The 41748-nt window shown below is 70.6% G+C and carries 48 protein-coding genes; 11 read left to right on the top strand and 37 right to left on the bottom strand.

Annotation, left to right across the window (positions count from 1 at the left end; genetic code table 11):
• On the top strand, nt 1-645 hold a 645-nt coding region (locus RMN98_RS14670), incomplete at its 5' end, for an AI-2E family transporter (RefSeq protein ID WP_309649561.1).
• Nucleotides 646-661: 16 nt separating this feature from the next.
• On the opposite strand, the gene RMN98_RS14665 is transcribed toward RMN98_RS14670, so the two are convergent.
• From RMN98_RS14665 to RMN98_RS14650, 4 genes are all read right to left on the bottom strand, one after another.
• A complete protein-coding gene (locus tag RMN98_RS14665) occupies nt 662-1759 on the bottom strand; it encodes a hypothetical protein (protein WP_309649560.1) in 1098 nt (365 codons plus the stop codon).
• Complete coding sequence (locus tag RMN98_RS14660; RefSeq protein ID WP_309649559.1) at nt 1746-2261, bottom strand: SigE family RNA polymerase sigma factor; 516 nt, start codon at nt 2259-2261, stop codon at nt 1746-1748. Before RMN98_RS14660 ends, RMN98_RS14665 begins: the two co-directional genes overlap by 14 nt.
• A gap of 165 nt (nt 2262-2426) precedes the next feature.
• Nucleotides 2427-3209, bottom strand: coding sequence for a class I SAM-dependent methyltransferase (locus RMN98_RS14655; protein WP_309649558.1), 783 nt, complete (start codon nt 3207-3209; stop codon nt 2427-2429).
• A 10-nt stretch (nt 3210-3219) separates the two neighbouring features.
• Nucleotides 3220-4188, bottom strand: coding sequence for a DMT family transporter (locus RMN98_RS14650; RefSeq protein ID WP_309649557.1), 969 nt, complete (start codon nt 4186-4188; stop codon nt 3220-3222).
• A gap of 38 nt (nt 4189-4226) precedes the next feature.
• On the opposite strand from RMN98_RS14650, the gene RMN98_RS14645 reads away from it, so the two are divergent.
• Nucleotides 4227-4769: a CGNR zinc finger domain-containing protein gene (locus tag RMN98_RS14645; protein ID WP_309649556.1), complete on the top strand. Its 543-nt coding sequence runs from the start codon at nt 4227-4229 to the stop codon at nt 4767-4769.
• A 7-nt stretch (nt 4770-4776) separates the two neighbouring features.
• On the opposite strand, the gene RMN98_RS14640 is transcribed toward RMN98_RS14645, so the two are convergent.
• Nucleotides 4777-5577, bottom strand: coding sequence for an alpha/beta hydrolase (locus tag RMN98_RS14640; protein WP_309649555.1), 801 nt, complete (start codon nt 5575-5577; stop codon nt 4777-4779).
• A 51-nt stretch (nt 5578-5628) separates the two neighbouring features.
• The gene (locus RMN98_RS14635) at nt 5629-6390 is read right to left on the bottom strand and encodes an endo alpha-1,4 polygalactosaminidase (protein ID WP_309649554.1); all 762 of its coding nucleotides are present in this window, start codon (nt 6388-6390) and stop codon (nt 5629-5631) included.
• A gap of 69 nt (nt 6391-6459) precedes the next feature.
• On the opposite strand from RMN98_RS14635, the gene RMN98_RS14630 reads away from it, so the two are divergent.
• Together RMN98_RS14630 and RMN98_RS14625 are read left to right on the top strand one after the other, a co-directional pair.
• Entirely contained in the window at nt 6460-8355 is a 1896-nt protein-coding gene (locus tag RMN98_RS14630; RefSeq protein ID WP_309649553.1) for a S8 family serine peptidase, read from the top strand.
• A gap of 140 nt (nt 8356-8495) precedes the next feature.
• Nucleotides 8496-8996: an SRPBCC family protein gene (locus RMN98_RS14625; protein ID WP_309649552.1), complete on the top strand. Its 501-nt coding sequence runs from the start codon at nt 8496-8498 to the stop codon at nt 8994-8996.
• A 4-nt stretch (nt 8997-9000) separates the two neighbouring features.
• On the opposite strand, the gene RMN98_RS14620 is transcribed toward RMN98_RS14625, so the two are convergent.
• Genes RMN98_RS14620 through RMN98_RS14605 form a run of 4 tightly spaced genes read right to left on the bottom strand, consistent with a single transcriptional unit; the run spans nt 9001 to nt 13016 of the window.
• Entirely contained in the window at nt 9001-9996 is a 996-nt protein-coding gene (locus tag RMN98_RS14620; protein ID WP_309649551.1) for a hypothetical protein, read from the bottom strand.
• Complete coding sequence (locus RMN98_RS14615) at nt 9993-10556, bottom strand: RNA polymerase sigma factor (RefSeq protein ID WP_309649550.1); 564 nt, start codon at nt 10554-10556, stop codon at nt 9993-9995. The genes RMN98_RS14620 and RMN98_RS14615 overlap by 4 nt, the downstream gene beginning before the upstream one ends.
• Nucleotides 10557-10612: 56 nt before the next feature.
• Nucleotides 10613-12415 (bottom strand): 3-hydroxybutyryl-CoA dehydrogenase, encoded by a 1803-nt coding sequence (locus RMN98_RS14610; RefSeq protein ID WP_309649549.1) that lies wholly within the window; start codon nt 12413-12415, stop codon nt 10613-10615.
• A 43-nt stretch (nt 12416-12458) separates the two neighbouring features.
• Nucleotides 12459-13016: a GNAT family N-acetyltransferase gene (locus tag RMN98_RS14605; protein WP_309649548.1), complete on the bottom strand. Its 558-nt coding sequence runs from the start codon at nt 13014-13016 to the stop codon at nt 12459-12461.
• A gap of 24 nt (nt 13017-13040) precedes the next feature.
• On the opposite strand from RMN98_RS14605, the gene nucS reads away from it, so the two are divergent.
• The 3 genes from nucS (at nt 13041) to RMN98_RS14590 (ending at nt 14705) form a co-directional block, all read left to right on the top strand.
• Nucleotides 13041-13718: an endonuclease NucS gene (gene nucS, locus RMN98_RS14600; RefSeq protein ID WP_309649547.1), complete on the top strand. Its 678-nt coding sequence runs from the start codon at nt 13041-13043 to the stop codon at nt 13716-13718.
• A 74-nt stretch (nt 13719-13792) separates the two neighbouring features.
• Nucleotides 13793-14134, top strand: a complete 342-nt coding sequence (locus tag RMN98_RS14595) for a hypothetical protein (RefSeq protein ID WP_309649546.1) — start codon at nt 13793-13795, stop codon at nt 14132-14134.
• Nucleotides 14100-14705 carry a DUF952 domain-containing protein gene (locus RMN98_RS14590; RefSeq protein ID WP_309649545.1) on the top strand — a complete coding sequence of 202 codons (606 nt, stop codon included), beginning with the start codon at nt 14100-14102 and terminating at the stop codon, nt 14703-14705. The genes RMN98_RS14595 and RMN98_RS14590 overlap by 35 nt, the downstream gene beginning before the upstream one ends.
• A 7-nt stretch (nt 14706-14712) precedes the next feature.
• Here the strand turns inward: RMN98_RS14590 and RMN98_RS14585 are convergent, their stop codons facing one another.
• Both RMN98_RS14585 and RMN98_RS14580 read right to left on the bottom strand, forming a co-directional pair.
• Nucleotides 14713-15792 (bottom strand): ATP-binding protein, encoded by a 1080-nt coding sequence (locus RMN98_RS14585; RefSeq protein WP_309649544.1) that lies wholly within the window; start codon nt 15790-15792, stop codon nt 14713-14715.
• A 46-nt stretch (nt 15793-15838) separates the two neighbouring features.
• Nucleotides 15839-16723 carry an FAD-dependent oxidoreductase gene (locus RMN98_RS14580; RefSeq protein WP_309649543.1) on the bottom strand — a complete coding sequence of 295 codons (885 nt, stop codon included), beginning with the start codon at nt 16721-16723 and terminating at the stop codon, nt 15839-15841.
• A gap of 82 nt (nt 16724-16805) precedes the next feature.
• Between RMN98_RS14580 and RMN98_RS14575 the strand changes: the two genes are divergently transcribed.
• On the top strand, nt 16806-18686 hold the full coding sequence (locus RMN98_RS14575) for a right-handed parallel beta-helix repeat-containing protein (RefSeq protein ID WP_309649542.1): 1881 nt from the start codon (nt 16806-16808) through the stop codon (nt 18684-18686).
• On the top strand, nt 18670-19212 hold the full coding sequence (locus RMN98_RS14570) for a hypothetical protein (RefSeq protein ID WP_309649541.1): 543 nt from the start codon (nt 18670-18672) through the stop codon (nt 19210-19212). Before RMN98_RS14575 ends, RMN98_RS14570 begins: the two co-directional genes overlap by 17 nt.
• A 25-nt stretch (nt 19213-19237) precedes the next feature.
• On the opposite strand, the gene RMN98_RS14565 is transcribed toward RMN98_RS14570, so the two are convergent.
• The 5 genes from RMN98_RS14565 to RMN98_RS14545 form a co-directional block, all read right to left on the bottom strand.
• On the bottom strand, nt 19238-19762 hold the full coding sequence (locus RMN98_RS14565) for a ferritin (protein WP_309649540.1): 525 nt from the start codon (nt 19760-19762) through the stop codon (nt 19238-19240).
• Nucleotides 19763-19796: 34 nt separating this feature from the next.
• Entirely contained in the window at nt 19797-19991 is a 195-nt protein-coding gene (locus RMN98_RS14560) for a hypothetical protein (protein ID WP_309649539.1), read from the bottom strand.
• A gap of 105 nt (nt 19992-20096) precedes the next feature.
• Nucleotides 20097-22094, bottom strand: coding sequence for a protein meaA (locus RMN98_RS14555; RefSeq protein ID WP_309649538.1), 1998 nt, complete (start codon nt 22092-22094; stop codon nt 20097-20099).
• An 87-nt stretch (nt 22095-22181) separates the two neighbouring features.
• Entirely contained in the window at nt 22182-22490 is a 309-nt protein-coding gene (locus RMN98_RS14550) for an STAS domain-containing protein (RefSeq protein ID WP_309649537.1), read from the bottom strand.
• A gap of 38 nt (nt 22491-22528) precedes the next feature.
• Nucleotides 22529-23137 carry a hypothetical protein gene (locus tag RMN98_RS14545; protein ID WP_309649536.1) on the bottom strand — a complete coding sequence of 203 codons (609 nt, stop codon included), beginning with the start codon at nt 23135-23137 and terminating at the stop codon, nt 22529-22531.
• Nucleotides 23138-23169: 32 nt separating this feature from the next.
• On the opposite strand from RMN98_RS14545, the gene RMN98_RS14540 reads away from it, so the two are divergent.
• A complete protein-coding gene (locus tag RMN98_RS14540) occupies nt 23170-23742 on the top strand; it encodes a cob(I)yrinic acid a,c-diamide adenosyltransferase (RefSeq protein ID WP_309649535.1) in 573 nt (190 codons plus the stop codon).
• A 2-nt stretch (nt 23743-23744) separates the two neighbouring features.
• Nucleotides 23745-24488, top strand: a complete 744-nt coding sequence (locus tag RMN98_RS14535) for a hypothetical protein (RefSeq protein WP_309649534.1) — start codon at nt 23745-23747, stop codon at nt 24486-24488.
• A 14-nt stretch (nt 24489-24502) separates the two neighbouring features.
• Here the strand turns inward: RMN98_RS14535 and RMN98_RS14530 are convergent, their stop codons facing one another.
• The 20 genes from RMN98_RS14530 to rho form a co-directional block, all read right to left on the bottom strand.
• Nucleotides 24503-25681, bottom strand: a complete 1179-nt coding sequence (locus RMN98_RS14530; protein WP_309649533.1) for an MFS transporter — start codon at nt 25679-25681, stop codon at nt 24503-24505.
• On the bottom strand, nt 25678-26118 hold the full coding sequence (locus RMN98_RS14525; protein WP_309649532.1) for a DUF2550 domain-containing protein: 441 nt from the start codon (nt 26116-26118) through the stop codon (nt 25678-25680). The genes RMN98_RS14530 and RMN98_RS14525 overlap by 4 nt, the downstream gene beginning before the upstream one ends.
• A 114-nt stretch (nt 26119-26232) precedes the next feature.
• Nucleotides 26233-26619 carry a F0F1 ATP synthase subunit epsilon gene (locus tag RMN98_RS14520; RefSeq protein ID WP_309649531.1) on the bottom strand — a complete coding sequence of 129 codons (387 nt, stop codon included), beginning with the start codon at nt 26617-26619 and terminating at the stop codon, nt 26233-26235.
• Entirely contained in the window at nt 26619-28076 is a 1458-nt protein-coding gene (gene atpD / locus RMN98_RS14515; protein WP_091111509.1) for a F0F1 ATP synthase subunit beta, read from the bottom strand. Before atpD ends, RMN98_RS14520 begins: the two co-directional genes overlap by 1 nt.
• Before the next feature lie 17 nt (nt 28077-28093).
• Nucleotides 28094-29008, bottom strand: a complete 915-nt coding sequence (locus RMN98_RS14510; RefSeq protein WP_309649530.1) for a F0F1 ATP synthase subunit gamma — start codon at nt 29006-29008, stop codon at nt 28094-28096.
• 3 nt (nt 29009-29011) lie between these two features.
• On the bottom strand, nt 29012-30649 hold the full coding sequence (atpA, locus tag RMN98_RS14505; RefSeq protein ID WP_309649529.1) for a F0F1 ATP synthase subunit alpha: 1638 nt from the start codon (nt 30647-30649) through the stop codon (nt 29012-29014).
• Nucleotides 30650-30707: 58 nt separating this feature from the next.
• On the bottom strand, nt 30708-31517 hold the full coding sequence (locus RMN98_RS14500; RefSeq protein WP_309649528.1) for a F0F1 ATP synthase subunit delta: 810 nt from the start codon (nt 31515-31517) through the stop codon (nt 30708-30710).
• Entirely contained in the window at nt 31517-32101 is a 585-nt protein-coding gene (locus RMN98_RS14495; protein ID WP_309649527.1) for a F0F1 ATP synthase subunit B, read from the bottom strand. The genes RMN98_RS14500 and RMN98_RS14495 overlap by 1 nt, the downstream gene beginning before the upstream one ends.
• A gap of 48 nt (nt 32102-32149) precedes the next feature.
• Nucleotides 32150-32338, bottom strand: coding sequence for an ATP synthase F0 subunit C (gene atpE, locus RMN98_RS14490; protein ID WP_174813006.1), 189 nt, complete (start codon nt 32336-32338; stop codon nt 32150-32152).
• 65 nt (nt 32339-32403) lie between these two features.
• Entirely contained in the window at nt 32404-33228 is an 825-nt protein-coding gene (gene atpB, locus RMN98_RS14485) for a F0F1 ATP synthase subunit A (RefSeq protein ID WP_397209701.1), read from the bottom strand.
• A gap of 61 nt (nt 33229-33289) precedes the next feature.
• Nucleotides 33290-33541, bottom strand: coding sequence for an AtpZ/AtpI family protein (locus tag RMN98_RS14480; RefSeq protein WP_309649525.1), 252 nt, complete (start codon nt 33539-33541; stop codon nt 33290-33292).
• Nucleotides 33542-33571: 30 nt separating this feature from the next.
• Nucleotides 33572-34033, bottom strand: coding sequence for a hypothetical protein (locus RMN98_RS14475; protein WP_309649524.1), 462 nt, complete (start codon nt 34031-34033; stop codon nt 33572-33574).
• Nucleotides 34034-34078: 45 nt separating this feature from the next.
• Nucleotides 34079-35254, bottom strand: coding sequence for an MraY family glycosyltransferase (locus RMN98_RS14470; RefSeq protein WP_309649523.1), 1176 nt, complete (start codon nt 35252-35254; stop codon nt 34079-34081).
• A 10-nt stretch (nt 35255-35264) separates the two neighbouring features.
• Entirely contained in the window at nt 35265-35924 is a 660-nt protein-coding gene (locus RMN98_RS14465; RefSeq protein WP_309649522.1) for an L-threonylcarbamoyladenylate synthase, read from the bottom strand.
• Between the two features lie 4 nt (nt 35925-35928).
• Complete coding sequence (gene prmC / locus RMN98_RS14460) at nt 35929-36771, bottom strand: peptide chain release factor N(5)-glutamine methyltransferase (RefSeq protein WP_309649521.1); 843 nt, start codon at nt 36769-36771, stop codon at nt 35929-35931.
• Nucleotides 36771-37844, bottom strand: a complete 1074-nt coding sequence (gene prfA / locus RMN98_RS14455; protein WP_309649520.1) for a peptide chain release factor 1 — start codon at nt 37842-37844, stop codon at nt 36771-36773. The genes prmC and prfA overlap by 1 nt, the downstream gene beginning before the upstream one ends.
• 115 nt (nt 37845-37959) lie before the next feature.
• A complete protein-coding gene (gene rpmE, locus RMN98_RS14450; RefSeq protein ID WP_309649519.1) occupies nt 37960-38196 on the bottom strand; it encodes a 50S ribosomal protein L31 in 237 nt (78 codons plus the stop codon).
• Nucleotides 38197-38307: 111 nt separating this feature from the next.
• Nucleotides 38308-39840 carry an ATP-binding protein gene (locus RMN98_RS14445; RefSeq protein WP_309649518.1) on the bottom strand — a complete coding sequence of 511 codons (1533 nt, stop codon included), beginning with the start codon at nt 39838-39840 and terminating at the stop codon, nt 38308-38310.
• A 238-nt stretch (nt 39841-40078) separates the two neighbouring features.
• A complete protein-coding gene (locus RMN98_RS14440; protein ID WP_309649517.1) occupies nt 40079-40462 on the bottom strand; it encodes a response regulator in 384 nt (127 codons plus the stop codon).
• 50 nt (nt 40463-40512) lie between these two features.
• The coding region (rho, locus tag RMN98_RS14435; RefSeq protein ID WP_309649516.1) for a transcription termination factor Rho at nt 40513-41748 on the bottom strand (1236 nt) is incomplete at its 5' end.

Here is a 41748-nt window from a genome sequence, read left to right as displayed (position 1 = left end):
GCCAACGGCGACTTCCTGAGCGGCATCTTCGGCGGCGTGCTGGGGGTCGGACTCAAGATCCTGGGCGCCCTGTTCAACGCGTTCATCATCCTGGTCCTGACGCTCTACTTCCTGAGCTCGCTCGACAAGACCAAGAACGCCTTCTACCGCCTGGCACCGGCCTCGCGTCGTCACCGGGTCTCGCTGCTGGGCGACCAGATCGTGCGCAACGTCGGCGGCTACGTCTCTGGCGCCTTCATCGTCGCGCTCTGCGCCGGCATCTCCTCGCTGGTGTTCCTCTTCGCCGTCGGCCTGGGCGAGTACGCCGTCGCCCTGGCCTTCGTGGTGGCGCTGCTCGACGTCATCCCGATGATCGGCGCCACCCTCGGCGCCGTCATCGTGACCGCGATCGCCTTCGCCACCGACGTCAAGACCGGCATCATCTGCGCGATCTTCTTCCTGATCTACCAGCAGGTGGAGAACTACGTGATCTACCCGCGGGTGATGTCGAAGTCGGTCGACCTGCCCGGCGCGGTCATCGTGATCGCGGCCCTCGTCGGCGCCGGCCTGCTGGGCGTCGTCGGCGCGCTCTTGGCCATCCCCACCGCGGCCGCCATCCTGCTGATCCTGCGCGAGGTCGTCGTACGACGGCAGGACGCGCGGTAGGAGGGTCCCCGACGAGTCACCCGAGACCGCCGATGACATAGTCGGCGAAGCCCGGGCTGCTGACCGACGGGCCGTAGACCACTGCGGGCACGCCGCCGACGGCCCACGGCGCCACCATCTCCGGCATGAGCCGGACGGTCTCGAAGCCGCCGAGGTCGGCGCCCTCGAGGTCGATGCCCGGACACACCAGATGGACGACGTCGCGGTCGGTGACGGTGCCGTCGTCGGTCACCTGCTCGAGCACGACCCACTCGCTCTCGACGACATCAGCACTCGGGCACTGGTCACGCGGCTGCTCCCCGGCGCCCCGCGCAGCGCGGTAGCTCGCGAGGCGCGCGGCTCCGAGGACGGCAGCGTAGGCCAGACGAGCCACGGCTTCGCCCGCCTCCGTGGTCCGGTAGACGCACACGCGAAGGCCGCTGGGCTGCCGGGTGGCGTCGACTCCCCCATCGTGGTCGAGCGTGCCGCTCACCTCGACCTCCGAGAGGCAGGCCGCTCCCCCTCGGGCCGAGCCCAGGATCCGCGCGCGCAGGGCGGGGTCGTCGGTGGCGACGGTCAGCCGGCTGCCGTTGACCTCGACGGTCTCCTGCACCCAGTCGTCGCCCAGATCGACCGTGCCGGTCTCGACGTCGGCGCCCAGCCAGACGTAGGGGGCAGGTGGCGGGCCGTCCAGGCTCGCGCACATGTCCGTCTGGGCGAGTGGGCGGCCGACGTAGGGCACCGCCTCATCGAAGGCGACGACACGTCGACCGTCCACCGTGCGGCTCGCACGCGGGCCGCACACGGGAGGAGCCGACCCCCATCCCCAGTCAGCAGGCACGTCGACGGCGAGGTCGGCCCAGTACTCCGTGCGCCAGCCGGCCGCGCCAGGATCCGCGGCCGAGCCGCCGTCGCTCGCGGATGTGCTCGGCCTCGACGGGTCGTCGTCGAGCACGACGCCGACCAGCGAGACGGCAGCGACCGAGGCCGCGACAAGCCCGATCGCGATGCGCCCACCGCGCCGACGTCGGGCTGCGGTCCTCGCCCGGTCGGTGACAGGGACCGAGTCGTCGGCGAGCGCCGCACGGCGTTCGAGCCCGTCCCGCATAGCCCGCTCCAGCTCAGCGTCGTCCATCGTCGTGCTCCTCGCTCGGGTCGTTCGGGTCGTTCGGGTCGGTCAGCAGGGCGCGCAGCGCGGCGAGCGCTCGGTGGACGTAGCCCCGGACCGTGACCTGCGAGACCCCCAGCACGGCCGCGATCTCGTCGTAGTCCAGGTCCTCGTAGAACCGCAGCACCACCGCCGCGCGCTGCTGTCGCGGCAACGCTGAGCACACCCGCCAGACCGCGTCGGACGTGCTCACGCCCTCGGCTACGTCGGTGAGTGCCGTGTCGTGCACCTCAGCGACCGACAGCTCACGGCGACCGGCCCGACGCCAGCGCGAGACGTGGGCGTTGACGACCATCCGGCGTACGTAAGCATCAGGGTCGTCGGCACGGCTCACCTTCGACCACTTCTCGCAGGCCTGTGTCAGTGCCGCCTGCACCGCGTCCTCGGCGTCGTGCTGCGAGCCGGTGACGAGGAAGGCGAAGCGCAGCAGTGCCGGCACGCGTGCGTCGACCCACTCGTCGAACGACACGTCGCTCGCGTCTGGTCGCTCGCGTCTGGTCGCTCGCGTGCTCACGGCTCCATCCACGCACGACGGACGCGCGAGCGGACGCAGGTGCCGTGCCGTGCCGCGGACCTTCTGGCATGAGGGGTGGTCAATCGTTTGACCACCCGCCGAGAGACCTCCCTCAGATGCTCAGCGCCGCACGGCCTCGATCTCGAGACGCACGTAGTCGACGACCGGCGCGCTGAGCGCCACCCGCACCTCGCGCACGAACGCCTCGTGCTCGTCGACCGGCAGCTCGTCGAGGTGCGAGCCGAGCACGACGGTGGCGAGGTAGGTCTCCAGGACCGCTGGGTCGTCGCAGCGGAACGGGTCGACCCGCAGCCGCACGTCTTCGACGTCGAAGCCGGCCGCCTCGAGCCGGGACCGGGTGGCGACGTCGTCGGCGAACTCCCAGTCGGACGGCGCCTCCCCCGTCACCGACGCGATCGCCCGCGTCACGTCGGCCACGTTGCCGCGACCGCCGCAGTCCGACACCAACCGGGCTCCCGAACGCATGACCGCAGCGAGGTGCGCAAGGAGCCGCTCGTGGTCGGGCACCCAGTGGAAGGCCGCCACGCTCATCACCGCGTCGACCGGCTCGTCGACCGGCAGCGGCTCCATCAGGTCGGCGTGCACGTAGGACACTCGCTTGTCCCCCAGCCGGGTGCGCGCGACGTCCAGCATCTGCTGCGAGCCGTCCAGCGCCACGAGCCGTACGTCGGGCCAGCGGCCGCGCAGCGCGGCGGCGTCGCGGCCGGTGCCGCACCCCGCGTCGAGCACCACCTCGTCACCGGTCAACCGGAGCCGGTCGAGGACGCCGCGACCCCACTGCTCGTGGGGCAGCGTGAGTGAGTCGTAGGTGGTGGCATCCCAATCGCGGGGCCCTTCGCGGGGCCCTTCGCGGGGCCGCGCGCGGGGCCGGTCACGAGTCATGGGGCCGAACCTACGCGGGCAGCTCCGGCGTGGTCGGGACCGACCGCTCCCCGAGCTTGACCGCGACGACGCCGGCCATGATCAGCAGTCCACCGACGAGCTGGACGGGGCGCGGCAGCTCGTCGAGGAGCAGCCACGCCCACAGCACGCCCATCACGACCTCCGTCAGCGCCACGAACGACGCGACGCGCGACCCCAGTCGTCGACTGGCCGCGATGCCCGAGACGTAGGCGATGGCGGCCGTCACGAGGCCGAGCAGCACCAGCGGGACCCACCAGGCGACCGAGGAGCCGGCCATGGTCACGTCCTGCGTGGTGGCCGTCATGGGCAGCAGCCCGACCAGGCCGAGGAGCCCCAGGGAGAGCCCGCCGATCACCAGGCCCGCGGCGGCGAGCGCCAGCGGCGGCAGCCCGTTGTCCTCGTCGGCGGAGATCACGAAGTAGACCGCGCAGCCGACCATGGCGCCGAGCGCCCACAGGACCCCGGCGACGTTGAGCTCCGCGCCGCTGACCAGGTCGAGGACCAGCACCAGGCCCAGCGCCGCCAGGCCCGCACCGACGAGGGTCAGCGCACCCGGACGCTCACCATGGCGCAGCCAGAGCCACACCACGACGGCCGCCGGTGCGGTGTACTCGATCAGCAGCGCCGGACCGACCTGCACGTAGCCGACGGCGGAGAAGTAGCAGAACTGCGCGCCGGCGACGGCCAGCAGGCCGTAGACGAGGACCAGCCCACGGTTGGCGCGCAGCAGGTCCCAGCGTCCCCGCAGCGCGACGTAGCCGAAGGGAGCGACGACGAGGGCGGCGAGCCCGATGCGCACGAGGACGACCGAGCCCGGGGTCCAGCCGGTGTCGAGGAGGCCACGCGCGAGCGCGCCGGAGAGCCCGAAGGTCACCGCGGAGAGCAACGCGAGGAGCAGCCCGGTGACGGTGCGCGACGCACCGGCCGTCGCGGCGTCGTCACGAGTCAAGGTCGTCATGGGTCATGACGGTAGGGCTCGTGCAGTAACCTGTCAATGTGACTTTCGCTCATGACACCGAGATGTCCCTCCAGGCTGCTGTCACGCTGGTCAACACCGAGGACCCGGCCGACGACACCCTGGCGACCGTCGCGGACCTGCAACGCTTCTACGACGAGTTCTCCTACACCGGTCGCCACGACGCCGACCGGGCCGAGCTCGACACCATCCGGACCCTGCGGACGCGTCTGCGCGAGCTCCTGACCGCCGAGCGCGACGATGCCGTCGACCTGGTCAACACCATGCTCCGAGAGGGCCGGGCCCTCCCCCAGCTCGTGCGTCACGAGCCCTTCGACTGGCACCTGCACGCCGTCGACAACGAGGCTCCGCTCGCCACCCGCATCCTGGTGGAGACCGCGATGGCGATGATCGACGTCATCCGCGCCGACGAGATGTCACGCCTGGGTCACTGCGCCGACGAGGACTGCAACGGCGTCGTCCTCGATCTCTCCCGCAACCGCTCGCGCCGTTTCTGCTCGACGCCCTGCGGCAACCGCAACGCCGTCGCGGCCTACCGCGCCCGCCAGGCCACCGCCGGCTGAGGCTCGCTCAGGTCTGGGCAGGGCCAGGCACAGGAACGTCGCGATAGGCCGCCAGGTTGTGCGCGTTGTACGCCGAGGTGTCGGCCAGCTCCATCGGCCCGTCCCACTCGCGCGGCAGCGGCACGTCGACCCCGGGCGCGACCCGGCGCACGATCTCGTCGAGCACCTTCTCGGCGTCGCCGACCCACAGGTGCTTGCTGCCGTCGAAGCCGACGACCTCGGCCTGCGGGATCGCGCGGAACCGCTCGCGGGCCTCGGCGGGCTGGAGGTAGTCGTCGTGCTCGGGCACGAACGCGTGCACGGGCTTCCCGGACTCCGCCCACGGCTCGAGGTGCTCGGGCTCGCTGAAGCGCAGCGGCGGGCTGAGCAGGATCGCGCCCTGGATGGCGGGGTCGAGGCCGTACATCAAGGTGAGGTCGGTGCCGAAGGACCAGCCCACCAGCCAGATGTTCGGCAGGTCGTGGAACTCGGCGTACTCGATCGCGGCAGCGACGTCGTAGCGCTCCCCCACCGCGTTGTCGAAGGCACCCTCGCTGGTGCCCTGCTCGCTCCAGGTGCCGCGGGTGTTGAAGCGCAGGACCGCGACGCCTGCGAGGGCAGGCAGCCGGAAGGCCGCCTTGCGGTAGACGTGGCTGTCCATCATCCCGCCGTGCGTGGGCAGCGGGTGCAGGCAGATGATCGTCGCGACCGGCTCGCCCTCGACCGGGAGTGCCAGCTCCGCGACCAGCCCGAGGCCGTCGGCGGTCTCGAGCGTCAGCCGCTCGCGTCGCGCGGGCAGGACCGAGTTGGCGCGGATCTTCTGGCTCACCACGTCAGGCTATCCACCGTCCTGGCCCCGACCCTCAGGCCCCGACCCCGCTCAGCACCAGCGGTGCACCCCGTCGGGGCTGAGGTCCAGGTCGCGCAGCACGATCGCCACCTCGTCGCCGTGCTGACGGCAGGCCTCGTGGAAGTCCCGCAGGCGGTACTCCACCATCAGCACCTGGTCGCCGAAGTCGTCGACGTAGGCGTCGCACTCGTCGTACTGCGCGCACGACTCGGAGACCGCGAAGTCGAAGCCGACCCCGGTGCCGTCGTAGCCCGCGAGGTTCTTCTGCCCGGCCGCCAGGCCTTCGCGGTGCGCCCGCGCCACCAGGAGCCGGGCGAAGGCGAGACCCTGCGCTCGGGTGACCATCCGACCGCTGCGGGTGAAGGAGTCGAGGTTGTCGTACTCCACGGCGGCGAAGCCGTCGGCCGCGCACCCGGCGGTCCAGCGCCCGACGATCCGGGCGAGCGCCCGGCGCTTGCCCGCGGTGCGGACGTCGAGCAGCCACTCGCCCCACGCCTCGTCGACGACCGGCCGGCCGTCGCTCTTCAGCACCAGCCACCAGTGCCGGCGCCAGAAGCCACGGGCGTCGGGCTGGGTCTGGAGGCCGTTGACGTAGCAGACGTTGTAGCGCCCCTCCTGGATCTGCGAGGTCCGGTCGCGCACCACGATCCCGACGTGCGCAGGCGCGTCGCGGTCACCGCCGAGCTGGTAGTCCACGTCGGTCCCGACCGGCAGTCCCTCGACGGCGTACGACGGACCCGACGCGCCGACCGCGAGCACCAGCAGGACACCGATCACCGCAAGACGCCTCATGCAGGCACGGTACGTCGTAACCCCGACGGGCGGAGGCGCGTTAGCAGGCCAGTCCACGAAAGGGATCCGATGTCGCACCTGCGCTCACGGATGGCCGCGCTCACCTGCGCCGCCGCCGTCGCGCTCCCCCTGGCCGGCAGTGCCACCGCGACCGCCGCCGCCACGGGAGCCACCACTTCCACCCCCGCCACGACCAGCCTCACCTCCCTCCGCGCGACCCACGTCGGTCTCGACCGCCTCCTTGCCGCGGGGACCTACGGCAACCGGGCCATCGTCACCTTCGACTCGGTGCCGAGCGGCGCCGAGGTCGCCGCCCTGCGGGCCCTGGGTCTCGTCGTCCAGCCGATGGAGCGGCTGCCGCTCGCCCTGGTCGCCGGCACCGTGCCCCAGCTGGTGAGCGCCGTGTCCAGCGGGATCGGCCTCGACGTCTACCCCGACGAGGAGCTGGACTACCTCGACACCGCGTCCGCCGACGTCGTCTCGTCCTCCCCCGAGGCTGCCCGAGCGCTGCGCGCGAAGGGCCTGACCGGCAAGGGCGTCACGGTCGGCGTCGTCGACTCCGGCTGTGACGGGACCCACCCCGACCTCGCGGACCACATCACGACCAACGTGGTCCTGGTCAGCCCGGAGTACGTTAACGCCGGCACCAGCCCCACGATCGTCGCCCCGCTCGACAAGGGCCCTTACAGCAACACCGACCTCGGCAGCGGCCACGGCACGCACGTCGCCGGCATCATCGCCGCCGACGGCACGTCCGGTCCCGAGCACCTCGGCGTCGCGCCCGACGCCGAGCTCGCCTGCTTCGCCATCGGTGCGGTCATCACGACGACCGCCGTGGTCACCGCCTTCGACTACATGCTCGACCAGCCCGGGATGCTGGGCATCGACGTGGTCAACAACTCCTGGGGCAACTCGTTCCGCCAGTTCGACCCGCGGGACCCGGTCAACGTCGCCACCAAGGCGGTCGCGAAGCGCGGTGCCGTCGTGGTCTTCGCCGCCGGCAACTCCGGCTCGGAGGACGGTGAGGCCAGCGTCAGCCCCTTCAACCAGGCTCCCTGGGTGCTCTCGGTCGCGGCGAGCGACCTGGAGCGCGAGCGCGGCAGCTTCTCCTCCAACGGCCTGGCCCTCGACAACGGCCGCGCGGCCCCGATCGGCCGCGGCGGCCACACCGTCTTCGTCGGCGACCGCGTGGGCAACACGCAGCCCGACGTGTCGGCACCCGGCGTCGACATCTCCTCCACCTGCGACAGCACCGGCTCGGTCATCGGTCCCTGCCCGCAGGGCGGCAACGCGACTGCGTCCGGCACGTCGATGGCCTCGCCGCACGTCGCCGGGGCCGCCGCGGTGCTGACCCAGGCCAAGCCACGCCTGAGCGTCGCCCAGGTCCAGCAGGCTCTCACCGCGACCGCCACCCCCATGCTCGCCGATGGCAAGCGCCTGTCCTCCTCGCAGGTCGGCTACGGCCACGTCAACCTCGACCGGGCGGTCGCGCTCGTGCGCTCCCCTGACTGGAAGTCCCGGCTGGCCGCAGCGCAGCGTCGGGCCACCGCCCGGCTCCTGGCCCAGGACTCCTGGGCGGTGACGCGCTCCGACCTGTGGCAGGAGGCGGCGCCGGCTCTCTCCCTCGGCGGCTCCTACACCCGGACCCGCACGGTGACCCTGGCCAAGGGCTCCACGGCCCTCAAGGTCGCGCTCGTCTACCCGACGCCCGGCACAGCCGCCAACCTGGCCAGCTTCACCGGCACGGTACGCGACGCCGCGGGCAAGGTCGTGGGCACGACCAGCACCGACGTCCTCTACGCCACCGGCATCGCGACTGCCCTCGTCAGGGGCCTGACGCCGGGCCGCTACACCGTCGAGGTCACCGGCGACTACGCCGCCTCCGACCCCGACACGGTGGACAGTGACTCGGTCAACGGCCGGGTCGTGTTCCTGCAGGTGGCCCAGCTGCGCGGGCGGGCGTAACCCCGGCCCGGCTGACGCGTTAGGCCAGGCAGCGAGGATGCCGAGCGGATGATCGCCTCATGGGGTGGTGATCGTCCGCTCGGCGCCCGCGAGGGTGGTCCTCCGCGCGACCATCAGCCCAGGCTGGGATGATCACGCTCGTGACCGACACCCGCCTCGAGAGCACCCGCCGCATCGCCGCCCCTGCCGCGGACGTCTTCGCGCTGCTGTGCGACCCGCACGGCCACGTGGCGATCGACTCCTCCGGGATGCTCCAGGACTGCACCGGCGAGCCCGTGGGCAAGGCCGGCGACTCCTTCACCGTCCACATGGACCGGGAGGCGCTGGGCGACTTCCCGGAGATGGGCCGCTACGACGTCACGGTCACGATCCGCGACTTCGAGCCTGACCGGCTCATCTCCTGGACCATCCTCGGGCGGGTGCGTCCCCAGATCGGCCACGTCTACGGCTACCGCCTCGAGCCAGCCGACGCCACTGACGACGAGCCCGCGGGCACGCTGGTGACGTCGTTCTACGACTGGTCCGACATCGCCCCCGAGTGGCGCGATGCCGGGATCTGCCCGGTCATCTCCGAGGGTGCCCTGCGGGGCACCCTCGGCATCCTCGACCGCACCGTGCGTCGCGGCTACCCGCACGCCTGAGGACTCAGCAGCCGATCGCGCCGTGCAACTCGGCCCCGCGGGCGCCGGCGCGCAGGTCGCCGGCCAGGGTCCAGAACACCTCGGGATAGTCCCCGACGGCCTCCTGCTCCACCAGCAACGGCCAGTCGCGGCTGCCGTCGAGCGCCCTGAGCGCCTCCTGCCTGGCCGGGGCGTCGCCCGCGTCGTAGGCCTCCAGCCAGGCACAGCCGACCGCGCCCGCGACCGTCGTCATCGCGTTGTAGGCGTCGAGGAAGCCGTCTGCCTCCACGTCGGCGGCGGTGAAGCCCTCCGGCACCCTCACCCCCTCGAGGAGACGTGCGACGTCGCTGTCACGCGTCGCGGGCGTCAGGGTGCCGGGCGGGACGATCTCGGCGAAGCCAGCGACGTCGGTCGCCTCGAGCCGCCCCAGGAGCTCCTCGTAGTCGGCCAGACCCATCCCGTCCGCCCGGACCTCGACGAAGCTGTCGCCCTCGGCCGGCCGGATGGTGGCGTGGTCGCGCGCGGAGTAGGTGAACGTCGAGGACGCCAGTCCCAGCAGCGTGCTCTGCCGCGCCGAGCTCACGTCGAGACGGTCGTCGTAGTAGGACTGGTAGCTCTCGGCGGGATACTCGTTCACCTCGAGCGTGAGGTCGCCCTTCTCGAAGGAGACGGAGAGCAGCCCTCCCGACTCGCCGACGTCGTCGACCTTCCAGCCGCGGGCGTCGAGCCGGAGGTATTCGCCGTCCGTTGCGGCGGGGGCCTCGGAGACCGACGAGCCGGGGCCCGGCCTGGGCCCGTCGTCCCCGCGCAGGGCCGGGACGACAGCGATCGCGGCGATCGCGGCCGCTGCAGCGGGGATCGCCAGCCACGTCGGCGTGAGCCGGCGCGCGCGAGGCCGGACGAGTTCGGTGCGGTCGATGACGGGGGTGGCCATGAGGTCCTCCAGGAGGTCGGCCCGTCCGGCGTGGACCGGGAGTGCGGCCACCTCGTCGTCGGTGATCCTCGGCGCGGGGTCGGTCATCGGTCCTCCTGCCGGACGAGCTGCGAGTGTCTGTTGGGGACATGTCCGGGTGATGCGACATCGTTGCCGGCCTCGCTCATCACGGCACGGAGCCGGGCCCGCGAGCGCGAGAGCCGACTGCGCACGGCGATCGGCGAGATGCCGAGCACCTCCGCGATCTCGCGCGGCTCCAGGCCCTCCCATGCCGCCAGCTCCAGGACCTCACGGTCCCGGTCGGCCAGCCGTAGCAGGGCCGCGCGCACGGTCTCCTGCTCGGTGACCGCAGGGGCGTGGTCGGGCACGGCGGACGCCAGGTCCTGGCGCAGTCGCTCCCCCAGCGCCGAGCGTCGACCATCGCCGCGCCGGTGGTTGGCCAGGGTGCGGCGCGCGACGCCGTAGAGCCACAGCCGCGCCTCGTCCCCGTCGGGCACGTCGTCCAGGCGTCGCCAGGCCACCAGGAACGTGTCGGCCACGACGTCGGCCGCGTCCTCGGGTCGGTCGGCCCGCCGCAGGGCATAGCCCAGCAGCGGGTCGAACTGCCCGGCATACAACCGTCGGAACCGTTCCTGGCGCTCGCTCACGACCTGCTCATGTCCGGCACGGGGCCGAGCGTTGCAGGCCGTCCCCGCAGGGCCGGTCAGCGCGCGCTGTAGTCCCGGAAGCCGCGCTTGGTCTTGCGGCCGAGGTAGCCCGCGGTGACGAGGTGCTCGAGCAGCGGTGCCGGCGCAAAGCCGGGCTCGCGGAACTCGAGGTAGAGCTCGCGCTGGATGGCGAGCGACACGTCGTTGCCGACCACGTCGAGGAGCTCGAAGGGGCCCATCGGCAGCGCGCAGCCCTGCTTCATCGCGAGGTCGATGTCGTCGGCCGTGGCGTAGTGGGCCTCGAGCATCTTGACCGCGTCGTTGAGGTAGGGGAACAGCAGCGCGTTGACGATGAACCCGGCCCGGTCGCCGCAGGAGACCGCGACCTTGCCGACCTTGGCGCACAGCGCCTGGGTGCTCTCGGTGACGTCCTCGGAGGTCGAGACCGTCGAGACGACCTCGACCAGCTTCATGATCGTCGCCGGGTTGAAGAAGTGCATGCCGATGACGTCCTGGGGACGCTTGGTCACCTTGGCCATCGCGATGATCGGCAGGCTCGAGGTGGTGGTCGCCAGGATCGCGCCGGGCTTGCAGATCTCGTCGAGGTTCTCGAAGAGGGTGGTCTTGATCGCGAGGTCCTCGGCGATCGCCTCGACGACGATGTCCACGGACGCCAGGTCGTCGAGCGAGGTGGTGCCGCTGACGCGCGCCAGGACCTCTGTCTTGGTCTCCTCGGTCGCGCGGCCGCGCTGGATCTGCTTGTCGAAGTTCTTGGTGATCGCGGCAGTGACGCCCGCGACCTTGTCGGCGCTGCGGCCGACGAAGAGCACGTCGTAGCCGGCCTTGGCGAAGACCTCGACGATGCCGCTGGCCATCGTGCCGGTGCCGACGACGCCGACCTGCGTGATCTCGTGCTTGAGCTCGGGCTTCTCGTCGGCCGACGGGGTCTTGTCGTCCGCGACGACGGCCGAGGTGTCCGGACCCTCGTAGGTGTAGAAGCCGCGGCCGGTCTTGCGACCGAGCAGGCCGGCGGTGACCATCTGCTTGAGGATCGGGGTGGGCGCGTGGAGGCGGTCGCGGCCCTGGCGGTACATCGTCTCCAGGATCTCGTAGGCCGTGTCGAGACCGATCAGGTCGAGCAGCGCCAGCGGGCCCATCGGGTAGCCGCAGCCGAAGCGCATGGCGGCGTCGATGTCCTCGCGCGAGGCGTACTTGCCCTCGAACATCGAGGCGGCGTGGTTGAGGTAGCCGAAGAGCAGCGTGTTGGCGATGAAGCCGGCCTTGTCGCCGCAGACGACCGGGCTCTTGCCGACCTGCGCGACCAGGCCCTTCACGTCGTCGAGCACGGCCGGCTCGGTCACGACGGTCTTGATGATCTCGACGAGGTTCTGCACGGGCGCGGGGTTGAAGAAGTGCACGCCGATGACGCGACCCGGCGAGGAGTTGGCCGTCGAGATCTCGGTGACCGACAGCGAGGAGGTGTTGGTCGCGAGGATCGCGTCGGGGGCGACGATCGCGTCGAGCTCCTTGAAGATCGACTTCTTGGTCTCGACGGACTCCACGACGGCCTCGACCACGAGGTCGGCCTCGGCGAGGTCCTTCAGCTCCGTGGTGAACGTGATGCGCCCGAGGAGCTCGGCCTGCTCGGCCTCGGTGAGCTTCTCGCGCTTCACCGCCCGTCCCGTGGAGTTCTCCAGGTGCTGGCGGCCGCGGGCGACGCCCTCGTCGTTGAGCTCGACGCCCACGACGGCGAAGCCGTTGCGCGCAAAGACCTCGGCGATGCCGGCACCCATGGTGCCGAGACCGACGACGCCGATCGTGCGGAAGGTGCGGGCAGATGTCTCAGGCGTGCTCGTCATGGCGGGCATCATTCCACGGCCCGCAGAGGTCGGGAGCGTTAGTTCACCCACCGGTAACGTGGCGCCGGGTCGGTCGTCCCAGACGCGCCCGCATGACCACCCGGGGACCGTGCCGGTCGAGGCCCATGGCCCGTTCCTCGTCGCGCTGACGCCGCAGGAACGGCTCGTCCTCGCCCACCTCCTCGAAGCCCAGGCGGGCGTAGAAAGGACCGTTGAACGCCACGTCGCGGTAGGTCGTGAGCGACACGGCGTCGAAGCCGTCCTGCCACGCCTCGACCAGCGCCCGGCGCACCAGCGCGCTGCCCAGGCCCTCCCGCGCCCTGCTCGGTAGCACCGAGAGCTGGGCCAGGTGCGCCAGCCCCTCGGCGTACACGACGTGGGCGAAGCCGACCGGCTCCCCCACCTCCCCCACGACCAGGAGGAAGCCCGGCACCTCGATGCGGTCGCGGCCCTCCTCGGCGGGCGAGGCGAGGGCGTCGCCGCTCAGGTCCCCGAAGCCCTCCTCGAAGAGAGGGAGCCCGCTGTCCTCGATCGCAGCGATCCGCCGCAGGTCGGCGGCGCGGGCATGGCGGACCACATGGCGGGGCTCCAGGGACGGCACGGCCCCACTGTAGATTCGTCGCCCGTGAGACTCGTCGTTGCGCGCTGCCAGATCGACTACGCCGGTCGGCTGACCGCCCACCTGCCCCTGGCGACCCGGGTGCTGATGATCAAGGCGGACGGGTCGGTGCTCGTGCACTCCGACGGCGGCTCCTACAAGCCGCTCAACTGGATGTCGCCGCCGTGCACGCTGCGCGAGGGCACCACGGAGGACGGCCAGGTCGAGTGGATCGTCACCAACCCCAAGACCGACGACACGCTGCGCATCCTGCTCGAGGAGATCATCAGCGACTCCTCCCACGACCTCGGCGTAGACCCGGGCCTGCAGAAGGACGGCGTCGAGAAGCACCTCCAGGAGCTGCTCGCCGAGCACCCCGCCACGTTGTCCGAGGGGCTGAGCCTCGTGCGCCGCGAGTTCCCCACCGCCATCGGTCCCGTCGACCTGATGTGCCGCGACGCCGCCGGCTCGAGCGTGGCCGTCGAGATCAAGCGCCGCGGCGACATCGACGGCGTCGAGCAGCTCACCCGCTACCTCGAGCTGCTCAACCGCGACCCGCTGCTCGCCCCCGTCCGCGGCATCTTCGCCGCCCAGGAGATCAAGCCCCAGGCGCGCGTGCTCGCGATGGACCGCGGCATCGCCTGCGCGATCGTCGACTACGACGCGCTGCGGGGGCTCGACGACCCCTCGCACCGCCTCTTCTGAGCGTCGGGCGCTGCTGTCCACAGGCACGCGGGGCGCGGTGGCGGCGTGCGAGCAACCGGCATACGGTGACAGCCATGACGACCGATCCCGGCATGGGCCGACGGGTGACCCGGCTCGAGAACGACACGGAGTCGCTAATCGAGCTCGTCACCGAGGTCCGCTCCACCCAGGACGAGCACACCAGCCGCTTCGACCGGATCGAGAGCACCCTCACCGGGCACACCAGCCTGCTCGTCGGCGCCGAGAGCACCCTCACCGAGCACACCAGCCTGCTCGCCGGCGCCGAGAGCACCCTCACCGAGCACACCAGCCTGCTCGCCGGCGCCGAGAGCACCCTCACCGAGCACACCAGCCGCTTCGACCGGATCGACACGATGCTCGATGAGCTCGTCCGGCGCCTTCCCGAGCTTTCGTGACCTGCGCAGCCGACGCCCCTTCGCGCCGCCCGCTCTGATGCGGATCTTCCACATCGCGACCCGGGTCGACTGGGAGGCCGCCCGCGTCTCGGGGTCCTACACGACCTCCACGATCGGGCGCACGCTCGCCGAGGAGGGCTTCCTGCACGCCAGTCGCGGCGACCAGTGGCAGGGCGTGCGCGACCGGTTCTACGCCGACGTCACCGAGCCCCTCGTGCTCCTGGTGATCGAGACCGACCGCCTCTCCGTGCCCGTGGTCGAGGAGCCCGTCGCCGACAGCGCTGAGACGTTCCCCCACGTCTACGGCCCGCTCTCCCCCGACGCGGTCGTCACCGTCATCCCGCTCGACGGCCGCCCGGTCGCACCGGACGGCGAGGAGGCCACGTTCTCCCAGGTCTTCCTCGCCGAGGTCGTACGACGGGTGGTGCTGGCCCTGCTCGTCATGGGCGTCGCGGTGCTCGGCGCCCTCGTCGGCTCGGCCGTCGAGCCCGACCTCGGCGCCTCCGTCGGGCTGCTCGTCGGGCTCGTGGCCGGTGTCGGCGCGGCCGTGGTGGTCCACCGCCGCCGCTGACCCGTCGTCAGGCGTAGGGCAGGTACACCAGGAACGACGTGCCGACGCCCACCTCGCTGGTGACGTCGATCCGGCCGCCGTGGGCCTGCACGATCGTCTGCGCGATGGGCAGTCCCAGCCCGGCACCGGGCGTCTGCGCGACGACCGCGTCCGGCCCGCGGTAGAGCCTCTTGAAGAGGTGTGGCATCTCCTCGGGCGAGATCCCGCGCCCGGTGTCGGTGACCTCGAGCAGCGCCATCGCGCCCGCGTCACCGACGCGCAGGGTGACGGTGCCACCGGGCTCGGTGAACTTCAACGCGTTGCCGAGGAGGTTCTCGGTGACCTGCACCAGCCGGAGGAAGTCGCCCAGCACCGGCAGGACCTGCTCGACCTCGAAGCGCACCTCCAGCTGGGCCCCGGCCGCCAGCGGCCCGCGGTCGACCAGCACGCGGCGCGCCACCTCGACCAGGTCGACCGGGGTCAGGGTGAGCTGGTGTCGCTCGTCGTCGAGGAAGGCGAGCGTGAGCAGGTCGTCGACCAGGCGCAGCTCGCGCGCGGCGTTGCGCTGGATCACCGACACGATCTGGCGGGCCCGGGCGCCGAGCTGGTCCTCCTCGAGGTCCTCGAGCAGCTCGGCGTAGCCGATGATCGACGTCAGCGGGGTGCGCAGCTCGTGGGAGACGGTCGCGATGATGTCCTCGCGCAGGCGGGTGGTGTCCTGCTGGAGCCGCTTGCGCTCGGTGATGTCGCGGGCCGCGACCGACACCAGCAGCGCGCCGTCGGCGCGCAGGCTCGACAGCGTCAGCTCGACCGGGACCACGTGGCCGTCGCGGTGCAGGACCGTGACCTCGCGGGCCGGCAGGGCAGGTCCCAGGTCCCCCGTGGCCCGGACGTCGTCGCGCCAGCCCCGGTAGACCTCGAGCAGGCCGTCGGGGACCAGCACCTCGAGGGGACGCCCGACCAGGGACCCGGTGTCGTGGCCGAGCACGTGGGCCACCTGCTGGTTGACCAGGACGATCGTCGCGCTCTCGTCGACCACGACCGTGGGGTCGGGGGCCGCGTCCAGGAGCCTCCCGAGCAGCGCAGCATCCAGTCGAGTCTCCTGCACGTCACGACCCTACTGCCGGCCGACCTGACCCGTCCTCGCAACACCCTCACCGGGCCAGGGTGGCCACCTCGGCGGCGCAGCCCCAGCTGAGCGTCACGCCGGAGCCGCCGTGGCCGTAGCAGTGGACGACCCGCCCCTCGCGCTCCAGCCGCACGACGGGCCGGGCGGGCCGCAGCCCGACCTTGTGCCCGCGCACCCGGGCGAGCGCCAGCTCGGGCACGAGGTCGCTCGCCCGCTCCAGGATGGCCGTTGCCGTCTGCGCCGACGGGGTGCGACTCCAGTCGCCCTCCTCCGCGGTTCCCCCGACGACGATGTCGTGCTCGCGCGGCACCACGTAGGTCGGCCCGTCGCCGTCGAGCCACCACCGGTCCAGGCCCATCTGGTCGACGTAGACCACCTGACCGCGCACGGGAGTCACACCGTGGTCGGCCGCGAGGAGCCGAGACCCGATCCCGGAGCAGTTGACCACCAGGTCTCCCCCGTCAGGCAGGACCCGCAGGTTGAGCCGCGTCAACGTGCCGCCCAGCGCCTCGACGCGGCCCGCGAGCCAGCCGAGGTAGACCGGCATCTCCACGACCGGGGCCACGAAGCTCCAGCCCCGTTCGACGCGCGACAGCGTCGGCACCGCCGAGGCCCACCACGGGTCGGGGGTCGCGGCCGGGACGACCTCGGTCCCCGGGACCATCCGCACCCCTGACTCCGGTGCGCCGAGCGCCAGGGCCGCCAGCTCGTCGTACGTCGTGGCGGACCAGGCGGTGACGCGGTCCTGCGGCAGGGCGCGGTAGGGGTACCAGATCGCGGCGGCGACCGCCGAGGTCGTCTCCCGGGGCAGGTCGCGCGCGACGACGTCGACCCTGTGCCCGGCCTCGAGCAGGCGCACGGCACACGACAGGCCGACGACTCCTGCCCCCACGACGATCACGCGGCTCATGGCTCGAGTCTCCCCCATCGGTGGGACGTCGGCGTAACCCAGGTCACAGGGTCGTCGTTGGGCCGACGACGAAAGGTCCCCCATGTCCCGGATCGTGCGACTCCTCCTGACCCTCCTGGTCGTCCCTGCCCTGGTCGGCACTGCCCTCACCCTCAGCGGCGGCCCAGCCGGTGCCCACGAGGAGCGGCCGGCCGTCTTCCCGAAGGGCAACGGCGCCCGCCCGGCGTTCCTGGGCTACGACAACCCGCGCAAGCGCGTCGTGTGCAAGGGGGACGAGAGCGCCCGTCGCATCCGGGCCATGCCGGCCGGTGCGGCCAAGCAGCGCAACCTGCGACTGCTGCCGCAGTGTCGCTTCTCCTCGATCCAGGACGCGGTCCGCTCGATCACCCGGCGACGGACCTCGGTCTACGTCCTGCCCGGGGTCTACGAGGAGCGCAAGTGGGGTCAGCGGCGGCGCAGCGACTACTGCTCGCACCTGGGCACGCAGTCGGACGCACCCCTGCTCAGCTCCGAGTACATCGGCTCCATCTCCTCCCCTGGCACGCCGGCCCCGGACGGCCAGGCTGCGGCGGCAGACGAGACCGACCCGATCGCGCTGTCCTACGCCGACCAGCGCCGGTGCTTCTCCAACCTCAACCTGATCTCCGTCTTCGGGGACAAGACGCCCGGCAACAGCTCGATCGCCTGCGACAGCCAGTTCTGCGGCACCCAGATCGTCGGCACGGGTCGACGCATGTCCGACGTGGTCATCGACAACGACTTCCAGAAGCTCAACGCCATCCGTCTCGACCGAGCGGGCGGTGCCTACGTCACCAACATGACGCTGCAACAGGCGGAGTTCAACGCCATCTACGTCCTCGAGACCGACGGGTTCGTGCTGGATCGGCTGCGCACCCGGGGCAACGACGAGTACGGCATCCTCGCCTTCGCCAGCGACCACGGCCTGATCCAGCGCTCCGACGCCTACTACAACGGCGACTCCGGCATCTACCCCGGCTCCGCCTCCGACCTCAACGCCGACAACCCGAACTTCGAGGTCACGCGCTACGCCATCGAGATCCGCAACAACCGCAGCCACCACAACACGCTCGGCTACTCCGGCACCGCCGGCAACTCGGTGTGGGCGCACCACAACAAGTTCTACGACAACGCCACGGGTATCGCCACGGACTCGCTCTTCCCCGGTCACCCCGGCCTGCCGCAGGACCACGCCCGCTGGAACAACAACGAGATCTTCCGCAACAACACCAACTGGTACACCGACTACGTCGACACGGGCGTGTGCGACCGCCCGATGCCCGAGCGTGGCTACATCGACGGTGCCGTGTGTCCCGTCGTGCCCACCCCCGTGGGCACCGGGGTCCTCATCGCCGGCGGCAACTCCAACTCCACCGACCACAACTGGATCTACGACAACTGGCGCTTCGGCACCATGCAGTTCTGGGTGCCGGCGCCCTTGCGCGACGAGATGGACCCCCGCAAGCTCTACGACACCTCCAACGACAACCACACCTTCGCCAACCACATGGGCTCGACGCCCGACGGACGGGTCCTGGAGAACGGGATGGACCACTGGTGGGACGACCAAGGGGTCGGCAACTGCTGGGAGCGGAACGTCTACGCCGACGGCAGCCAGGACGACAACTTCGTCCTCCCGCCCGCGAGCTGCGCGGCCGGCGGCTCGGTCTTCCTGCCCGGCATGACGGTCAAGGACGCCGGCTTCCTGACCTGCAGCCAGTACGACCGGGCCGACCCGGTCCTGCGCCACCCCGCGGGCTGCAACTGGTTCGACAGCCCGTCGCGCCCCTCCTCCGCCCGTACGACGGGCGAGGTCACCGCCGCCGCGCCCGCCCCGTCGCGGGCCGTCGACGCGAGCGCCGGTGGTGCTCCCCTGCTCGCCGCCGCGGGAGGCCTGCTCCTCCTGCTGGGACTGGGACGTCGTCGTCGTGCGCGCGCTGCGTAGCGCTCTGGTCGTCGTCGCCGTCCTCGCCCTCATGGCCGGCGGCGCGACCGTGGCGCTGGCGCGCAGCACCCCCGATCTCGTGGCCGGTGGACCGGTCTCGGTGACCGGGACCGAGGCCAGCGCGGTCTTCCAGGTCGCCGATCGCACGGTGCGCCAGGTGCGCTACGCCGACGGCGGGACGCTGCGCTACACCTTCCGCCTGGACAACGACTCGCGCCTCCCGGTCACGGTGTTGGGCCTCGACGAGGAGCAGGCCGATCCCCGCCTCTTCGGCCTGGCCGGTCTCACGCGGCGTTCGATCGGCGCGGGTGAGTCAGGGGAGGTCACGCTGTCGCTGACGATGGGCGGGTGCGAGACCCTGTCGTCGCGAGCCGGGTCGTTCGTCACCACCATCGCGGTGCGCACCCGACAGGCCGGTCTCTTCGACGACGTCGTCGAGGTCGCGCTGCCGGAGGAGATCCACACCGGCTCCCCTCGCGAGGCGTTCTGCCCCAACTCGACGGCCACCTCGCGGCCGCCAGGCTGAGACGGACGGACGAGATCGTGCGCGATCAGGCGCCGGCGACCCGCGGCGCGGTCGGGTCGGCACCCTCGGCGCTCTGCTCGCGAGCGACGTACTCCTCGATGTCCTCGACGTCCTCGCGGTTGCGGGTCACGACGGCCAGCAGGTCGCTCATCGTGGCGACCTCCTCGACCTGCTCCTTGATGAACCACTGCATGAACTGCTCGGAGGCGAAGTCGCTCTCCTCGCGAGCGATCCGCAGCAGGCCGTTGATCTGCTCGGTGACCCGCTTCTCCTGGGCCAGCGCGAGGGCGACCGGAGCGACGACGTCGTCGAAGCCGTTGACCGGGGCCTCGACTCCCGGCACGACCACGTCGGCGTCGGTGTCGAGGAGGTACTGCACCATCATCAGCGCGTGCTCGCGCTCCTCGAGCGCCTGGCCGTAGAAGAACGCGGCCATCTGGGGCATCGTCAGCGCGTCGTAGTAGACGGCGCACGCGAGGTACTGGCTGTGGGCGGCGAGCTCGTTACCGATCTGGGTGTTGAGCTGGTCGGCAAAACGGGGTGCGGGCACCTGGTGGTCTCCTGGTCGTCGTCGCGGGACCGGGTCAGGCGGCCTTGGCGAGCTTCTTCTTGGTCAGCTTCTTGCCGTCCACGCGGACGAGCTTGCGCTTCTTGACGGTGTACCCGTCGGGCAGCGTGCCCTCCCTGAGCATCCGGAGCGGGCAACGGCCGCACTTCGACGAGGAGACGCAGCACTCGGTCTTGGGGAGCTTGCGCGTCGCACCCTTGGACTTTCCCATGACGGCAGCGTAGCAGAATCCTTAGGCATGCCTTACCTAAAGTGATCCAGATCCCAGGACCGGAACGGCTCCCACCGTCAGGCCAGGTGCGTCAGGCCAGGTGCTTCAGGCCAGGTCGTTGGCCTGCCGGATCACGTCGACGATCCCGCTCATGATCTCGGTGAGGCCGAAGTCCTTGGGGGTGTAGACCGCGGCGACGCCGAGCTCCTTGAGCCGGCGACCGTCGGAGTCGGGGATGATCCCGCCGACGATGACCGGCACGTCCGCCAGCCCCGCCTCGCGGAGACCGTCGAGGACGGCCGGCACCAGCTCCATGTGCGAGCCGGACAGGATCGAGAGGCCGACGCAGTGGACGTCCTCGGCCACGGCGGCCGACACGATCTGCTCCGGGGTGAGGCGGATGCCCTGGTAGATCACCTCGAAGCCGGCGTCGCGGGCTCGCACCGCGACCTGCTCGGCACCGTTGGAGTGACCGTCGAGGCCCGGCTTGCCGACGAGCAGGCGCAGACGTCCGCCAAGCTCCTCGCCGGTGCTGCGCACCTTCTCGCGTACGGCGGTCAGCTCGGCGCCTGCCTCCGCGACGCCGACTGCCCCGCTCACGCCGGTTGGCGCGCGGAACTCCCCGAACACCTCGCGCAGCGTGCCGGCCCACTCCCCCGTGGTGGCGCCTGCCCGGGCGGCGACCAGCGTGGCGGCCATCAGGTTCTCGGTCGTCTTGGCGGCGGCCGCGAGCGCGGCGAGCGCCGCGGTGACCGCGGACTCGTCGCGGGCGGCCTTCCACTCCTCGACCGAGGTCAGCGCCGACTGCTCGGCTTGCGGGTCGGCGGCCATGATGGCGCCGTCGAGGTCGGCCGTCAGCGGCGACGGCTCGGTGGTCTCGTAGATGTTGACGCCGACGATCTTCTCGTCGCCGTTCTCGATGCGGCCGCGCCGAGCCGCGTGCGCGGACACGAGCTCCTGCTTCATGTAGCCGGACTCGACGGCCGCGATCGCACCGCCCATCGCCTGCACCCGGTCGATCTCGGCGCGGGCGCCGTCGACGAGCTCGCGCACCTTGGCCTCGATCACGACCGAGCCCTCGAAGATGTCGTCGTACTCCAGCAGGTCGGACTCGAATGCCAGCACCTGCTGCAGGCGCAGTGACCACTGCTGGTCCCACGGGCGGGGAAGGCCGAGCGCCTCGTTCCAGGCGGGAAGCTGCACGGCGCGGGCGCGGGCGTTCTTGGAGAGCGTCACGCCCAGCATCTCCAGCACGATGCGCTGCACGTTGTTCTCCGGCTGCGCCTCGGTCAGACCGAGGGAGTTGACCTGCACGCCGTAGCGGAAGCGGCGCATCTTGGGATCCTGGACGCCGTAGCGCTCACGGGTGATCTCGTCCCACAGCTCGACGAAGGCGCGCATCTTGCACGTCTCCTCGATGAAGCGGACCCCGGCGTTGACGAAGAAGGAGATCCGGCCGACGACCTTCTCGAAGTCGTCCTCGGAGACCTGCCCGGAGCCCCGGACCTGGTCGAGCACGGCGATCGCGGTGCACAGCGCGTAGGCCAGCTCCTGCGTCGGCGTCGCGCCGGCCTCCTGCAGGTGATAGCTGCAGATGTTGATCGGGTTCCACTTGGGGATCTGGTGGACCGTGTAGGAGATCATGTCGCCGATGAGGCGCAGGGAGTGCTCGGGCGGGAAGACGTAGGTCCCCCGGGAGAGGTACTCCTTGATGATGTCGTTCTGGGTGGTGCCGGCCAGCTGGCCCGCGACCTCCTCGGGCGTGAGGTCGGGGTTCTGCTCCTCGGCCGCCACCTGGTACATCGCGAGCAGCCACATGGCGGTGGCGTTGATCGTCATCGAGGTGTTCATCTCGGTGAGCGGGATGTCGTCGAAGAGCTTGCGCATCTCCCCGAGGTGCGGCACCGGGACGCCGACCTTGCCGACCTCACCACGCGCGAGCGGCGAGTCGGGGTCGTAGCCGGTCTGGGTCGGCAGGTCGAAGGCGACCGAGAGACCGGTCTGCCCCTTGGCGAGGTTGGTGCGGTAGAGCGCGTTGGACGCGACAGCGGTCGAGTGGCCGGCGTACGTGCGCATCACCCAGGGGCGATCCTTCTCGGTCATGCCCTGAGGGTAGGTCGTCGGCTACCCAGAAGTAACGGGTCTCGGTGTGGCTTATCCGACATGGGGCCGCGAGCCGTGCCGGGGCCCTCAGGCAGGGACGCGTTCCCGCTCGAGCTCGACGACGCGGATGAGGCGCGAGATGTGCAGCATCCGGCGCACGGCCGGGCCGCAGCCGCGCAGGGTCAGGTGGTGACCCTCACGGGTGGCGTTGCGGGTCGCCATCGCCAGCACCTTGAGGGCCGTGTGGTCCACCGTGGAGACGCCGGTCAGGTCGACGACGACGTCGGAGTCGTGGGCGCGCAGGTGGTCGTAGATCGCGTTGCGGACCTCCCACGTGCTGCGCACGTCGAAGTCGCCGCTCAACATGAGTGCCGGGCCGTCGGTCGTGATGTCCATGGTCTGCCGTCCTCCCGAGTGAAGCCGTCTCTTACCGCTTACCCACTATGACGCGCGACATACGCAGAAGGTTGCACCTGGACTGCAACCAATTCCGGGCGCGCCGCCACGAGCGCACCGCAGCCCACCCCGATCAGGGCCATCCCGGCCACGCCGAGCGGCGAGAAGATGTGGTCGGTGTGCACCAGCCACGCACCCGGCACCAGCAGGAGGGCGGGCAGGGCGGTCACCCGATGGCGCACCAGGAGGTCGACCACGAGCACCACGACGCACACCAGCAGCGCCCACGACCCGACCTCCCCGATCGGGGTCCCGATCCGGAACAGCAGCCGCACCTCGTCGGGGCGCGGCACGCCGGGCCCCAGCTCGCGGGTGACGTAGCCCGCGGCCATCCCGCTGACCACGTCGAGCGCGGTGTAGAAGGTCGCATAGACGTAGGCCGCCAGCCGCACCACCCACGCCACCGGGTCGCGACGCCCACGGACCAGCGCGGCCAGCGCCACCCCCACGAGCGGGAAGACCAGCAGCCCGGCCACGTGCAGGCCGAACCACCGCTGGGCGGTGTCGGCCCCCAGGCTGTGCGGGTGGAACAGGCCGGCCACTGCGAGCGACAGCGCCGGGAGGGGCGACGAGCAGGCCGAGGGCACGAGGTTGGCGCATGCTGGCTACCCTCGCACCCATGGTCAACCTCACCAGGATCTACACCCGCACCGGCGACGCCGGCGAGACGCGCTTGGGCGACATGAGCCTCACCACCAAGAACGACCTCCGGCTGCACGCCTACGCCGACGTCGACGAGGCCAACGCCCAGCTCGGGGTCGCGATCGCCACCGGTGGGCTCGACGACGACGTGGTCAAGGTCCTCACCCACGTGCAGAACGACCTCTTCGACGTGGGCGCCGACTTCTGCACGCCGGTCGTGGCCGACCCCGAGTTCCCGCCGCTGCGCATCGAGCAGGCCTACGTCGACCGGCTCGAGGCCTGGTGCGACCACTACAACGAGTCGCTGCCCAACCTGCGCTCGTTCATCCTCAACGGCGGCACGCCCGGCGGCGCCCACCTCCACGTCGCGCGCACCGTCGTACGACGGGCGGAGCGGGCAGCGTGGGCGGCCTTCGAGCAGCACGGGGAGACGATGAGCGCGGTGGCCATCACCTACCTCAACCGGCTCTCCGACCTGCTCTTCATCCTCGCCCGCCACGCCAACCGCGAGGCCGGCGACGTGCTGTGGGTCCCGGGCGGCGAGCGCTGAGGATGTTCCCGGATCGCTTCTGGGAGCTGGTGGGGACCCTGGGAGGGGTCGCCGACGACACGACGACCCCGGCCCTCGACCGCGCGCTGGGCGAGTCCGGCGAGGGCGAGGACTTCCTCGACCTGGTCGAGGAACACGTCGAGCGGATCCTGGAGCGCTGCGAGGTGCCCGCCTCGCACCAGGGCGACACGGCCGAGTGGATCGCCGCGGCTGTCATCGCTGCCGGACGGGCCGAGCACGACCGCGTGCTCGCCTCGGGCGCGCCCCTCGTCCCGGACGAGTGGGCATGGGCCGAGGCCGAGAACCTGCTCGTCGCCGGCATGCCGCACGAGGCGGACTCACCCCTTCCCGGGACACGGATCGGGATCACCCTCGAGTGGAAGGCCCTCGACCTCCCGGTCGACATGGAATCGACGTTCGACCCCGTTCTTGACTGGGCAGGCGACGACCCTCGGCACGGCCACTCCGTGACGCTCGACCCGGCGTGGACGGAGGCAGTCCTGCGCCTCGAGGCCGACCCCGAGTTCCAGCGACGTCGGGAGGCCATCGCCGACGTCGGACTCCACCTCAAGGTCCGCGAGGCCGACGAGATGGTGCTGACGCCGTGGCCCGCGCCGGACCAGGTCGACGACGTCGTCCTGTCGGTGCCGATCGCCGCCTTCACCGACCAGGACCGGACCGACGTCTACGGGCAGGTCGTCGCCGAGCTGGTCCTGAGTGTGCAGGACGCGCTCGGCCGAGGCTGAGCCGCGCAGCCCGCTCAGCGCGACGGCACGTCCACCCTGCCGGGGGCCGGCGCGGCAGCCAGCACGGCCACGGCCGCGGGCGCCATCAGCACCGTGACGACGAGAAGCGCGTCCAGGGTCCCGACCCGGTCACCGAGCGCACCCAGCAGAGGCGGGCCGGTCAGGAACGCCGCGTAGCCGACGGTCGACACCACGCTCACCCGGGCCGCCGAGCGCCGCGGGTCGTCGGCGGCGGCACTCATGCCGACGGGGAACCCGAGGGCGGCACCGAGTCCCCAGAGCAGAATGCCGAGCACGACGAGCGGGGTCCACTCCCCCAGCACGGTCAGCAACGTGCCGGAGGCGACGGCGGCAGCCGAGACCCACAGGACCACGCGGCGACCCAGGCGGTCCAGGGCGACCGGCCCGAAGAGCCGCCCCAGGCTCATCGCGGTGACGAAGACGGCGTAGCCGCCGACCCCGACCCAGTGGCGGGCGTCGTAGCCGTCGATCAGCGCGAGCGAGAGCCAGTCGTTGGCCGACCCCTCGGCGATCGCGAAGGTCAGCACCATCAGCCCGATGGCCAGGGTGCGGGGCTCGGTCCAGGCCGAGCGAGGGGGTCCGTCCTCGTGCGGCTCCTCGGGGCGCACCGGCAGGAAGTCGCGCACGACCACGAGCACCGTCGCGAGCGCCAGCAGCGACACCACCGTGAGGTGGGCGACGGCCGGCGCGTGGGCCGCGGCCATGGCGACGCCGACCGCGGCGCCGCCGATGTTGCCGAAGGACCAGCCGGCGTGGAAGCGCGGCATGATCGTGCGCCCGAGCAGCCGCTCGACCTCGGCACCCTCCACGTTCATCGCGACGTCCCACAGGCCGCTGCCGACCCCGAAGAGGAAGAGCCCGACGCCAGCACCGGCAACCGAACCAGCGGTGAAGGCCCCCAGTGCGCAGGTGACCAGTCCGGCCGCGGAGACGACGGCCCCGAGGCGTACGACGTCGGCGGCGCTGGTACGCGCGATGAGCAGCCCCGCGGTCGGCAGGGCCAGCACGGAGCCGGCCGCGATCGCCAGCAGGAGCAGGCCGAGCGCGCCGTTGTCGAGGTCGAGGCGCTCGCGCAACGAGGGGATCCGCGAGATCAACGAGGCCATCAGGACGCCGTTGAGCGCGAAGACCGCCGCCACCGAACGCTTGGAGGACGGCAGCGTGGGCGTCATCGCGACCAGTCGGTGCCGGGCGGTCGGGCCTCGAGCCAGGACTGGAAGCCGGTCAAGGAGGCCTCGCTCATCGCAAGCTCGATCTCGCCCGACGCGGTCTGACAGTGGATCACGACGTGATCGGGATAGAGCGACATCTGCTCGGCCCCGAGCGCCTCGCGCCGACCGTCATAGCTGAGCGTCTCGCGCGCCCAGATCTGCCGGGGCCCCGGTGCCACGGAGAAGACACGGAACCACTCGAGCGTCTGCCCGGAGTAGCGACCCAGGCCCAGGACCCAGCCGCGGCCGGCCCTGTCGGAGCGCACGCGAAAGCTGAGCTCGAAGGTGCCGCCATGACGCGAGAGAGCACGACGCCTGATGACCAGTGCGAGCCCATAGCTGAGGACGAGCAGGAGGAGGACGCCGGCGATGTCGATCAGCCACTGCCACCACGGCATCCGGTCACTCCCTCCCTTCGGTCGCGCCAGCCTAACGAACACGTTGCCCCCGACCCACAGGTGGGCCGGGGGCAACGCGCGGTGCCGATGATCGGTGCTGCGATCAGAACACGGTCAGGACGCCTTCTCGGCCGCGCGGATGCGGGCCTCGGCCCGACGGATGCGCAGCTCGCGCTCGTCGCTGGTGGGCAGACCGTGCGCCGCGTCGAGCTCGGCCTTGGCCTCGTCGATCTTGATGTCCTGGGCGAGCACGGCGTACTCGGACAGGATCGAGACCCGGTCGTTCGCGACCGAGAGGAAGCCGGCGTCGACCGCCGCCACGACGACGGGGCCGTCGACCTCGGAGATCTCCACGGTCGCCTCAGTGAGCAGCGAGAGCATCGGGGCGTGCCCGCGAAGGACACCCACGTCGCCCTCGACCGTGCGGGCGATGACCATCGAGGCCGCGCCGGACCACACGGTCCGGTCGGCCGCGACGAGCTCTACCTGCAGGTCACCCATCAGAGGTTCTTCTGGATCTCGGCCCACTTCGCCTCGACGTCGTCGAGACCGCCGCACATGAAGAAGGCCTGCTCGGCCACGTGGTCGTAGTCGCCGTCCGCGATCTTGTTGAACGCCTCGATGGTGTCCTTGACGGGAACCGTCGAGCCCTCGAGGCCGGTGAACTGCTTGGCGACGTAGGTGTTCTGCGACAGGAAGCGCTGGATGCGACGAGCGCGCGACACGATGATCTTGTCCTCTTCGGACAACTCGTCGACGCCCAGGATGGCGATGATGTCCTGGAGCTCCTTGTTGCGCTGCAGGATCTGCTTGATCCGGATGGCGCAGTCGTAGTGCTCCTGCCCGATGTACTGGGCGTCGAGGATCCGCGAGGTCGACGTCAGCGGGTCCACCGCGGGGTAGATGCCGAGCGAGGCGATCTCTCGCGAGAGCTCGGTGGTCGCGTCGAGGTGGGCGAACGTCGTGGCCGGCGCGGGGTCGGTGTAGTCGTCGGCCGGGACGTAGATCGCCTGCAGCGAGGTGATCGAGTTGCCTCGCGTCGAGGTGATCCGCTCCTGGAGCTGACCCATCTCGTCCGCCAGGTTGGGCTGGTAGCCCACGGCGGAGGGCATCCGACCCAGCAGGGTCGAGACCTCGGAGCCGGCCTGGGTGAAACGGAAGATGTTGTCGATGAAGAGCAGCACGTCCTGGTTCTGGACGTCGCGGAAGTACTCCGCCATCGTCAGGGCCGAGAGGGCCACGCGCAGACGCGTGCCCGGCGGCTCGTCCATCTGACCGAAGACGAGGGCCGTCTGGCCGATGACGCCGGCGTCGGTCATCTCCTCGATGAGGTCGTTGCCCTCGCGGGTGCGCTCGCCGACACCGGCGAACACCGACACACCACCGTGGTCCTTGGCGACGCGAGCGATCATCTCCTGGATCAGCACGGTCTTGCCGACCCCGGCGCCACCGAACAGGCCGATCTTGCCGCCGTTGACGTAGGGCGTCAGCAGGTCGATGACCTTGATGCCGGTCTCGAACATCGTGGTCTTCGACTCGAGCTGGTCGAACGCGGGCGCCTTGCGGTGGATGCCCCACCGCTCCTTGACCTCGTAGACCTCGCCCTCCTCGAGGTTGAGCACGTCACCGGTCGCGTTGAACACGTGGCCCTTGGTGATGTCGCCCACGGGGACGGTGATCGGGCCGCCGGTGTTGGTCACCGTGGCGCCGCGCACCAGCCCGTCGGTCGACTGCATCGAGATGGCGCGGACCATGCCGTCGCCGATGTGCAGCGCGACCTCGAGGATCAGCGTCTTGGTCTCGCCCTCGAGCTCGAGGTCGACCTCGAGCTTGTTGTACATCTCGGGCATCGAGTCCGAGGGGAACTCGACGTCGACGACCGGGCCGGTCACCCGGGCGACGCGGCCCGTGCTCACGGAGCCCGAGCCCTTCTGGGTCTCTTCGATTACAGCAGTCATGTCTCTCACTCGCTCTGCTAGTCGTTGGCGGAGTTGGCGTCGGCCAGCGCGTTGACGCCACCAACGATCTCGCTGATTTCCTGGGTGATCCCGGCCTGGCGGGCCTGGTTGGCGATCCGGGTGTACTTCTTGATGAGCTCGTCGGCGTTGTCCGTGGCGGACTTCATGGCCTTCTGGCGGGCCGCGAGCTCGGAAGCGGCGGCCTGCAGCAGGGAGAAGAAGATCCGGCTCTGGACGTACTGCGGAAGCAGACCGTCCAGCACGGCCTCGGCGGAGGGCTCGAACTCGTAGAGCGGGAGCACCTCGTGCGTCTCGGGTGCTTCCTCCCCCTCGATGACCTCGAGCGGGAGCAGGCGCACGGCCGTGGGCTCCTGGACCAGCATCGAGCGGAAGCGCGTGTAGACGACGTGGACCTCGTCCACGTCACCGTCCTCGCCCTGCTCCTTGAGGAACGACTCGATCAGGGCACGCCCGACCTCCGCCGCGACCTCGTAGGAGGGCTGGTCGGAGAACCCGGTCCACAACTGGACCACGGGACGCTGACGGAACCTGAAGTAGGCCTCGCCCTTGCGACCGCAGATGTACCAGTCGATCTCCTTGCCCTCGCCGCGCAGCTTCTCGGCGAGCCGCTCGGCCTCCTTGAGCACGCTCGAGGAGTAGGCACCTGCCAGACCACGGTCGCTGGTCACGACGAGGACGGCGGCCCGCTTGGGGTCGTCCTCCTCACGCGTCAACGGGTGGTCGACGTTCGAGAACGTCGCGACGGCCGACACCGCACGCGTCAGCTCCCGGGCGTAGGGCGCTGCCGCCTGAGCCCGTTGCTGCGCCTTGATGATGCGGGACGCAGCGATGAGCTCCATGGCGCGCGTGATCTTCTTCATCGACTCCGTCGACTTGATCCGCGCGCGGTACTCACGCAGCGAGAGGGCCATGGGTCAGCCTCGCTTCTGCTTGACGATCTGCTCCTGGTCCTCGTCCTCCAGCGCCTCGGCCGGGGCCTCGTGGCCGACCTTGATCGAGCCACCTTCGGAGGTCTCGAACTCGTTGAGGAAGGAGTCGTAGGCGTCGGAGAGGGAGGACTCGGTCTCGTCCTCGAACTTCATCGACTCACGGATGGCGGCCAGGATGCCGTCGTGCGAGCGACGCAGGTAGTCGAGGAACTCACGCTCGAAGCGCAGCACGTCCTCGACCGGGACGCGGTCGAGGCGTCCACTGGTGCCCAGCCACAGCGAGACGGTCATCTCGTCGAGCGGGTAGGGCGAGTAGGCCGGCTGCTTGAGCAGCGCCATCAGGCGCGACCCGCGGTCCAGCTGCTGGCGCGAGGCCGCGTCGAGGTCCGAGGCGAACATCGCGAACGCCTCCATGGCACGGAACTGCGCCAGGTCGACCTTCAGCGAGCCGGTGACCTTCTTCATCGCCTTGGTCATGGCCGCGCCGCCCACGCGCGAGACCGAGACACCCACGTCGATGGCGGGGCGCTGGTTGGCGGCGAAGAGGTCCGACTGCAGGAAGATCTGGCCGTCGGTGATCGAGATGACGTTGGTCGGGATGAACGCCGAGACGTCGTTGGCCTTGGTCTCGACGATGGGCAGACCCGTCATGGAGCCGGAACCCAGGTCGTCCGAGAGCTTCGCGCACCGCTCCAGCAGACGGCTGTGCAGGTAGAACACGTCACCGGGGTAGGCCTCGCGACCCGGCGGGCGACGCAGCAGGAGCGACACGGCGCGGTAGGCCTCGGCCTGCTTGGTCAGGTCGTCGAACACGATGAGGACGTGCTTGCCGGCGTACATCCAGTGCTGGCCGATGGCCGAGCCGGTGTAAGGGGCGAGGTACTTGAAGCCAGCACTGTCGGATGCGGGAGCGGCGACGATGGTGGTGTACTCCAGCGCCCCGGCCTCCTCGAGGGCACCACGCACGGAGGCGATGGTCGAGCCCTTCTGACCGATGGCGACGTAGATGCAGCGCACCTGCTTCGTCGGGTCACCGGAGTCCCAGTACTGCTTCTGGTTGATGATCGTGTCGATGGCGACCGTGGTCTTGCCGGTCGCGCGGTCACCGATGATCAGCTGGCGCTGACCGCGGCCGACGGGGGTCAGGGCGTCGATCGCCTTGATGCCCGTGGCGAGCGGCTCGTGCACCGACTTGCGCTGCATGACAGAGGGGGCCTGGAGCTCGAGGGCACGACGGCCGTCGGTCTCGATGTCGCCGAGCCCGTCGATCGGGTTGCCGAGCGGGTCGACCACGCGACCGAGGTAGCCCTCGCCGACGGGGACCGAGAGGACCTCGCCGGTGCGGCGCACGGTCTGACCCTCCTCGATCTTGTCGAAGTCACCGAGGACGACGGCGCCGATCTCGCGGGTGTCGAGGTTGAGGGCCAGGCCCAGGGTGCCGTCCTCGAACTCGAGGAGCTCGTTGGCCATGGCCGAGGGCAGACCGCTGATCCGCGCGATGCCGTCGCCGGCCTCGGCGACGGTGCCGACCTCTTCCTTGCCGGCGGCCTCCGGCTTGTAGTCGGAAACGAACTTCTGCAGCGCGTCCCGGATCTCGTCCGGACGGATCGAAAGCTCCGTCATGTCTGCCTACTCTCTTGGACTCTGGTGAAAATCGTGTGGTGGGGCGGGGAGCCGGCGATCAGCCGGCCAGCTTCCGTCGTGCTTCATCGATGCGCGCCGCGACCGTGCCGTCGATGACGTCGTCACCGATCTCGATCCGCATCCCCCCGAGGAGGGACGAGTCGACCAGCACGTCGAGGTGGACCTCGCGTCCGTACTGGCGCGCGAGGGCTCGCTGGAGGCGGTCGCGGTCGGCGGAGGAGAGCTCCTGGGCGACTCGCACCCGGGCGACGCTCTCCTCGTGGACCGAGGCCGCGATCTTCTGGTAGTCGGCGATCGCGAGACCCACTGTGCGGTAGGCACCCGAGAGCGCTTGCTCCGCGAGGACCAGCGACTCGGGGAGGACCTTGCCCTCGAGCAGCGCGCGCAGCAGCGCCCGCTTGTCGTCGCCGGAGCGAGCGGGGTCACCCAGGGCGCTGCGCAGCTCCGGGTTGTCGTTGATCGTCTGACCGATCCCGAACAGCTCGTCGGAGAGACGGCTGCCCTCGGCCGGCGTGCTGCCGGCCGACCGGACGACGGTCACCACCCCCAGCTGCTCGAGTGCGTCCGCGAGGTCACGCGTCGCAGTCCAGCGACGCGATACGGCATCGGCGACGAGGTCGAGAGCGACCCCGTCGATCTTGCCCTCGAAGATGGAGCGCACCAGGCCGGACTTGGCCGCGGAGTCCGTGGAGACATCCGTGGCCAGGCGGCGCAGGGCGGGCTCGGACCGGAGGACGCCCGCGACCCCGAAGAGGTCCTGACCCAGAGCGGTGCTCGGGGTCGCCACCTGGCCGAGCCGGTCGTGCAGACCGGCCACGGCCTCGGCAGAAGCGCCACGCACGGACATCAGACCGCTCCGTTGCCGGTGGTGCCGGCTCCGGTCGTCTCGATGGCCTCCAGGTCGGCGAGGAACCGGTCGACCACGCGCGCGGAGCGCTCGTCGTCCTCCAGGCTCTCGCCCACGATGCGACCGGCAAGGCCGGTCGCGAGCGCGCCCACCTCGGCACGGAGCGAGGTGACCGCCTGCTGGCGCTCCGCCTCGATCTGCGCCTTGCCGTGGTCGACGATGCGGGTGGACTCGGCCTGGGCCTGCTCCCGCATCTCCGCCAGGATCTGGGCACCCTGCTCGCGCGCCTCCTCACGGATGCGCGCAGCCTCGTGCCGAGCGTCGGCGAGCTGCTTCTCCAGCTCGGCGAGCTTGGCGTCGGCCTCGGCCTGCTTGGTCTCGGCAGCTGCGAGCCCACCCTCGATCGCGGTGGTGCGCTCGGCATACGTAGCCTCGAACGCCGGGACCACGAACTTCTTCACCAGGAAGAAGAGGATCCCAAAGACGACGAGCGAGAGCCCGATCTCGGCGAGGTGCGGGATGAGCGGGTTGAGCTCACCCTCCTCGGCGGCCCTCACCACGTACGTGGGGTTCTGTGTCTGCATGGCAGGTCCTTCGTGTTCGGTCGGTGGCCTTCGTCAGGGTCGACGAGGTCAGCTGAGGACGAACGCGAGGGCGATACCGATGATGGCCAGGGCCTCGGCGAGCGCGAAGCCGAGGATCGCGATCGACTGCAGTCGCGACTGCGCCTCGGGCTGGCGCGCGACGCCGTTGATGTAGGCGGCGAAGATCAGACCGATACCAATACCGGGGCCGATCGCAGCGAGGCCGTAGCCGACCATGTTGAGCGAGCCGTTCAGAGTGCCATCCACGGCAATCTTCCTTTCGGTTGTTTTCTTACGTCAGCTCAGTGCTCGTCAGCGAGAGCACCTGAGATGTACATGGCGTTGAGCAGGACGAACACATACGCCTGGAGGAACTGGATCAGGATCTCCAGGAAGGCAACGGCCACGAACAGCACCCACGCGAGGATGCCGACCGGGGCGTAGGCGGCACCCATCTCGACGATGAGGTACTCACCTCCGAGCGCGAACAGGATCAGCAGCAGGTGGCCGGCGAACATGTTGGCGAAGAGTCGCAGCGCGAGGGTGACGGGCCGGACGAGGATGTTGGACATGAACTCGAGAGGGATGAGCAGGGCCAGGATCGGGCCCTTGATGCCCGCAGGCACGCACTGGAGCTTCAGGTAGCCGACGAAGCCGTGCTTCTTGATGCCGGCGTAGTTGTAGATGATCCAGCTCATGACGGCCAGGCCGTAGACCATGCCCGAGCGGGAGAAGGTCGGGAACTGGATGAACGGGATCGAGGCGAAGAGGTTGTTCAGCAGGATGAACGTGAACAACGTGAAGAGGTAGGGCGTGAACCGGCGGAAGTCGTGGCTGCCGATGATGTCGCGGCCCAGCGAGTTGCGCACGAAGCCGTAGGTCTCCTCGCCGACGAACTGCAGCCTGCCCGGGACCATGGCGCGCTTGCGCGAGGCCACGTAGAAGAAGGCGAAGATCAGCACGCCCGACAAGACGACCTGGAGCATCGGCTTGGTGACGCCGAGCACGAACTCCTGTCCCATGAAGGAGAACGACGAACCGCCGCCGAATACGGGGGGAAGGTCGAAGTCCGCGGGTCCGGGAGGCGTGAAGCCCTCTCCACCCTCGGTCCGGATGCTTCCCTGCATGAGAAGTGCGCTGCCGATGCCGCTCAACGTGTCTCCTGTGTCTTCACTACGTTCTCGTGCACTACTGCTGCTTCTTCTGCGTGGTGGTGGCGGAGCTGTCCGGGATCCGGAAGCGGGCCCAGGTCTGGTAGGTCCCGAGGATCGCGCCCAGCAGGATGCCGATCGCTACCAGGAAGGTCGTGCCCAGCCAGCGATCGAGCAGCCATCCGGCGAGACCGTAGAGCAGGACCCCGGAGACCAGGTAGCCGAAAGCGTTCCAGGGATCTCCGCGTGGTCCGTCGTCGTGCTCCCCGGGGGGAATCTCCTGAGCCATCGCGAACCGGACAATAGCAGTCGCTGGTGGTCATCGCGCACCCCCCTCGGTGGGCAGGTCGTAGACCGGAATCCGGCGGCGCGTGGTCAGCAGGACCTGGCTCACGAGCCAGATCGCGGTGCCGCCGATGACCGCACCCGCGAGCCAGTCGCGGTCGAGCGTCGTGTCGAGCAGGCCGCTGCCGGAGAGGGCCGCGAAGACCATGCCCATGAGCACCACCTGGAGCACGTAGGTCGTCATCGCGACCATCAGCGCCAGCGTGGGCACCAGGCCCGCGACGACGTTGACGGCGAGGGACCCGAACCCGAGGATCCCGACGACCAGGACGGTGCCGACCAGGGCGCCGAGGGCGGCCTCGGAGCCGCTCACGACCGCGCCGACGGCGGTGGCCACGAGCCCCAGGACCACGGCGGCCGCAGCCGCACCGAGGAGCACGCTGACACCGCTGTCGCGGTCAACCTGTCCGGTGCGGGGAGCCTCGGTCGTCATCATTGGCGGCCGTTCTGTGGAGGTCGTTCGGGGTGCTCGTGAAAACTATCACAAGGTCTCGGAGCGCTCCGAATCCGGCTCCGGGAGCCTCTCCTCGGGGGCTGCGACGAGGGGTTTGGCGAAGCGCGGGAGCACGAACGTGAGCACCACCGTCACCGCAGCCATCACGCCCAACGACCCCCACATCCGGGGGCCGGTGTAGAGGCTGGCGAGCACCGTGCCGAAGGCGATCAGGGCCGCCCAGAGCCACATGATGGCCACCGCACGGCGGTGGGAGTGCCCGATCTCGAGGAGCCGGTGGTGCAGGTGCTGCTTGTCCGGGGCGAACGGCGAGCGGCCCGCCCGCGTGCGTCGTACGACGGCGAGGACGAGGTCGGCCAGCGGCACGATCAGGATGAGGACCGGCAGCGCGAGCGGCAGGAGGAAGGGCAGCAGGCTGGCCTGCGAGCCGTCGGCGCCCTGGGTGAGCTCGTTGCCGCGGAACTGCGTGGTGATCGTGAGCGCCGTGGTCGAGAGCACCAGACCGATCAGCATCGAGCCGCTGTCGCCCATGAACAGCCGGGCCGGGTGGACGTTGTGAACCAGGAACCCCGTGCAGGCTCCCGCCAGGGACGCCGAGAGCAGGGCCGCGGTCGTGGCCAGGCTGGCGCCGTTGAGGTTGGCCAGCTGGTAGCTGAAGAGGAAGAACGCCGCGGCCCCGATGCCGACCACGCCGGCGGCGAGCCCGTCGAGCCCGTCGACGAAGTTGACCGCGTTGACGGTCGCGACGACCACCACGAGGGTCAGCAGCGCCCCCTGGGCCGGGTCGAGCGCGAGCTGGTAGCCGTCGGGGCGGGGGAAGAAGTTGAACTGGAGACCGGAGTAGATGAGCAGCCCGACCGCCAGGACCTGTCCCCCGAACTTCGTCAGGGCGTCGAGGTCGAAGATGTCGTCGAGGACCCCGATGCCGCAGACCATCGCCCCGGCGATGAGCACGATCTTGGCGTCCTCGAAGACGAACGGCCCACCGTTGGAGAGGAAGGGCAGCTCGCGCGCCACGACGTAGGCCGCGACCAGCCCCCCGAGCATCGCGATGCCGCCGAGGTAGGGGATCGGCTCGGCGTGCACGTCGCGGTCGCGCACCTGGGCCACCGCACCGGTGCGCAGCGCGATCTCACGGGCGACGACCGTCAGCAGGTAGGTGACGGACGCGGCGACGAGGAAGACCAGGAGGTACTCCCTCATGCCTCTTCCCTCACTCCTCGTCCGTCAACGTCGCACCGAGCGGCTCGAGGACCTCGTTGAGCGCCTCCAGCGACAGGGCCCCGCGGCGCAGGATGCGGCCCTGGCTGCCCGTGACGTCGACGATGGTCGAGGCCTGGCCGCCCGGGGACTCCCCTCCGTCGACGATCACCGCGACCGAGTCGCCCAGCATGTCCTCGGCCTGGTCGGCATCGGTGGCCGCGGGCATGCCGGTGCGGTTGGCGGAGCTGACCGCGAGCGGACCTGTGCGCTCGAGGATCTCGAGCGTGACCGGGTGGTCGGGCATCCGGATCGCGACCGTGCCGCGGGTGTCGCCGAGGTCCCACTGCAGGGACTGCTGCTGGTGGCAGACCAGGGTCAGGGGGCCGGGCCAGAAGGCGTCGACCAGCGCCCGCGCGTAGCCGGGCACCTTGACCGCCAGCGCGTCGATCGTGGTCGCCGAGCTCACCAGGACCGGAGGCGGCATGTCACGCCCACGCCCCTTCGCCTCGAGCAGGGACGCGACGGCGTCGGGCTCGAAGGCGTCGGCACCGACGCCGTAGACGGTGTCGGTCGGCAGGACGATCAGCAGCCCACGTTGCACGGCCAGGCTCGCCGCCTCGATCGCGGACTCCAGCTCGTCGGGACTCTCGGTCGCGTAACGCTCGCTCACGGCCTCATCGTGCCAGTCGTGCCGTCACGAAGCGCGCTCGCCCGGCCAGATCGTGATGATCTCGTACGTCGGTCCAGCGCCGGGTCCGCTCGAACACCGCGGGCGCGAGCTCCCCCTGGGCGTCCGCGTGCTCGGCGCCGACGACCCCGCCCGGCCTCAGCAGGAGCGCAGCGCGCTCCTCGAGGACCCGCATCGCGTCCAGGCCGTCGTCGCCGGAGAAGAGAGCCAGGTGGGGGTCGTGGTCGCGGGCTTCGACAGCGACGGACTCCCACGCGTCGAGCGGGATGTAGGGCGGGTTGCAGGCGATCACGTCGACCTGGCCCACCAGGTCGTCGAAGGCGGTCGCGAGGTCGCCGTGGCGCAGGTCAACCCCGGTGCCGGCGAGGTTGCGCGCCGCCCAGTCCAGCGCCTGCTCGTCGAGCTCCACCGCGTGCACCTGCGCAGACGGCACCTCGTCGGCGATCGACTTGGCGATCGCGCCGGAGCCGGTGCAGAGGTCGAGCACCACGGGAGACTGCAGCGCGGACGCCTGCTCGATCGCCCACCCGGCCAGCAGCTCCGTCTCCGGCCGCGGCACGAAGACGCCGGGGCCGACACGGAGCTCGACGTGGCGGAACCAAGCGACGCCGGTCAGGTGCTGCAGCGGCTCGCGAGCGGCACGACGTGCCACCAGCACGGCGTACGCCTCGGCGACGTCGTCGGCGACCTCGTCGACCAGGAAGAGGCGCGAACGCTCGCTGCCCAACGTGTGGGCGAGCAGCTCGGCCGCATCGTGCTCAGGGCTGGCGACCCCCGCGGAGCGCAGCTGGTCGGTCGCGGCCGTCAGCAGCCGCCGACGCTGCTCCATCAGTCCTCGAGCGCCGCGAGGCGGGAGTCGAGGTCGGCCTGGATGCAGGAGTCGAGGACCGGCTGGAGGTCGCCGTCGAGCACCTGGTCGAGGTTGTAGGACTTGTAGCCCGTGCGGTGGTCGGAGATCCGGTTCTCGGGGTAGTTGTAGGTGCGGATGCGTTCCGACCGGTCGACCGTGCGGATCTGGCTGCGCCGTGCCTCGCTCGCCTCGGCGTCCGCCTCCTCCTGCGCGGCCGCGAGGAGGCGGGCCCGCAGGATGCGCATCGCCTGCTCCTTGTTCTGGAGCTGGCTCTTCTCGTTCTGGCAGCTGGCCACGATGCCCGTCGGGACGTGCGTGATGCGGACCGCGGAGTCGGTGGTGTTGACGCTCTGGCCGCCCGGCCCGCTGCTGCGGTAGACGTCGATGCGCAGGTCGTTGTCGTCGATCGTGACGTCGATCTGCTCGGCCTCGGGCAGCACGAGGACACCGGCGGCGCTCGTGTGGACGCGACCCTGCGACTCCGTGACGGGCACCCGCTGGACACGGTGGACGCCCCCCTCGAACTTGAGCTGGGCAAAGGGACCCTCCCCCGGCGCCGGCGTGCCCTTGGCCTTCACGGCGACCGTGGCCGACTTGTAGCCGCCGAGGTCGGACTCGGTGGCGTCGATCAGCTCGGTGCGCCAGCCCCGGGCCTCGGCATAGCGCGTGTACATCCGCAGCAGGTCCCCGGCGAAGAGCGCCGACTCCTCGCCGCCCTCCCCCGACTTGATCTCCAGCAGCGTGTCCTTGTCGTCGGCCGGGTCCCGCGGGATCAGCAGGTAGCGCACGCGCTCCTCCGCCTGGACGCGACCGGCCACCAGGGCGTCGACCTCGCCGGCGAAGGTGGGGTCCTCCGCCGCGAGCTCGCGCGCGGCCTCGATGTCGCCGTCGTAGGCCTGCCACTCGCGCCAGGCCGTGATGATCGCGCTCAGCTCGGAGTAGCGCTGGTTGAGGCGCTTGGCGAGGCGGGCGTCGGCGTGCGTCTCGGGAGCACCCAGCCGGGTCTCGAGCTCGCTGTGCTCAGCGAGGTAGCCCTCGACGGCCTCGAACATGAGGACTCCTGTGGTGGTCGTGGCGCCTGGCTGGTGCTGGGCTGGGGGGGTGCTGCGGACAAATCACGAGCGCCGACCCACTGCATGGAGGCAGCGGGTCGGCGCTCGGAGGTTGCTACTTGGCGTCGGCCTCGGACGGGGCCGCGGCCTTCTTGGCGTAGCGCGCCTCGAAGCGGGCGACGCGACCGCCGGTGTCGAGGATCTTCTGCTTGCCGGTGTAGAACGGGTGGCACTGCGAGCAGACGTCGGTGCGGATGGAGCCGCCCGTCGAGGTGCTGCGCGTGGTGAACTGCGCGCCGCAGGTGCAGGTGACGTCGGTGACGACGTAGTCGGGGTGGATGTCCTTCTTCATGACTGTCCTCTCTGTTCCCATTGCTGGGAGGGCCGCCGGGTCGTCCCCGCTGACTGCGGGAGCGTGAACCGGAACCAGCTGACGATAATAGGTAACGTCGCCGAGTGCTGCCTAATTCCCCGCGGCGGTCAGGGGCTGGGTCGCTGCAGGGGCTGATGCGGGCAGCGTCTCGACGGGCTGGGCGGGACCGTGCAACCGGAGGCGGATGAACACCGCGGTGCCCTCCCCCTCGGTCGACTCGATCATGACGTCGCCGGCGTGCTTGTCGATGATGGTCTGCACGATGCGCAGGCCCAGTCCCGTCCCGGCGATCTCGTTGGTCACGGCGTTGGAGGCGCGGAAGAAGCGGGTGCCGAGACGGTCCAGCTCAGCGCGAGGGATCCCGATGCCGTGGTCGCGGACCATGATCTCGACCTGCTCGTCGAGGTGTCGACCCACGACGACCTCGACGACGCCGTCGTCGTGGCTGAACTTCACCGCGTTGGAGAGCACGTTGAGCAGGGCCCGCTGGAGCATGGCGCGGTCCGAGAGCACCAGCATGGGCTGGTCGGGGGCGACCACGTCGATGCGGATGCCGCGGCGGGCCCCGGTGATGCGCACGTCGGTCACGGCGTCGCGGACCATCGAGATGACGTCGGAGGCCTCGAGATCGGTCGCGCGGCTCTCCGCTTTGGACAGCGCGAGCAGGTCGTCGATCAGGGTCTTGAGCCGGGTGACGTTGCGCCGGGTGGCCTCGAGCATCCGCTCGTGGCGCGGCTCGATGCGGTCCTCGAACTCCTCGGCGACCATCTCGAGGTAGCCGCTGATGGTGGTCAGGGGCGTGCGGAGCTCGTGCGAGACGTTGGAGACGAAGTCGTCCTTGGCGGTGTCGAGCACCCGCAGCTCGTTCTGGATGCGGCCCTCGACCGCACGGGCCCGGCTCTGCCCGTCGGCGTAGTCGTTGAGCGCGATCGCGACGGCCCGGACCTCCTTGGGTCCCCCGGCCGGAGCCCGGGCGTCCAGGTCGGTCTTCGTCATCTTCTGCACCGCTGCCTCGAGGGCCAGCAGCGGCTCGGAGAGCTCCGCCAGCAGACGCCGCCGCGACCGCCCGATCACCACCCAGGCCGCGATCGCCAGCAGGAGGACCCCGCCGATCGTGCCGCGCAACCGCAGGGTCGCCTCCTGGTGGGCCTCGCGGATCCGGGAGGCGAGCGCGCGCTCGGTCTCGGCGTGGGCGGAGGTCACCTCGGAGAAGAGCTCACGCCCGACCCGGAAGCGCTGGGGCGCGAAGGACCCGGCACCGCCCTCCGCGACGATGCGCGGCGCCGCATAGCCGTCGACCCAGGCCTGCACGGTGTCCTCCAACCGGGTGACCAGCAGGTCCAGCTCGGCGTCGCCGTCCGTCAGGCGCCGGACGATCTCCTGGTCGGCCGGCAGCCTCCGGAAGGCCTGTGTGTAGTCGTCGCGCGCCGACGCCTGGCCGCTCTGCACCCAGGCGCCCACGGCGCCATCCATCTCGGTGACGTCGAGGAGCACCGCGGCGTTAGCGTCGGCCGACCGCTCGACGTCGTCGGTCAGGTGGTCCACGGAACGCACCGAGAGGACCACCCCGACCACGCAGACGGCCGCTATCGCCGCGACCAGCATGCCGACGCGGAAGAACACCGGTCCGACGAGGCGCGCGACCGGTCGGCCGCGCTCGACCTTGGGGGGCTTCCCCGGGGATCTCCCCGATCGCGGGGTCGGTCGGGGAGACGGTGTGCTGCGCACTGCTGCGACCACGGTCCCCCCTCACGAGCGGCGGCCCCCACCGCCGAGCACAACGGTACTCGTTGACGGGGGTCGCTCGTGGGACAACGCGTGGGGTGGTCCAGGCAGCTCGGCGAGCTCCAGGAGCAGTCCGCTAGGAGACACCGCCCTGGGCCCGCGCGAGCAGGGCCTCGACCCGCGAGGCCAGCTCGCGGGGGCTGAACGGCTTGGTGATGTAGTCGTCGGCTCCGGAGTCGAACCCGGTCTCGACGTCGGACTCCTGGGCGCGAGCCGTCAGCAGGATCACCGGCAGGTCGACCAGCGCCGGGTCGGCGCGGATCAGCCGGATGGCGTCGAGCCCCGAGGTGCCGGGCATCATCACGTCGAGCACCGCCAGGTCGGGACGCTGCGCCTGGCAGGCCTCGACGGCCGCGGCCCCGTCGCCCACGGCGACGATCTCGTGCCCGAGCGTCGACAGCTTGAACTCGACGAGCTCACGGATGTCCACGTCGTCATCAGCGACCACGATGCGTGCCACGTCGTCCCTCTCCCCTGGTGGTAGTGCGGTCAGCCTAGCCCCGGTCGGACTCAGTCGTCCGAGCCGCCTGCCGTCGGCGTGGTCTTCTGGACCTGGAGCAGGAACTCCATGTTGCTCTGCGACTTCTTCAGGCGCTCCAGGAGCAGCTCCAACGCCTGCTGGCTGTCGAGCCCGGAGAGCACGCGGCGGAGCTTCCAGATGATGGCCAGCTCCTCTTTGCTCATCAGGAGCTCCTCGCGACGGGTGCCCGACTGCACGGCGTCGATCGCGGGGAAGATGCGCTTGTCGGCGAAGTCGCGACGCAGCCGGATCTCCATGTTGCCGGTGCCCTTGAACTCCTCGAAGATCACCTCGTCCATCTTCGAGCCGCTCTCGATCAGGGCCGTGGCCAGGATCGTCAGCGAGCCGCCGTTCTCGATGTTGCGGGCGGCCCCGAAGAACTTCTTCGGCGGGTAGAGAGCAGCCGAGTCGACGCCACCGGACAGGATCCGGCCGCTCGCAGGAGCGGCGAGGTTGTAGGCGCGGCCCAGCCGGGTGATGCCGTCGAGCAGCACCACGACGTCGTGGCCGAGCTCCACGAGGCGCTTGGCCCGCTCGATCGCCAGCTCGGCCACCATGGTGTGGTCGGAGGCCGGGCGGTCGAAGGTCGAGGAGATGACCTCACCCTTGACGGAGCGCTCGAAGTCGGTGACCTCCTCAGGACGCTCGTCGACCAGCACCACCATGAGGTGGCACTCGGGGTTGTTGGTGGTGATCGAGTTGGCGATCGACTGCATGATCATCGTCTTGCCGGCCTTGGACGGCGACACGATGAGCCCGCGCTGACCCTTGCCGATGGGCGCTGCGATGTCGATGACACGGCCGATGAGGTTGCCCGGCTCGGTCTCGAGGCGCAGTCGCTCCGACGCGTAGAGCGGCGTCAGCTTCTGGAACTCCACCCGGTTCCTGGCGGTCTCGGGGTCGGCTCCGTTGACGCTCTCGATGTGCACCATCGGGTTGAACTTGGCCTTGCCCTCGCCCTCGCGCGGCTGACGCACCTGGCCGAGGATCGCGTCGCCCCGACGCAGGCCGTACTTGCGGACCATCGACAGCGAGACGTAGACGTCCTCGGTGCCGGGGAGGTAGCCGCTGGTGCGCACGAAGGCGTAGTTGTCGAGCACGTCGAGGATGCCGGCCGCCGGGACCAGCACGTCGTCCTCGAGGATCGTGGTGTCGGGCTCGTTGCGACCCGCTCCGCCCGGCCCGGCCTGACGGCCGTTGCGGTCGCGGTCGCGGCCGCGCCGCCG

Origin of the sequence: Nocardioides sp., assembly GCF_031397825.1 — a bacterium.
Taxonomy (GTDB): Bacteria; Actinomycetota; Actinomycetes; order Propionibacteriales; family Nocardioidaceae; genus Nocardioides.
Note: the sequence above shows the minus strand (reverse complement) of the source record. Positions and strands in the feature narration are given on the sequence as shown.

What these genes read in the sequence shown, in the direction of transcription:
- RMN98_RS14665 (WP_309649560.1), bottom strand. Translation starts at nt 1,759, where the DNA reads ATGGACGACGCTGAGCTGGAGCGGGCTATGCGGGACGGGCTCGAACGC.
- RMN98_RS14655 (WP_309649558.1), bottom strand. Translation starts at nt 3,209, where the DNA reads ATGACTCGTGACCGGCCCCGCGCGCGGCCCCGCGAAGGGCCCCGCGAA.
- RMN98_RS14650 (WP_309649557.1), bottom strand. Translation starts at nt 4,188, where the DNA reads ATGACGACCTTGACTCGTGACGACGCCGCGACGGCCGGTGCGTCGCGC.
- RMN98_RS14635 (WP_309649554.1), bottom strand. Translation starts at nt 6,390, where the DNA reads ATGAGGCGTCTTGCGGTGATCGGTGTCCTGCTGGTGCTCGCGGTCGGC.
- RMN98_RS14630 (WP_309649553.1), top strand. Translation starts at nt 6,460, where the DNA reads ATGTCGCACCTGCGCTCACGGATGGCCGCGCTCACCTGCGCCGCCGCC.
- RMN98_RS14620 (WP_309649551.1), bottom strand. Translation starts at nt 9,996, where the DNA reads ATGACCGACCCCGCGCCGAGGATCACCGACGACGAGGTGGCCGCACTC.
- RMN98_RS14610 (WP_309649549.1), bottom strand. Translation starts at nt 12,415, where the DNA reads ATGACGAGCACGCCTGAGACATCTGCCCGCACCTTCCGCACGATCGGC.
- RMN98_RS14595 (WP_309649546.1), top strand. Translation starts at nt 13,793, where the DNA reads ATGACGACCGATCCCGGCATGGGCCGACGGGTGACCCGGCTCGAGAAC.
- RMN98_RS14590 (WP_309649545.1), top strand. Translation starts at nt 14,100, where the DNA reads ATGAGCTCGTCCGGCGCCTTCCCGAGCTTTCGTGACCTGCGCAGCCGA.
- RMN98_RS14580 (WP_309649543.1), bottom strand. Translation starts at nt 16,723, where the DNA reads ATGAGCCGCGTGATCGTCGTGGGGGCAGGAGTCGTCGGCCTGTCGTGT.
- RMN98_RS14575 (WP_309649542.1), top strand. Translation starts at nt 16,806, where the DNA reads ATGTCCCGGATCGTGCGACTCCTCCTGACCCTCCTGGTCGTCCCTGCC.
- RMN98_RS14560 (WP_309649539.1), bottom strand. Translation starts at nt 19,991, where the DNA reads ATGGGAAAGTCCAAGGGTGCGACGCGCAAGCTCCCCAAGACCGAGTGC.
- RMN98_RS14555 (WP_309649538.1), bottom strand. Translation starts at nt 22,094, where the DNA reads ATGACCGAGAAGGATCGCCCCTGGGTGATGCGCACGTACGCCGGCCAC.
- RMN98_RS14550 (WP_309649537.1), bottom strand. Translation starts at nt 22,490, where the DNA reads ATGGACATCACGACCGACGGCCCGGCACTCATGTTGAGCGGCGACTTC.
- RMN98_RS14540 (WP_309649535.1), top strand. Translation starts at nt 23,170, where the DNA reads ATGGTCAACCTCACCAGGATCTACACCCGCACCGGCGACGCCGGCGAG.
- RMN98_RS14535 (WP_309649534.1), top strand. Translation starts at nt 23,745, where the DNA reads ATGTTCCCGGATCGCTTCTGGGAGCTGGTGGGGACCCTGGGAGGGGTC.
- RMN98_RS14530 (WP_309649533.1), bottom strand. Translation starts at nt 25,681, where the DNA reads ATGACGCCCACGCTGCCGTCCTCCAAGCGTTCGGTGGCGGCGGTCTTC.
- RMN98_RS14525 (WP_309649532.1), bottom strand. Translation starts at nt 26,118, where the DNA reads ATGCCGTGGTGGCAGTGGCTGATCGACATCGCCGGCGTCCTCCTCCTG.
- RMN98_RS14520 (WP_309649531.1), bottom strand. Translation starts at nt 26,619, where the DNA reads ATGGGTGACCTGCAGGTAGAGCTCGTCGCGGCCGACCGGACCGTGTGG.
- atpD (WP_091111509.1), bottom strand. Translation starts at nt 28,076, where the DNA reads ATGACTGCTGTAATCGAAGAGACCCAGAAGGGCTCGGGCTCCGTGAGC.
- RMN98_RS14510 (WP_309649530.1), bottom strand. Translation starts at nt 29,008, where the DNA reads ATGGCCCTCTCGCTGCGTGAGTACCGCGCGCGGATCAAGTCGACGGAG.
- atpA (WP_309649529.1), bottom strand. Translation starts at nt 30,649, where the DNA reads ATGACGGAGCTTTCGATCCGTCCGGACGAGATCCGGGACGCGCTGCAG.
- RMN98_RS14500 (WP_309649528.1), bottom strand. Translation starts at nt 31,517, where the DNA reads ATGTCCGTGCGTGGCGCTTCTGCCGAGGCCGTGGCCGGTCTGCACGAC.
- RMN98_RS14495 (WP_309649527.1), bottom strand. Translation starts at nt 32,101, where the DNA reads ATGCAGACACAGAACCCCACGTACGTGGTGAGGGCCGCCGAGGAGGGT.
- atpE (WP_174813006.1), bottom strand. Translation starts at nt 32,338, where the DNA reads ATGGTCGGCTACGGCCTCGCTGCGATCGGCCCCGGTATTGGTATCGGT.
- atpB (WP_397209701.1), bottom strand. Translation starts at nt 33,228, where the DNA reads ATGCAGGGAAGCATCCGGACCGAGGGTGGAGAGGGCTTCACGCCTCCC.
- RMN98_RS14480 (WP_309649525.1), bottom strand. Translation starts at nt 33,541, where the DNA reads ATGGCTCAGGAGATTCCCCCCGGGGAGCACGACGACGGACCACGCGGA.
- RMN98_RS14475 (WP_309649524.1), bottom strand. Translation starts at nt 34,033, where the DNA reads ATGATGACGACCGAGGCTCCCCGCACCGGACAGGTTGACCGCGACAGC.
- RMN98_RS14470 (WP_309649523.1), bottom strand. Translation starts at nt 35,254, where the DNA reads ATGAGGGAGTACCTCCTGGTCTTCCTCGTCGCCGCGTCCGTCACCTAC.
- prmC (WP_309649521.1), bottom strand. Translation starts at nt 36,771, where the DNA reads ATGGAGCAGCGTCGGCGGCTGCTGACGGCCGCGACCGACCAGCTGCGC.
- prfA (WP_309649520.1), bottom strand. Translation starts at nt 37,844, where the DNA reads ATGTTCGAGGCCGTCGAGGGCTACCTCGCTGAGCACAGCGAGCTCGAG.
- rpmE (WP_309649519.1), bottom strand. Translation starts at nt 38,196, where the DNA reads ATGAAGAAGGACATCCACCCCGACTACGTCGTCACCGACGTCACCTGC.